We start from the raw sequence: 56,389 nt of genomic DNA on the forward strand, positions 1-56,389 counted from the left end.
CATGGGCCGGAGAACATGGCCACCCTCCGCAGCTTCGCGATCAACCAGCTCCGCCACGCCGGCCACACCAACATCGCCGCCGGACTCCGCGAGATAGCCCTCCACCCCTTCGAACGGCCGCTGACTCTCCTCGGCCTCAGCTGACCAGCACAGATCCAAGATCATGAGACTTTGCAATCGCCCTGTCGCGGATTGAGCGTCCGCAACTCCCGCAGACGCTGCTTCTTTTCGACCGCGGCCGCACCGCACCGTCATCACGTTTCCGCGGTCGAGCCGGATGTCTTGGATCAGGCCCGGCCCCGGCCACCGAAGAGCGCGTAGAGCTTGCTCAGAAGCACAAGCAGCAAGTCATGCCCCTGCCGTACCGCTCCGGACACTGGGCTTGCCGGGGCGGGAGCCCCGGGCGGCAGGAAGCCCGCCCGTCCCCTCCACGCCAACTGCGGCAGGGCCTCCTACTGCTCGGTCGGATTCGACACCCTCGAGCTGTGTAGGAGGCCCCGCCTTCATGGCCGGACCGTCTGGAGATTACCCGGTGGGGAGCTTCGTTCGATCGCCGGACGGACTGCCCGGGTAAGCGAAACCCCGCGTAACGGTCAGCACCACTTGAAGGAGCTCATCTTGTTGTCGAACCACCACGGCACGTAGGCCCACTGCTCCCTGGGGCCTGTCTTGAATTCGAGACCGCTGTACCAGGTGTTCTCGTAGAAGCAGATGCTGCTCCAGGTGTTGTTCACCACGGAGGAGGTCAAGTCCTGCATCCCCCACGTAGTGGAATCAACGCCTGTAGCTATCTTGCCCATGTCGGGTACTGACTCGTCCGCCGCGATGGCGCCAAACTTATGCCACGGCTCCTCTGCTATGAAGTTGGGTCCGGCCCACGCGCATACGTAGTTGGAGGGGCACGAATTAACTCCGGTCCCGATGCTTCGTTTGGTAGCGCTTGCGGACGTGACCGTGCCGGCGAGCACTATGGCCAGCGCGGTCGCGCCTATTCCTAGCCTCATCATCGATCTGCGCATATTTAGAACACCCTTTCGGTTATTCCTCGACTTGGTGGCTGAAAACGCATCGTAGGATCAACTGGGCGTGATCACTTGCTCCTGCGATGGTCTCCGCTATTCGACGGGACCGTGCCCCAGTTGCCTGGGCGCGATCCCGGCCGAACAGCTGGCTATGGGTGGACGAGCTCAGCACCATTTAAGGGACTCGATCTTGTTGTCGATCCACCACGGCACGTAGGCCCACTTCTCCTTGCCCTGGATCCTGAATTCGAGACCGCTGTACCAGGTGTTCTCGTAGAAGCAGACGTTGTTCCACGTGTTGTTCACCACGGAGGTGGCGTTATCCCGCATTCCCTGCCAGCCGCCCATCTGACCAACCCATTCCACCTCCTGTGTATTGGGATGGGGCGCATCCCACGCCGCTGAGCCGACGACTCCGTATCGGCTCTCCCCCGTCCGGAAGTCGCTTTCGCTCCACATGCATACGTGGTTGGCGGGACAGCCCCCACTTCCGCTATTGATGGGGCCAAACGGGATTGCGCTTGCGGACGTCGCGGTGCCGGCGAGCACCCCAGTCACCGCGGCAGCGGCTATTCCAAACCTCAGTGTCGATCGACGAAGATTCATGCTAATTCCTTCCTTGCGTGTCGTCAGCCGGCGCGAAACGAACGTGTAGTTGCGACCAGCATCCTTGAAGATCTGGTGAGCATCCAGGACTAGGAAAATCACTATAAATGCACCTTGCATTCATCCGGCGACTGTGCAAGTTGCCTCAGTCTCCCTAGATGAAAACATCAGCGCCCTGGGAACTCGATCCAGTCAGCCTTGTCATTCATCCACGAGGGAAGGCTTGACCACCACTCACTCGGCTGGGCCGTGAATGCTGCCCCGCTCTCGTAATCCACCAGGACAAGCTTGCGCTCAAGGACCGGCTCCGTCCGCGACCAAAACCTGAGGGAAGAGACTTGGTTTTTCACGTAGTCGGGGAGCCATTGCTGCGTGGTGACAGGCGTCTCCCAGCAGTCACCCGTGTAGTTGGTGGTGGTAAACAGCTGTGCGTAGCCCGCCTGCCCGTAATGGTTGCAGTTTCCAGCCGCACTAGCGCTGGGGGCGGACACGAGAAGGCCCGCCATGGCCGCCGCGGCGACCACTCCAGCCTTGAATCGAAAACTCTTGATCATTCGGAACCTTCGGGAATCTCTGAATGGACGGGTAATCTCGCCACAAGGCGATGGTTGATCGGTCAACTCGCCGAACAACTGGCCGGCACCCTTTGCTGGTACTTCGGTCGGCCTTGATGGACCAAGAATTCTGCCCTGGAACATTGATCCACAAGTAGACTTTCGGCATAGGCGGATCGGCAGTGGTCTTACGAGGCAAGCCGGATCGGTTGTTCAGTCGCCCGGGGAACCCCGCACTGGCATTGGTTGAAGTACGAGACAGCGACCGCCGGCTGTGACCTGATAAGAGCCTGGCTCGCACGCCTCACGCACTTGTGTCCCGGTGCTCCGTCGGTGCAGCTCCAGCCCGGCGGACCGCAAAAGGACAGGTGCCCTGGAGTCCCAGCACGAGCGTGACTCTTGGTGTGGACACCCCACGCCGACGTCCATGTCGCTGCCGCTCTCGACCAGCTCGGGCGCCAGCTCGGCACGCTCGTCATCCCCTCAACACCGGTTGGCTATGCGTCCTTGGAGGCATGGGCCACCAGCCTCGGCACCGTCGAGCAGGTGGCTTTGGAAGGCACCTGCTGCTACAGCGCCGGCCTGTCCCGGTGACTGCGGCAGCACGGCCACCACGTGGTCGAGGTCAACCGCCCGGACCGTCCAGCACCCGCCAGTCCCACCACATCCTCATCTCCGCGGTCATGGCGGGCCGCTGGCGACAGACAGACCTACGGCCCGGCTCCTTCGGACATGGCACATGGACCGAATCGCGTGCCCGCCAGTACTGGCGGCCGTACGCGCCGCCCTCGACGCGGTCAAGGCGGCCCGGAAGGCGGCCGCCCACACCGTCGCCATGGCCCTCAACGAAGCCGCCGGCATCCACACCGCATTCGCCGATACCCGGCCGCCTGCACTGTGCATGGTCAACGTGGGCGGCGCCCGGATCCATGGCTCGCGGTCGGCGACGGGACTCGCGCACACGTCGCTCTGCACAGGCTCTCACTCGAGCAGTACAGCCAGATCATCGAGCTCCTCGACCACGGCTGCACCCACGACATGGAGTGCGACTGCATTAAAGATCCTGGCCGCCGAAGCAGTTGTTCCCCAGCATGGCCTCGGTGGCGATCAGGCACGTGTGGGTCGAGGGCGAGCTGATACGGGTGGAGACGTGGAGGTTCATGACCATGTGTCCTGCCTGCGGGTTCGTTTCCGATCGCCTGCACGGTCATCACGTGCGGCAGCTGGCGGACCTTCCGGTCCCGGGGCCGCAGGGTGGTCATCGACCTGCGGATGCGCCGGCTCCTTTGCTGCAACCGCGACTGCCCGCAGACCACCTTCCGTCAGCAGGTGGCCGGGCTCATGTGGCGCAACTCCGAGCCGCTCGGCCGCACCGACCTGCACGGCCACTTGGTTCTCTTGGCCTGCTGGACTCTGAAGCGCATGCAACTGGTTGCGCGCGCAGCCGTACATCCGTGCCTGGTCGCAGGCCTACCGAAACGACGGGGTGGTCGTCGGAGTCCACACGCCGGAGTTCTCGTTCGAGCACGAGATCGAGCGCGCGCGGCAGACGATGACGGAGTGAGGGATCAACTACCCGGTTGTCATCGACAACGACTACGGAATCTGGTCCGCCTTCGACAACCACTACTGGCCGGCGCTGTACTTCGTCGACGCGGACGGCATCATCCGCGGCCACCACTTCGGCGAGGGACGCTATCTGATCCCTGGTCTCCTCAAGGCCGAACCCGCCGCGCCCGGTCAACTGGGCGCGGCGGTACTCGTCGGGGACCTTGCTGTCTGCCGTCCCTATGCGTCCGCCGTTGTTCGGCACTGTCCGCCGTGGTTGTCACGCAGTTAGACCCTCAGCGGCGTTGAGCGAGCCTCTGCGCGGTAATCAACTTGTCACGGATTCTCGGTGAAGCGGACGGACCAGGCGTAGCCACTCAAGCCGTCGTGCGGAACCGCCGGACTTCTCTGACCTGGCAACCGTCGTGGGCATACTTGCGGGCGAACCGGTCGAGACGTTGCGCGTCGGTGAGGTCCTTCCCCCGGCTGACGGTGGCGCCCGGCAGGCTCTGCCGACGGAAGGCCGGTCAGGGTTCCTCGGACTCCGGTATCAGGTGCACGGCCGCCTCCTCCGCAGAGGCGGCTCCGTCGATCCCCACGTCGTGAGCGATCAAGGACTTCTCGAGAATCGAGTGCGCGCCCTCGTCCGGGGCCACCAGGCGGCCGGCCCGCGTCTCGCCGACCTCGTCGTCGATCAGTTCGCCGTCGGTGTCCCACGTGTCCCCCAGTCCGTCCCCCTCCGGGGCGGAGACATCCTGCGCCTCCTGGGCCAGCCGCTCGTCGAGGGTCTCGCCCCGATGCTGCTCGGACGCCGTGGTCCCCACCTTCTCGACGGCCCAGGGCCGCTCCGGCGGGGAGTATCCCTCTGCGAGGATCTGCTTCGCCGGGTCCTCGAGTGTGTCCTCGGCGTCCAGCAGCCCGGCGTCGTCCTGCACCTCGGACCCGTCCGGCTGGTAGACGTCGTCGCCCATCGGGCTCTCGGTCATGGCTCCTCCTCTCCGCCCCTGCCCTTCCAGTCTCCGTCCGCCTGCCGCGCCCGGCACCTGACGGCGTCGGCGGGACACCCGCCGGCCCGTACACTCCGAGCATGGGTTGCACACACGCGGTGAGGGAGTGCCTGGGGCAGGCACCTCGCGCGCTGCGCCCGATCGCGCCCCCGGCCTGCTGCCGGGCGCTGCACGGCCACGGCTAGCACTCTCCGTCGGCCGTTTTCCGGGGGCTCGCGCCGCCCTCGACCCAGCCCGGGGAATTCCTTCCTCGTGGCACGATCTGCCGTCCCTTCGAGAGGACTCCTGTGAAGTTGAGCGAACTGCTGGCCGGACACGACCACGAGGTACTCCACGGCGATCCGGAGACGAGGATCACCGCCGGCACGTGCTTCGACGTCGCCCGCGTCTCGCCGGGTTCGCTGTTCATCGCCGTGCCCGGTCACCGCGAGGGGGGCCCGGAGGCCGTCGGACCGGCCCTCGCCCTCGGTGCGGTGGCGGTGCTGCTGGAGAGCGCCGACGGCGCGGCACCGGACCTTCCCGCCTTGGTGCGGGCGTCCGCCGCCGGGCTCTGTGCCGTCCGCGTGCCGGACGCCCGGAAAGCGGCCGCGGTGGTCACCTCCCGGTACTACGGCGAGCCCGGTCGGGAGATGGACATGGTGGCCGTCACCGGCACCAACGGGAAGACGTCGGTGTCGTACATGGTCGAGTCGCTGCTGCGGATCGCCGAGGGTGCGAAGGTGGGAGTCATCGGGACGGCCGGCAGCCGGATCGGAGACGCGCTGATCCCCATGCCGAGGTCGGTACTGACCACTCCGGAATCGCCGGACTTCCAGTACCTGCTGGGGTGCATGCGCGACCGCGGGGTCGCCACCGTGGTCCTGGAGGCCACTTCGATGGGCCTGCTGACCCACCGGGTGGACGAGGCTTTCATCGACGTCGGGGTCTTCACCAACCTCACGCAGGACCACCTGGACGACCACGGCACCATGGAGAACTACCGCGACGCCAAACTGCGCCTGTTCCAGGGACTCTGCCGGCGTGCGGTGGTCAACGCGGACGACCCGGTCGGCGCCTCGATCCTGGCGATGATGCCCGGTGAGGTGACCACGTACGCTCTCGAGGCCGAGGCAGACTACCGGGCGACCGACCTTCTGATGACGGCCGTCGGCACCCGTTTCAACCTCCACTACGGCGGCCGCGTCTATCCGGCGGCGATCCCCGTACCAGGGCGGTTCTCCGTGGCAAACGCGCTGGCCACCCTGGCGGCCTGCCATCTCCTGGGCCACGACCTCGAAGGGCTGGTTGCGGCGCTCGACCGGATGCCCCCGGTCCCGGGCCGGCTCGAACGCTTCGAGACGCCGCGGGGGACGTCGGTGATCGTGGACTACGCGCACTCCCCGGACTCCCTGGACAAAGTGCTGACCGCCATCCGCGACTTCGCCCCGGGCAGGGTCATCACCGTCTTCGGCTGCGGCGGCGACCGGGACGTCACCAAGCGCGCACTGATGGGAGAGATCGCCGGGACCCTCTCCGACCTGTGCGTCCTCACCTCCGACAACCCCCGCAACGAGGACCCGGAAGGGATCCTGGACCAGATCGCCCCCGGTCTGACCGGGACCGGTACGCGCTTCGAGCGGATCGCCGACCGCCGCTCGGCGATTGCCTTCGCGCTGTCCGCCGCCGAGCGGTACGACATCGTCCTCATCGCGGGGAAGGGCAGCGAGCCGTACCAGATCGTCGGCGAACAACTGCTCCCCTTCAGCGACATGGCGACGGTGCGGGAACTCGCCGCGGCGCCGCGGTAAGCGGGTTCCGGGCGGAGCACGGGTAGGCAGGTCGGCCGGGCCCTGCCCACGGTCGGCGCAATCCTCCGGGCGCGGGCGCGGTGTGCCGACACTGGCGGGACACCGCCGCACCCAGGAGCGCCCTTGCAGCCGAAGCCCGGAGGTGCCCTGACCGCTGTGATGGTGGTGCTGACGATGACGACGGGCATGGTCGAAGCGGTCAGTTTCCTCGCGCTCGGACCCGTGTTCACCGCGATGCAGACGGGCAATGTGCTGTTCCTCGGGTTCGCCCTCATGCGCGAGGGCGGTCTGTCCGCCGCGGCGTCCGCCATCTCGCTCGGGGCGTTCGCCCTCGGAACGGTCGCCGGCGCCAGGCTGGAGTCCGGGGTGGACGCCCGGCAGCGCCGGTGGTTCGTCGTGGCGCTGCTCGTGGAGTCGTGTCTGCTGGCCGTCGCGGCGTTCGCGGCCTGGGGACTCGAGCGGGCGGACGGCTCGCCCTCCGGCCGGCATGTGGTGGTGATCGCCCTGGTGGCGCTTGCCATGGGCGTACGCAACGTGACCACGCTGCGCGCTCATGTGCCGGATCTGCGACCACTCTGGTCACCCGGGCCATGACCGCGATGATCAGCGGATCGCCTCTCGGGCACGACACCGCACTCGGCTACGGCAGCGGTGCGACGGCTCGCAGGACAGCCTCCGTTCTGGCGATGTTCCTGGGCGGCCTCGCCGGCGCGTGGCTGATCCGCGCGGATTGGCCTCCGGCCGGCGTCCTGCTCGCTGTGGCGGGGACCGTCCTCGCCGTCGGCGTCGGATACGCCACCAGGCCTCGGCTCCACCCGCGCGGAGCGCGCTGACTCGTACCGCTCAGCTGCGGCGGTTTGAGGAGCTGCGGGCCCCGCCGGGCCGCAGCTCCTCACCGGCGAGCGGTCCTCAGAAGCTGAACACCGTGCCGCGGCCGCTGTCCATGGCGCAGGGGTTGCCGAAGGTGTGGACGTAGGAGAGGCGCCGGCCTTCCCACACGCCGTCCGCCGTCACGGTGACCGGGTCCCACTCCTTGGTACAGGTGGCGTGGGAGCCGGGAACGGTGATGGCGTCGAGCTGGGCTTCGGTGGCGCTCAGCTCGGCGCAGGCCCCGGCCGGGTCGGGGTGTGTACCGCTGGGGGTGGGTGCACAGCTGATGGTCACCGCGCGCTGCACCGTTCCGCTCTCGGGGTCGGCGCCCTCGGTGATGGTGAGCACCAGGGCGGACGGTGCGTACAGGCTGTCCGCCCCGGACTGCGTGGCACCGGCCGTGCCGGCGCCGGGCAGCGCGGTGAGCGCCAGGGTGGCGGCTACAAGCGTCAGACTCCTTGCGGTGTACCGCATTTCGAACACTCCTCTGGGTCGAGGTTTCGGAAATCGGACGCGAGTCTTGCTCACGCGGATGAAGACCACTTCACCCTACGACCAGATCCGGTCGCTCCGTGTGAGGGCTCGAGTGCAGGTTGTGGCGGCCGCGGTGCGGTTGACCTGTGGGGGAGGGTTTTCCGCAAACGGCCGAAGAAAGCTGTTCCGGTTAGTTGATCAGCTGAATTTAAGGCAGAGAAATCCTTGAACCGTGGATTGTTAGGCGTAGGGGTCGATTTCAGCCGTGCCACACGGTCGTCATGTTGCAGAACTCCCGGATGCCGTGTTCTGAGAGTTCACGCCCATAGCCCGACCGCTTGACGCCGCCGAAGGGAAAGGCGGGGTGCGAGGCCGTCATGCCGTTGAAGAACACCCCGCCCGCCTCCATGTCGCGTACGAAGCGCCGCACCTCGCCGTCGTCGCGGGTCCACACGTTGGAACTGAGCCCGAAGGGCGAGTCGTTGGCGACGTCCACCGCCTCGTCGAGGCTCGACACCCGGTAGAGGGTGGCCACGGGCCCGAACGCCTCCTCGCGATGGATACGCATCTCCGCAGTGATGCCGGCCAGCACGGTGGGGGAGTAGAACCAGCCACGGTCGTGGTTCTCGGGGCGGCCGCCACCGCACAGGACCGTCGCACCCTTGCGTACGGCGTCCTCCACCAGCTCCTCGACATCGGCGCGGCCCTGCTCGCTGGCCAGCGGACCGACATCGGTCGACTCCGCCATCGGATCGCCCACGGTCAGCGCCGCCATGCGCGCAGTGAAGCGCTCGGTGAACGCGTCGTAGACGTCCGTATGGACGATGAAGCGCTTGGCGGCGATGCAGGACTGCCCGTTGTTCTGCACCCGTGCCGTCACGGCGGTCGCGGCCGCCCGCTCGATGTCGGCCGACGGCATCACCACGAACGGGTCGCTGCCGCCGAGTTCCAGGACCGTCTTCTTGACCACGTCACCCGCGATCGACGCCACCGACCGGCCGGCCGGCTCACTCCCGGTGAGTGTCGCCGCGGCCACCCGGTCGTCACGCAGAATCGCCTCGATCGCGCCGGAGCCCACCAGCAGAGTCTGGAAGCACCCCTCGGGGAAGCCCGCCCGCCGGAAGAGGTCACCCAGGTACAGCGCGGTCTGCGGAACGTTCGAAGCGTGCTTGAGCAGGCCGACATTGCCCGCCATGAGCGCGGGAGCCGCGAACCGTACGACCTGCCACAGCGGGAAGTTCCACGGCATCACGGCCAGTACCGCGCCCAGCGGCCGGTAGCACACCCGTACCGCGGACGCGCCCGAGTCCCGTACGTCGGCCTCGGAGGGCAGCTCGTCCGCGAGCAGCGCCTCGGCGTGCTCGGCGTACCAGCGCATCGCCTTCACGCACTTCGCCGCCTCGGCGCGCGCGGCCGCGATCGGCTTGCCCATCTCGGTGGTCATCGTGCGGGCGATGTCCTTCTGGTCGCCCTCCAGAAGACCGGCCGCCGCGTTCATCAGCCGCGCCCGTTCGGCGAAGTCGGTGGTGCGGTACGTGCGGAACGCGCTCGCGGCGGCGGCCAGCCTGCGTTCGATCTCCTCGGGGCTCAGCGCGTCGAACGTACGGAGCGTTTCACCGTTCACGGGGTTCACCGTTGCGATGGGCATGGGTGTGTCCTCCTTGAGCTCGCATCACCGACCTTGCCGCGCCCCGGTCGCTCACGCAACGCGGGATGCGGGGGTCCGGCACGTCGCCGAGACTGGGCGGGAAGGTGTCGGGAGGCGAAGGAGCCGCGCATGCACCCGGTGGAGGCACTGGACCGGATCGCCTTTCTCCTGGAGCGTTCCCTGGCGGAGACCTACCGGGTGCGCGCCTTTCGCAACGCCGCCCAGGCTCTGGCCGGTATGCCGCTGGATGAGGTGCGCCGACGGGCTGCTGACGGAACGCTGGAGAAGGTCAAGGGCATCGGGCCGAAGACGGCGCGGGTCGTGGAGGAGGCGCTGACGGGCGAGGTGCCCAGCTACCTCCGGCGACTGGAAGAAGAGGCGGCGGCGCCGCTGGCCGAGGGTGGCGAGCGGCTGCTTGCGGCGCTGCGCGGTGACTGCCACCTGCATTCGGACTGGTCGGACGGAGGCAGCCCCATCGAGGAGATGGGCCGGGCAGCCGCCGCGCTGGGGCACGAGTGGGCAGCGCTCACCGACCATTCGCCCAGCCTGACGATCGCGCGTGGACTGTCCGTGGAACGGCTACGGGAGCAGCTGGACATCGTGGAGCGGCTCAATCGGGAGTGGGCTCCCTTCCGCCTCCTCACCGGAATCGAGTGCGACATCCTGCTCGACGGCTCCCTCGATCAGGAACCGGAGCTGCTGGAACGGCTCGACGTCGTCGTCGCCTCCGTCCACTCCAAGCTGCGCATGGACTCGGCCGCGATGACCCGGCGGATGGTCAGGGCGGTCGAGAACCCGCTGACCGATGTGCTCGGCCATTGCACCGGCCGCCTGCTCGCGGGCAGGAAGCGGCCCGAATCGCAGTTCGACGCGGAGCGGGTGTTCGCCGCATGTGCCGAACACGGCACGGCGGTGGAGATCAACAGCCGCCCCGAGCGGCAGGACCCGCCCCGGCGTCTGATCCGCCGGGCACTGGCCGCGGGGACGCTCTTCACGGTCGACACGGACGCCCACGCGCCCGGCCAGCTCGACTGGCAGATCATCGGATGCGCACGCGCCGAGGACTGCGACGTGCCGGCCGAGCGGGTGGTCAACACGTGGACCGCGGACGAGCTCCTCGAGTGGACCCGCACGCGCCGTGCCCCCGGCGCGGGTCCTCCCCAAGCCGTTGACCGGGCCGGGCGGCCCTGATCCGAGACCTTCCCTACTCGTGGGCCGCCACGGTGAACAGTCCGCCGTCCGGATCGCGCAGGGTGACCCTGCCCGCCGCGGCGTCGGCCTCCGGGGTGGGGGCCACGCTTCCGCCGAGCCGCTCCGCCTCACGCACCGCGGCCTCGACATCGTCCACCAGGAAGTACACGTGCCACCGCGGGCGGACATGCGGGTCGGGAGCCGCCTCCACGCCGCCGCTGCTTAGCCTCGCCACGATGCTGTTGCCCTGCCGCAGGACGACATGGTCGTCTTCGTAGTCGACCTCGCAGCAGTCCGGACGCCCACCGGCCCAGCCGAGGACCTCGCCGTAGAAGATGGCGGCGTCGAAGGCGTTGCGGGTACGCAGTTCGATCCAGGCCGGCGAGCTGCCTTCCGTCGCGGTCCAGTCGGGCAGCACCTCGCCTTCCCAGAAGCCGAACACCGCGCCGTCGCGGTCCGCCGCGAGCGCCGCGCGGCCGGTTCCGAAGGCCAGGGGACCCACGGCGACCGTGCCCATGCGCTCCCGGATGCGCGCGGCGGTCTCGTCCGCGTCGTCGACGGCGAAGTACGGCGTCCAGGACACCGCGATCTGCAGCGTGTGCGCCAGCGCTCCGATACCGGCGATGGGTACCCCGTCGCGCATGGCGACGGAGAACTCCTTGCCCAGCCGCGTCGCGGGACGGAACGTCCAGCCGAGGACCGCGCCGTAGAACTCCTGCGCGGCTGAGAGGTCTCGGGCCATGAGGCTGACCCAGCACGGCGCTCCATAGACTGCATGACTTGAGGTCATGCCAGACTCGCCTCACTTTTGTGTGTGCCCCGGGGTCTCATGAGCATTTCGGGTTCCACCCTGCACCGCGCCGCAGGACCCCGCAACGTAGGACCGGCCGGCCGGTCACACACCGTGTCTGCGGGCCAGGAGTGGACGGTGAGTTCCGCGTGACGGGATACTGGGGAGCGGCGGCGGGGGAGCGGGACACGCGGGGTGCCGCCGATTGCGCAGGGGGGTCTCCCAGGAGGGAGCGGACCCATGGGATCTTCGTCCGGCAAGCGGGTCGTCGTCACCGGTGCCACCGGGAACTGCGGCACCAGCGTGGTGAAGGCACTGGGTGAGGACCCGTCGATCGCGTCCGTCCTGGGCATCGCGCGGAGGATCCCCGCCTGGTCACCGGAGAAGACGGAGTGGGCCGCCGCGGATCTGTCGATCGACCCCGGCCTGGAAGGCTACTTCGAAGGCGCGGACGCCGTCGTCCATCTCGCCTGGAAGTTCCAGCCGACGCACGAACCGGCGGTGACCTGGTGTACGAACGTTCTGGGCAGCGTACGCGTGTTCCAGGCCGTGGCGGCCGCCGGCGTCCCCGTACTCGTACACGCCTCGTCCGTGGGGGCGTACTCACCGGGACCCAAGGACCGTACGGTGGACGAGGGGTGGCCGACCCACGGCTGGCCGGAAGCGGGATACTGCGTCGAAAAGGCTTATCTGGAAAGGACCTTGGACGCCTTCGAGCCGCGGCATCCCGGCATCCGGGTGGTGCGTATGCGGCCCGGCTTCCTGTTCAAGAAGGAGTCGGCGAGCGAACAGCGCCGTATTTTCGCCGGACGCTTCATACCCGGAGCCCTCCTCCGGCCGGGCATGCTGCCCGCCGTGCCCGGCATCGCGGGGCTGCGGTTCCAGGCCATGCACACCGACGACGCGGCGCAGGCGTACCGGCTCGCCGTGGAGCGAGAGGTCCGCGGCCCCTTCAACGTGGCCGCCGAGCCGCCCGTCGACGCCAAGGTGCTGGCCCGGCTGCTCGACGCGCGCGTACTGCGGGTGCCGCGCACGATGGCGCGCTCGATCCTGTCCGCCGCCTGGGGAATGCACCTCGTACCGGCATCGCCGCAGCTCTTCGACGCGGTGCTGCATCTGCCGCTGATGGACTGCACTCGGGCCCGGGACGAACTCGGCTGGCATGCCGAGCACACGGCCGTCGAGGCCATCGAGGAGTTTCTCCTCGGGTTGCGGGAAGGCAGCGGAATGGACACCGCGCCGCTGGCCGGGCACAAGGTGGGCTGACGGCCGGCACGCGGCAGGAGGGCCGACGGCCCGGACCGGCCCCCGCTCGCCGCGTGCGAGGGCGACGCAGGAGAAGGGGAGGGGCGCGTCAGGCCGCTGCGGCGCGCCCCCCGGCCGGGACCGCCTCGGCTGCCGGCGGCGGTCCGGGCGGGGTTCCGTCGCCGAACGGACGTCCGCCCAACTGCTCGCGGTGGTGCGGGGTCAGCCAGCCGGACAGGTCCGGCCCGCATGGCACGATCCGGGTGGGATTGATGCCGGAGTGCACCTGGTAGTAGTGCCGCTTGATGTGGTCGAAGTCCACGGTGTCGCCGAACCCGGGCGTCTGGAACAGGTCCCGGGCGTAGGCCCACAGCACCGGGTCCTCGCTGATCTTGTTGCGATTGCACTTGAAGTGGCCGTGGTAGACGGCGTCGAAGCGGACGAGGGTGGTGAAGAGCCGGATGTCGGCCTCGGTGATGGTGTCGCCGACCAGGTACCGCCGGCCGGCCAGGCGCTGGGAGAGCAGGTCCAGCCGGGCGAAGAGCTTCTCGTACGCCTCGTCGTATGCGGACTGCCGCGAGGCGAACCCCGCCTGATAGACCGCGTTGTTGACGTCGCGATAGACGGCCTCCATGACTTCGTCGATCTCGTCGCGGAGGTGCTCGGGGTACAGGTCGGGAGCGCCGTCGCGGTGCAGCGCGCCCCACTCGGTCGCGAAGTCCAGCGTGATCCGCTGGAAGTCGTTGGTCACCAGCCGGCGGCTGGCGATGTCCACGAGCGCCGGCACGCTGACACCGCCGGGATACTCCTTCTCGCGTTGGTTGTAGGCCTCGCTGAGAAGCCGGATGCCGAGAACCGGGTCCTTGCCTTCCGGATCCAGGGTGAAGCGCCAGCTCCGCTCGTCCTGGACCGGGTCCGTGATCGCCAGCGAGATGGCCGGCTCCAGACCGAGCAACCGGCGGGAGATCTGCGTACGGTTCGCCCAGGGGCACGCGCGGCTCACGACCAGCCGGTAGCGGCCGGCCGCGACCGGCCAGCCGTCCCGTGCGTCGGCGGTGATCCGGTCCGCGAAATGGCTGGTCGAGCGCTTGAACTCGGTCTCTTCGTAGTCTTCGTTCCGGTGTGCGGCGCTGTCGGTGCTGTCCACGACGAGCGTTCCCTTCCTGCCCGGTGTGCGTTCGCGTTCGCCCCCCGCGCCCCACCCTGCCCAGGTGCCGCGGGTCCATGTGCCGCCGCGTACGCACACCTGCCGGGTCAGGCCTCCAGCAGGTCCTTCAGGACGGCGAGGCGCTCCCGCCAGTACGCCTTCATACGAGCCGCCGTGTCGGCGTCGGTCAGCCTCTCGTGCTGGACGCCGACCAGCGCCTTCGCCTCACCTTTGGCCGTGAAGCCGACCACGAGCCGGGTCGGTCCGTCCTCCCAGTCCGCCCGGAACGACTTCGCGGCGGTGGCCGTACGCACCCGGACCCGCGCGCCGGGCAGCCAGCGTTCGCGCAGGGCGGTGTTCTCGAACGCCTCGAAGAGGCGGTCGACGGAGACGGAGACGGTCTTGCTGGCCCCGGCGGAGAAGTATCCGTCGGACTTCTGCCCCGGTGCGCGCATCCCGCGGGCCTGCTCGTACGCCACCGTGACGCTCTGGGCCCACCAGCCGTCGACTCCGTGCTCCTCGACGAGGAAGCGGGCGATCTCGGTGTGAGTGCGCTCGGTGCCTCCCCAGGTGTCGAGAAGGGTGAACCACTCCTCGCCACTGCGACCGGTCCGCTCCCGGACGGCCGCGTCGGGCAGCTGCTGGGCCCTGATTCCGGTGGCCGCGGGCGCCGCCTGCTCGTGCTCCGCGGGCGCCGCCTCCGCGGGCTCGGTCCCGGCCTTGTCGAGCACCTGGCGACGCGCGGCGGTGTAGCTCTCGCCCGTCTTGTCCATACGGGTCCGTACGCGCTTCTTGAAGGACTTCTGCCTGGTCATCACATGCTCCCTGCCAACGGCGCGACCGCAGGACTCACGCTCCCGTCGGCCCCGCCGGATAGGGCATGCTGCCGGCATCCCGAGAGCATGAGCTCCCTTTGCCCCCACGACGCCGGTGGCGTGAGCACCGGAACGGGGGTGAGGCGCGGGATGGCGCCAGGCCCAGGGTACGTACCGCCGATGGGCCGCGCAATCGTGCCGTCGGGCGGCAGGAGTCAGCCGTGGAGCTCACCGTCGACCTGGGCGCCGGCGTGCGGGTGCGCCTCGTCCGGTGCCTTGGTACGGCCTGCCTGGGCCGGTACGGAGGCGTCGGTCACCTGGTAGGCGCGCGACTGTGTCAGGTACATCTCCCGGAAGATGCCGGCCGCGCCGGGCCGCATCAGCTGCTCGAACGTTCCGTGCTCGGCGACCATGCCGTGCTCGAGCACGTAGATGTCGTCCGCGTGCCGCACGCTGTGCAGCCGGTGTGTGATCAGGATGACCGTCTGGCCTTCGGCGGCGAGGTCTCGGATCCGGTCGAAGACCTGCTGTTCCGCCTGGGCGTCCAGGGCACTGGTCGGCTCATCGACCACGAGGATCTCCGCGTCCCGCAGCCGGGCCCGGGCGATGCCCAGGCGCTGCCACTGTCCGCCCGAGATCTGATGGCCACCCTTGTAGCCCCGGGCCAGCAGTGTCTCCCAGCCGTGCGGGAGGTCGGCGATCACCTCGTCCGCCCCGGAGTAACGTGCCGCGGCCTCGAGCAGTCCGTCGGCGGGCGGGGTGTCGGTACGGCCGATGGCGACGTTGACGCGCGCGGTGAAAGGCCACCGGAAGAAGTCCTGCGCCACCACCGCGATACGGGAGAAGATCTGCGCCCGGTCGGCCTCGGCGGCGTCCACACCGTCCCAGTGGACGGTGCCGCTGTCCGGGGCGTACAAACCGCACAGCAGCCGGACGAGCGTGCTCTTTCCGCTGCCGTTGCTCCCGACCAGGGCGACGGTCCGACCGGTGGGGATGGTGACGTCCACGCCCTTCAGCGCGGGCTCGTTGTCCGTACCCGGATAGGTGAACGTGACGTCCGAGAAGCGGATTTCCCTCAGTTCTTCGGGCAGGTCACGGCCACCCGCGGGGATCGAGCGCCGGTCGGCCTCCGTGCACAGCCGGTCCAGGTCGCCGACGAACAGGCTCTCCTCGTGCAGGTAGTTGATCTGCACGACGAGGTTCTCGAGGCTGGACGACCCGGACCGGATGGCGATGACCGCCGTGCCGGCCACGGACAGTGCCATCGCACCGCTCCACAGCAGCAGCCCGAGCACGCCGTAGGTGGTCGTGGCCGCGATTCCCGTGCCGGCGGCCGCGATCAGCCCGGTACGGGCCGCGAGCCGCGCCAGCCGCGTCTGCTCCCGCTCCCCGGTCTGGGCCATCGCACGGAAGTGCCTCAGGAGGAACGGCGCCACGCCGTGCACCCGGACCTCGGGCGCGGCCTGGGTGTCGATCAGCAGCCGTCCCAGCAACTGGCCCGCGCGGGCGTGCTGGACCCAGGTGTGGAACGAGACGTACCGGCGGCGGGCGATCGTCAGCGAACTCCACGCACTCGGCAGGGTCATGACGGCCAGCAGGGGGAGCAGAACGGGATTAGTCGTTGCAGACACCGTGTCCCCCGCAGGTCGTGTCGCATTCCAGAGGGCTGGCGCTCCGGCGTGCGACGCGCTGCGGTGCATCAGCGTGTGCCTTTCCCGGGTGTTACGAGTAACCAGCATCCCAGTCGGAGGGGCCGCCGCGCGGCTGCTTGAGAAGGCGGCATGCGCAAGGCGCGCTTGACGTTGCCGAGAACGCAGTGTGAGGCGATGACGCCGACTCGCGGTCCTCGGAGACTGCGTGCTCACCCTGACGCCATTGCGGCAGCGCGACGCAACCGCCCTTCTGGCCTTGGCGGTTATAGTTTCAGGCAGCGTCGCGTGCCGGTGGCGGATGGATCGTCAGGCATGGAGGCGTCGCATCGAAAGGTGGCTCCGGCCATTCCCACCCCAATTTCACAGAAGATCACGCTTTACCCCGCCGAGGACCGGTTCTTCGGCCCCCGACCCGCCGTCCTCGTCCTGCCCGGCGGCGGCTTCCGGGAACTTCCACCGCACGAGGGCGAAGGCTACGCGCGCTGGCTGTCCGGCCTCGGAATCCACGCCTTCGTCCTGTCCTACCGGCTGCTGCCGGACCGGTTCCCGGCCCCGCTCGAAGACGCCCGGGCCGGGTTGGACCACATCCGCAACGGCGACCACGGCCTCGACGTCGGCCGGGTCGGCGTCATCGGATCAAGCGCGGGCGGCCAACTCGCCGGCCTGCTCATGACCGGCCGGGTCCTGTCCATCGAGGAGGTCGTCGCCGCCCCGCCCCGACCGGACTTCGCGATCCTGGCCTACGCGCTGGCCGACCTCGACCTGCTGCCGCCGCCGGTGGTCGAGAACCTGCTCGGCGACCTGCTGCCCATCAAGGACGAGCTATCCCCGGCCAAGCATGTGGACGCGTCGGTGTGCCCGACCTTCGTATGGGCCACCGCTCAGGACCCGCCGGGCCTGCCCAACGCCCTGGAGTGGACCCGGGCGCTGGCGGCCGCCGCGGTACCGGTGGAGTTGCACGTCTACCCGGGCGGCAGCCACGGCATCGGCCTGGCCGACGGCGTGGAATACGGCGGCGAGCCGCATAAGTTCATTGCGCGCGAGCCGCACACCGCGTCCTGGACGACCGCGTGCGCGGCCTGGCTGCGACGGGAGGGCGTTCTTGCCGACTGACCGCGTCACCGCCTGGGGCGGGGAACTGCGGCGGGTGCACGGCAAGCTGCGCAATGCGTTGGCGCTGGCGCGGGCGGGATTGGACGGCGGCGACCCCGCTGACGCCGCCACCGACCTGCTGTTGTTCTGCCACGGGTTCTGCGCTGCCCTGTCCGGCCACCACCGCGCCGAGGACGGTTCGCTGTTCCCGGAACTGGTGCGGGCGCGACCCGACCTGGCGCCGGTGGTCGCGAAGCTGACTCAGGACCACAACATGATCGAGCATCTCATCGGTGGATTGCAGAAGGCGGTGGCCGACTCGACCGACCCGGAGGTGGCACACCGCCACCTGGACGGGATCGAGGCGGTCATGGAGACGCACTTCAAGTACGCGGAGAAGCAATTGGGAGCGGTGCTGGACGGCATGGACGCCGACTTCGACCGCACCGAGATCTTCGGCCCGATTAGCTGAGCCGCGTCCCGGTCGCGCCGCCCGCCGACGGCGCGACCGGGAATCCCACCTGGGTTCGAGCGGAACCGCCACCGCCTCGCCCGGGTCCTGAACCGCGACCGCCGAGGTTTCGGTGAAGCGGTGAACCGGACCCGTGTCACGAACCGCGACCGGCCCTAACTACACGAGCCGAAGGGCGCGATGTGGTTCGTGGCTTCTGGCAGCCGTCGTACGACGCTGTTGTCGGTGACTTGCCTGCGCAGACGCTCGATCTCGTCGTGCTGAGCCGCAAGGCGAGAGATCGCCAGGGTTCTGAACTCGGCGAGCTGCGCGATCTGCTCGTCGCGGGTGACGATGCGCTCTTTGAGCTCGGCATTCTGTGCCTTGAGCCGTTCAATCTGCGCGATTCGGGGATCGACGATCCCTCCGGCGTCGCGGAGTTCGTTCAACCTGCGCTCGAACTCTTCGGCGAGGTGCTGGTAAGCGCCAGGCCGGGCGGTTCCGTCGCGGTTCTTCTTGGAATAGAAACCGGTGCGGGTCACGCCGGCCAGGGCGGCGAGGGTCTTCAGGTCAGCCCTGCCGCCGGGCGGGAGATCTCCCTTCAGGATCCGTTCCATGGCGGCTCGGATCGCGGCCTCGTTACGGGTCTTGGACTCCTCGGTGAGCCGGGCCATCTCAGACTTTTCCAATGGAAGCGGTCTGGGCGGCGTCGATCTCAGCAACGACTCGTAGGGCGCGATCGCGTTCGGGGGTCAGCCGCACCTTCTCGCCCTTGGCGACCCGGGGGCTTTCGATGAACACGTCGATGGCGGTGGCCTGCCCGGCCCACACGGGACGGTGACAGGGATGGTGGGTGGCCTGCGGGCAGCGCGCCGAGTCACACATCCCCACCAGCGGCTTCGTGGCATTGGGTGTGCCGGCCAGGCGCAGACACAGGGCCTTGGACGGGTCGCGGAACCAGCAGAAGTTGGCGGGCCCGACGTGGAGCGTCTTGGCCTGCTTGCGCAGGAGACCCTCCAGGTGACGGTCGTCCTTGAGGATCTTCGGGTCCGTACGAGCCGCGTCCTTCAACTGAGCGTCCACGTGGTGGAACGCCTCGAGCAGGCTCCGCGCACCGGGACCGGCGGGCATCCGGCCCGCCTGGACATCCCGGAATGCCTCCACCGTCAGCTGCACGTGATGGGCCTCCTCAGCTTCCTCGATCTCGGCATGGAACAGTCGCTGGGAGCCACCGGGGCGAGCGGCATAGCCCTCAGTGGTGGCCACGGAGATGTGCTTGAGGGCGACCTTCGCCGCCAGGAGGCCGCCGGGCCGTTCCGCGATGGCCAGGGACAGCGTCCGGCGCAACATCCGCGCGTTGAGCGGACCTTGGGGAATGACCGGCAAGCCCCAGCGTTCCCGGTTGCCGGTCCGCTCCAGCCAGCCGCGCAGATTCTTCAACCGGCCGGCCAGGTCGATGGTGCCGAACAGTGCCTCACCGGCCGGCCGGTCCACCAGCCGTTCGGCAAGGGCCACCGCGTGGTCCACCTGCTCGATGACCACCCACTCGTCGGGGACGCCCCCGAACTTCTGCCCCTTGATCAGGCGGCTGGCGAGCCGGAACCGCTGGCCGCCCCCGGGCGTCGCCACGGCTGGGAGCCGGCAACCTGCTTCGAGTTCCAGCAGTTCGCTGGTCCGCATTCCACTGAGTGCACAGGTCACCACCAGACAGGCCGTCACCGCGTGATCGACCATGAAGAAGAGATCACCGTCGGCCAGCGGCAGCGTCCATGGCACGAGATCGCCGTCGGCCACACGCGGGATGACTGCGGCCTGCCGGGCCAGCGGCGGCTGGAAGCCGATCTCGGAGGCCAGCACGGTCAGCTCCGGGATCAGAGACTGCCGCGCGTCGTCCCCGAATCTCCGGGCGCCGACCGTGCGGGCGAGGGCTTCCCAGCCCAGATGCTTCAGCGGGCCTTTCTCTCCCAGTGTGATCCGCTTGCGCAGTTGAACGTCATCGACTGCGGGCAGGGGCTCTCCCGATGCTCGCATGCGTTCCAGGACCTGCCGCAGAACGGGGAGCTGCGCCAGGGTCACGCCGCCCGACGTCGGAAGGGCCGCTCTGTCGGCGCGCACCGTCTCGATCAGGTCTGCGAGATGCGGCCCCACCTCGTTGACCAGGTGCAGGCAAGTGGCCAGCAGCGGTTGCAGCATGGAGTCCGGCACGGGAGGCGTCAGGTTCGGCCCCTTCGACTTGTAGCCGACGACCTGGGTGGCGGTCTTCCCCTTCCACGGTACGAACCCCGCCTCGTAGCCGTCGCCGGACAGCAGCTCCTCGTACTGGGCGATCAGCTTGAGGATCCTGACGTGCGCCACGGTCGAGTACGGCTCCAGACGCCGTCGGGGCCGCCCCGGGTGGGGAACACTCCATGTGTGTTCCTCCAGATAGCGCTCACACAGTTCCTGCGAGACACCACCCAGAGTGGTAATGCCTTTCTCTGTAAGCCAGTTGAACCACTCGATGTACTTCTCGAGGAAGCCGTAGAGGGTCCGAGGGGAGCGAGTCGCCCGCAGCGCATGCGCACACTCCAGCACCGCCTCGTACTGCGGGGCCAGCATCGCCAACAGGATCTCCTTGGCCACGACCCGCCATTGCGGATTGATGATCTCGGTGAAGTCCCAGATCTGCTCGCGCTCGCTCATCATCCGGTGCGCGTCCACGAGACCGGAGAACACCCAGCGATCCTGCTCGAATCGCGGGCGCATCGCCCCCTCGGCCAGCCTCAGCCCGGCGATCTCACACACGTCCCCCTGGGCGAAGACCGAGACAACCCGACGGTGACGAGGCAGGGATGCGGATACGGGTAGGCGCATCACAGGGTTCCCTCCTCGGGCCGGAGCGGGAGATCAGTGTCGTCGTCTGCCACCTCGCGTGCGGCTTTCTCCTTGGTCTCCTCGGAGAGCTTCGGCAGGATCTCGTTGGCCAGGCGGTCAGCGTACGGACCGAAGACCCGGACGAAGTTCTCCGTGGGCATCTGCCGGAACTGCCGCGAGAAGAAGGCGTTCAACCGCAGCAGGTTCGCCGCGTGACGTGGAAGGAACACCGACAGCGGGCACAGCAGGCACACCCACGGACGGGCCGGACACGGCTGCCCGGCCGGACCGTGAACCCCGGCCAGTTGATCGGCGCACGCCGCAGTGAACACATCACGCTCGCCGCCGACCAACTCGGCGATGGCCACGGCATCCAGCTCGAGCCGCTTCACTTCGTCAGGGAAGTCCTCCGCGAACCGGGCCGCCTGCTTCGCCGAGAGCACCACCGGCGGCAGCGCCTTGCGCAGTACGTCGGCCTGGCCGTCCTCGATGATCGACTCCACCGCGTCGAGCTGGGCGGGGCTGGTCGGCGTGACGTAGTGATCGCCTTCGGTGCGGGCGGTGTGGTTCGGATCGATCGTGGCCCGTCCGGTCCATCCCCGTCTCGCCAGTCGTTCGTGGTACGTCGCACGAATCCGGCCGCGATGGATCACGAACGGATTCCCCGCATCGTCCACCAGGCCCACCTGCTTCACCAGATCCCGATGGCGGTTCGTGCCCGGCGGAGGACCGACGATCGGGCTGAACCCTCCACTCGTCGTGAACCACTTCGGGCTGTACGAGATCCACAGTTGCCCTCGGAGCTCGTCGTCGGCGAGGCTCCGCAGCGGAGCCGAGTACTCCAGCCACCGCTCCAGGAGCCGCACTGCGCGAGCGGGGAGATGGGAACTCTCGCGTGCGGTACGGCCCTTGATGTAGGTGATCAACATCGCGGTGTCGCCGGTCCACTCGAGGCCGTCCAGTTTCAGATCATCGATCCCGTCCGGCACGACCCCGCAGTACATGCCGAACAGGACGGAGTAGGCGACTTGGACGACCGGGTGAGGAAAAAGATCGCTGCGTACCTGCCGCACAGCCCGGCGCAGGTCCCACTGTGTCGACTTCGTGTCTCGGGTCTCCGCCCGGTACACGGGCCGGTCCGGGAAGGGGCCGTCCCGCAGTAGCAGCCAGGCGATGTCCTGCGGGCTGTGGTCCGCGCCCGTCGACGGCTCCGCGCCCCGTGCGGCCAGTGCCAGAGCGCGTCGGTGTCGGCCCCAGCTGTCATTCACCACCGCGCGACAGACCGTGCTGGTCATCCAGTAACGGACCAGAGTCGCCCGCGTCAGCTCCGAGGCAGCCCCGGCGAACCCGGCCTTGCTCAGAGCAGTCACCATCGTGCGGAGGGCCACTGCGTACGCCTTGACCGTGTTCTTCGCGCCGATGCCACCATCCGGATGAGCGTTGGCCGCGAGCCCTTGCGCCAGGTCGCGTGCCAGTCCGGGGTTGGGAAGACCGTCCAGCGAGGCCGTCCATTCACGGCCGTTGGGGAAGACGAAGTGCACGGCCAACGGCTCGTCGATCACGTACGCGGGCATCAGACCGTCTCCTCGTCGTCGAACTCGGCCGCGGCCTCGGCGACTGCTCCCGGATCCGGCGCGCCGGTCGTGTCCTTATAGGCGTCGCGATAGATCCGCGTGACGTCCAGGCGGGCGATGTAGAGCTCCGTCGACAGCACGCTCTGGTGGCCCAACAGGTCCCGCAGGATCAACATGGGGTCGTTCCGGGTCAGATACAGAGCCATCGCGCCGTCATCCCCGGTGCCCGCCGCGAGGGCGGCCGCCCGCTGGTAATAGCCTGTGACCAGCCACTCCAGGGTCGCCATCGCCATCGAATGACGTAGCCGATGCGGGGCCACCGTCGGAAACCGCAGCTCGAACCGCTCGCGGATACGGGCCGACGTCCGACGGAAGACCGTCGCCCAGTCCACGAACGGCCTCCCTGAGGACTGCAGGCCCACCAGCGCCGACCCGCCCTCCGGAGTCACCAGGCGGAGCCGCTCGGCGGGACGCAACTTTCGCCACGACCGCCGCTCCCCGTTGAGGAACGCCCCTTCCCAGTCAGGCTCCTCCACGATCAGAGGTTCCCCCAGCTTCGACGGTGGTCGCCACCGGTAACCCTCCGCCGACGCCGCCCGGTCCAGTTCGATGTACTGATGCACGTCGGCGAGCGCCTCATAGCTGATCCACGACGTACGGGCCTTCTGCCCCTTGGTGATCGCATGGCTCAGTGGAAACAGCACGGGCAGCTTGCGCGGACGGGGCGGGAGCGGCGGCACTTCGTAGATCGTCAGGTGCGTGAACTCCTGCCGGCGCAGACCGCTGGACAGCACGAGGCAGCCCATCGCCGCGTTGCGGGCCCCCTCCCGGCCGCGGTAGAGCGGGTCCGGCTCGCCATCCGGGCCGAGCCCTGCCAAGCCCCGCACGAACAGCTGCGCGAAGTCCCGCTCCAGGTACTTGATCGTCGTGTGCGGCCTCGGAGTTCGTAGCTTGGCGAGGTTCCGCTCCACCTCAACCAGAACGCCATCGGCCATGCGCCGGCCCACCCGGTAGCTGAACGGCACAGAGTTAGCGACGCCTTCGTCTCGGGCCCACGTGTAAAAGCCGGACAGAATGCCCATGTTGAGGTTCCACGTGGTGGGGTCCCAGCGTTCCTTCAACTCGCCGCCCAGTCGATACTCGGCGTACATGCTCAAGGCGGCGCGCAGTTCTGTGCGGTCGCCCAAGGGGCGGATGCCACGGGCCTGGAGGAACGTCAGCCAATCCCGGAGGCAGCCGGCGCTGTTCTGCCACGTACGCACGGCCGGGGAGCCGTTCAGCGGCAGCTCACGCAGCCACTGGTTGACGAGCACCGTCGGGCGGGGCATTCCGGGAGCGTCCTCGAGTATCAGGTCGTCGTCGATGAGCACAGGCATCTGGTCGCGGATGAGCGGCTGTTGGTCCACATCCCAGGACTCCCAGCCCACGGCGGAGAAGCTGATCAGGTGCATGGTTCGGAGACTAGATATTCGACACGAGCTGAATGCAACAGACTTCGAGGGATCACTCGAAGGTGTACCGCAGGGAATGCGACACGGTGATTAAGCAACGACTTCGGGATGCAGTACAGCCAGCACCCCGGCCGCCGCGATCAGCGAGATCAGGGCGTTGACCACCTCGGCGCAGTACTGGATCATCCGGCGGGCCGACTCCGCGCCCCACTGGGCCGAGTCGAGCAGCTTGTGGAACTCGTCGTCCTCCACCGCCGCGAGCTCCACCCTCGCGACGCGTTCCAGATACGTCTCCGTCGCGACCCGCGCGACCTTCGGCTCCAGCCGTCCCGTACCGGCCGTGGTCGCCGAGCGCAGCAGCGCTCCGATCAGCGCGGCGAGAGCCATGACGGTCATCGCCGGTGCGGCGCCGCGGAGGCGCTCGACGGTGTCGCCGCTGCCGAGCAGATGGCTCAGCACCCGGTTGACCGCGACCAGACCGGTCGCCTGGACCACACCCCGGCCGATCTCGGCCGCCGCCACGACGCGCAGCGCCCGTGGATCGGCACGGTGGGCCAGCCGCACACTCATGGCGACGAGTCCGGGCAGGCGCGCCACCATGGCGCGCACACCGAGTTCGAGGAAGGAGCCGTCGTGCTTGTTCCAGCCCATGTCGTACCGGAGCGGGCCGCCGAACAGCAGTTGTTCGGACGGTGACACCCTCTCCTGCTCCGGGGGCTCGTCGGTCCTGGCGCGCTCGCGTTCGGTCATGAGAACTCCCCCCGGGTTGCCTCTGGTGCTCGGACAACGCACCTGATCAGCACCCCGTAACGGTGCGGCACGGCGGAGATTCCCTCGGGCTCAGCGATCCAGCGCCGTACGGAGTGTGAGGCCGTGGCGGGTACGCAGCGGGTGGATTTCCCACGCCGTCACCAGGGTGACCGAGACCGGGCCGCCCAGCGGGAACAGCACGGGCCGGCTGTGCACAGGACGACGCAGTGATCCTGGACCGGCACGTCGGAAGTCAGGGGCAGCTGTACGTGAACCCGGTGGCCGCGGTGTGCCGGGTGGGGGAAGTGATCTGCAGCTCCGCCCGTGCCCGGTAGTCGCCCCTGCCGTGGAACGTCCACAACAGGTGAAGGCGCGCCTCCCGCTGCCCGCGCGACACGCCTTCGCGCAGTTCACCGGACGTGGTGCCGTCGCTGCGCTGCCAGCGGTACGCCAGGGTGCCCGGGCGCCCGTCCGTCTTCACCACAGCCGTGATGTCCGCGGTGCCGTCGCACGACGGGCTCTGGGGGGGCGTCTGTACGGTCACGCCCCGCACCGCCATCGTGGGCCCGTACCGCTGCCAGGCGAGGAAGGCGAGGGCGGCCAGCAGGACCACCGCCGCCAGGGAGTAACGGCGCAGCCCCGCCGACCGTTGCCTGCCAGCCCGGGGAGGCAGAGGAGTCCGCCCCGGCAGGGTCCCGTGCCAGACGGTGGCGGTGCTGTCCCGGCCGTGGCGGTGGTGGGCGACGGCCGTCACCCCCGGGCCGAACCGGAGGACCGAGCCCTCCACCCGGTCGGGGGCCGCATCGGGGGCGGCGTCGTGCCGCGGGTACGGATGCGGGTGCTGTCGCGTGGGCGGCTCGGGGCGCTGGATCCAGTGGCTGGCCAGCGCGGTCGCGCTGTACTCGTCGTCGTCGTCGTGGTCCGGTGCCGGTTGCCGTACCGGTTGCTGTTCCGGTTCCGGTTGCCGGGTGAAGGGGGTCCGGGGATCGTTCATTGCACCGTGCACCGCCTGGTCAGGATCTGTTGCTGCGAACCGCCGTCGGCGGCCACCGGATCGCTGTCGGCACGGACGCTCCAGTAGCAGCCCCGGCCCTGGAACGAGTGGTCGAGCGTCAGCGTGTACTGCGTGGCGCCGCTGCGCTCGAAGGTCTGAGCTGCGCCCTCCGGGCTGCCCGGCTCACCCTTCGTTTCGCCGGTCGCCCAGGCCACGGTGATCGTCACCGGACCGGTTCCGTCCGTGACGATGTCGACGGTGGCGTTCGCGGTCGCCGGACCCGTCTGACGCAGTGAGGTGACGGCAACGGACTTGACCCGCACCACAGGCGGGGCGGAGGTGACCGGTGGATCGGTGACGACGGGCGGCGGGGTCGTGGGCGGGTCGGCCGGTGGCGGCGCGGGCGTCTCGCCTCCCGTGGTCGCAGTGTCCGGGGGCGAGGCCGACTCGGCCGGCCCAGCGGGTTCGGACGGCCCGGCGGACTCCGTCGGCGACGCGCTCACCGTCGCCGATGGGAGGGCCGGCGGAGTGCTGGGCTCCGCCCCGGCATCTGCCGGGCGGGCGCTGGTGGTGGCGACGGCCCGGGCCGTCGACTTCCCGGGCACGTCGCCGGACGCCTGGGCGGAGATGGCCAGCACCATGCCCAGTACCAGCGCCAGGGCCCCGGCCAGCGCGGCCTGCCTGCCCGGCCACGGGCCTCCGCCGAGGCGGTGCCCCCGTCCCAGGGAGGTGGTCGCCACGGCGGTCGTCCCCGCCGGCGGTGCGCCGGCCGAGGGGAACAGCAGCGGCAACAGCGCGGCGAGCGCCGCAAGTTTGCGCTGACCCCGCTCTTCCCAGTCCGGGCCGTACGCCGCCCCGGCCAGCTCCTCGAGCTCCGCCACGAATGCGGCGGCGTTCGACGGCCGCTCCTCCGGAGCCTTGGCCAGTCCCCGCCGGATCAGCGGACGGACCGGTTCCGGAGCGGCCTCCTCCGGCACGGGTGCGCTGATGTGCTGGAGCGCCAGCTCGGCGAAGTTCTCACCGGAGAACGGCTTGCGGCCGGTCAGACACTCGAAGAACGTCGCCGTCGCGGCGTACACGTCGGCGGCCGGCGAAGCGGGCTCCCCGCTCCACTGCTCGGGCGCCATGTATGCGGGGGTGCCCGCCACCCCCGGGGTGGTGCCGCGGCCGGTGGCGATTCCGAAGTCGACCAGCTTGGATGAACCGTCCACCGCCACCAGGACGTTCTCGGGCTTGTAGTCCCGGTGCACCACTCCGGCCCGGTGCGCCGCCGCCAGCCCGAGCAGAGACCCCTTGAGTACCACGAGGGCCGGCTCGGGATCCGTGCGGCCCTCCCGGGACAGCAGCGTGCGCAGGGCGATGCCGTCCACCAGCTCCATGACGATGGCCGCACCGTGCGGCGCCTCGACGTACTCGTAAAGGCGCACCACGTGGGGCGTGTCCAGCCCGCCGAGCAGTTGTGCCTCGGCCCGGAACTCCCGCACGAAGGCCGTGTCCCGACGCAACCGCTCGCTGAGGTACTTGACGGCGACGGGGATGCCCGTCGCGTCGTGGACGGCGAGGACGACCCGTCCGCTGCCACCGGATCCGAGCTCCCTGGTCTCCGTGTACCCGGGGACCGACCACGTGTCCATCTCGCCCCCCTCGGCGGCGCCCTGGGGGTGCCCGCTGTTCCCGTGCGCACCCACTGTCCCCACGACAGACACATTTCCGCCACGACCGGTTCCCGTCAACGTCCGCGTATTCAGCGCCGTGTGATCATCCGGTGCAGTCGCTCCGCCGCGGCACGGCCGAAGGCGGGGTCGTTGAGGTGCGTGTCGAAGTCGACCACCTCCACCGCGCTGTCCCGCAGTCCGTCCCGCAGTGCCGTGAACAGGGCCTCGTCGGCGACCGGATGGTGGTAGGGGCCTCCGGGTGCGCCGAGGGTCGACAGCCCGCGCAGCGGAACGCACACCGTCGTAGGCCCGGTGGACTCCCGGAGTTTGGCGGCGATTCCCCTTCCCAGATCGGCGCACTCGCGTTCCGTCGTGCGGATGACCGTGATGGACGGATTGTGCACCCGGACCTGGCGGTCGCGAAAGCGCTCCGGAAGGGTGTCGAGCGGCCCGAACTTGACCATGTCCAGGGCTCCCGGGCTGACGACCTGCGGGACTCCCTGCCGGCCGGCGGCGCCCAGTCGGCCGGGTCCGGCGGAGAGGATGCCGCCCACCAGTTCGTCGGCCAGTTCACAGAGCGTCAGGTCCAGAACACCCGCGAACAGCCCCTGTTCGGCCAGTGACTCCAGGGTCCGCCCGCCCGCTCCACTGGCATGGAACACCAGTACCTCGTAGCCGAGTTCGGTCAGTCGCTCGCGGGCCGCGTCGACACCGGGCGTCGTCACGCCCGCCATGCTCGCCGCCACGAGCGGCCTGCCGCCCGACCCGAGGTCGGCCGGCAGCAGCGCCCGCGGAGCCGTCGCGAAGCCCTTGGCCATCCCGGCGATCGCGTCGGCCGCGTTCGCCAGAACCGGCGCCAGGACACTGTTGATCCCGGCGATGTCGACCACGCTGTACATCATGGTGATGTCGGCGGAGCCGACGTACGGGGAGACGTCGCCCGCGGCCATCGAGGACACCATGAGTTTCGGCACACCCAGCGGCAGCGCGCGCATCGCCCGGGTCGCGATGGACGTTCCGCCGCTGCCGCCGACCGCCAGTACGCCGTGCAGCCGGTTCTCGGCGTGCAGCCGCAGGACGGTCGCCGCCGCCCCGCGGGCCATCGCCGTCACGGCCGCGCCGCGGTCACTGTCCGCCCGTAAGCGGCTCAGGTCGGCTCCCGCCGCGCGCGCCACCTCGGCGCGGGGGATGTCGGCACGTATCCGAGGCTCCCCGATGACGCCGGCATCGACCACCACCACCTCCACGCCGCTCCGCAGCAGCCGCTCGCGCAGCCAGCCGTACTCCACACCCTTGGTGTCCAGCGTCCCCACCAGCGCCACGATCGCCATGACTTGTAATGTCGGGGGGATTCGAGAAAGTCACAAGAGTGCGTATCCGGAGCGAAACGTGACCGAAACGCTCTGTGCGACGACGGTTCTAGGCTCGGACCAAGGAGCTGCGTACGTCAAGGAGTCCCGGGAGGCGGGTACATGGTCACGGTGACAGGGCACGGACCAGCGCGCGCGAGCCGGCTCCGCACCGTGAGCGAGGACGATGTGCAGCTGCACCACCGCGTCGTACACGGGTACCGGCGCGCTTACCGGATCGCCGGTGAGGGACCGGCCGTCGTACTCATCCACGGCATAGGCGACTCCTCCGCCACCTGGGCGGACCTCATTCCGGGACTTGCCCGCCGGTTCACCGTCGTCGCCCCCGACCTCCTCGGCCACGGCGGGTCGGACAAGCCCCGGGCCGACTACTCGGTGGCCGCGTACGCCAATGGCGTACGGGACCTGCTGGGCGTACTCGGGATCGAGCGGTCGACACTGGTCGGCCATTCGCTCGGGGGCGGCGTAGCCATGCAGTTCGCGTACCAGTACCCCGAGCGCACCGAACGTCTGGTGCTGGTCGGCGCGGGGGGCGTGGGGCGCGAGGTCAACCCCGTACTGCGGGCTGTGTCCCTGCCGGGCGCGGATCTGCTGCTCTCCCTCCTCCGGCTGCCCGGTGTGCGGTGGCAGACCCGCCGTTTCGCCGGGCTGATGAAACTGCTGGACACCGACCTTGGACAGGACGCCACCGAACTCCTGGGCCTCGTCGACGCGTTGCCCGACGCGACTTCGCACAGCGCCTTCATCCGCACGCTGCGGGCGGTCGTCGACTGGCGTGGCCAGGTGGTGACGATGCTCGACCGCTGCTACCTGGCCGAGGGCATGCCCACCCTGCTGCTGTGGGGATCGCGTGATGGCGTGGTGCCGGTGCGGCACGCGCACCAGGCGCACACCGCCATGCCGGGCAGCCGGCTGGAGATCTTCGAGGGCGCGGGCCACTTCCCCTTCCACACGGACCCGGTGCGGTTCTTGGGCCTGCTGGAGGATTTCGTCGAGACGACGCGTCCGAACGACTGGAGCACACAGCGGTGGCGTGAGCTCCTCGGCGCCGGGAGGCCGGGCAGCGCCGCCGGGCAGCCGGACGACGCACACAACCGCGCTGTCGAACGCGACCTGCGCGAGGCGAGCGAGCGCAGCGCTACCTGACACCCTCCAGGTGCGCCGTCAGGCGGTCGAGGAAGGCGGTCTGCGCCGCCACGAGCTTCGCCCTGGCCGGCTCGAGGCCGAACCAGCCGGCCCGGTCGATCTCCGGGAACGCGCGCATGTCGCCGGAGCCCCTCGGCCATTCCATGGTGAACGTCCCCGGCTCGACCAGGCCCGGATCGAGGTCGCCTTCGACGGCCCACACCGTGACCACTTTGCCGCCCGACTGCCGTACGTCACCGAGCGGTACGTACTCGCCCTCGGGCGCCGGAAGCCCCAGTTCCTCCGTGAACTCACGCCGGGCGGCGTCCCGCGGCTCCTCCTGCGGCCCGTACTCGCCCTTGGGCACCGACCAGGCTCCGGCGTCGCGCCGTTGCCAGATCGGTCCGCCCATATGGGCGATGAGCACCTCGGTGCCCGTGGCCGTCCTGCGGAAGAGCAGAAGTCCCGCGCTGCGTTTGTCCGCCATTGTTCCCAGCCTCCGCACATCAGGCGCGCTCGAGGGGCAAAAGCTACGATATTTCCATGGGAGATCGGCCCGTCGCGCCGACCGTACCCGAGCTCATCCTCGAGATCGACGGGGGCTCGACGGTGATGAGTCCGAGCCGGGTCTATCACGTCGGGCGCGACCCTCTGAGCGAGATCGTCGTCGACGACGCCCGGGTTTCCTGGCACCACGCGGTGCTGCGGCCCGCAGCCGGCCACTGGACGCTCGAGGACGAGCACAGCACCAACGGCACGTACGCCGAGGGCAGGCGCATCCACGAGTCGGAGGTCGGCCCCGGGAGCGTGATCAGGTTCGGCAACCCCGCCGACGGCCCGCGTGCCGTGCTGGTCGGACGGCCGCCACCGGAAACCTCGCCGCGTGCGTCGGTCGTCTCCGCACCATCCGCCACGAGCACCTTCCGCCGGCCGACGTCGGTACGGCCGCTCCCCGACCGCACCCTCCGTATCGGCCGCGGTACCGACAACGACCTCGTGATCGACGACCTGGTGGTCTCGCGCCGGCATGCCGAGCTGCGCGCACATCCCGACGGCACCTACGAGATCGTCGACGTCGGCAGCCACAACGGCACGTTCCTCAACGGCCGGCCCGTCACCGGCGCCCGCGTCGGCCCCGGTGACGTCATCGGCATCGGCCACTCCGCGTTCTGCCTGGTCGGCGACCAGCTGCAGGAGTACGTCGACATCGGCGAGGTGTCACTCGACGTCCAGGACCTCGCCGTAACCGTCGACGGCGGCCGGAAGACCCTTCTGGACCACGTGTCCTTCCCCGTCCGCGAGAAGTGCCTGCTCGCTGTCGTGGGGCCAAGCGGAGCCGGTAAATCCACCCTCCTGAACGCACTGACCGGGCTGCGGCCCGCCAACCGGGGCACCGTCCTCTACGACGGCCGAGACCTGTACCGCGACTACGCCGAGCTGCGCCAGCGCATCGGACTGGTACCGCAGGACGACATCCTCCACTCCCAGCTGACCGTGCGGCGGGCCCTCGGGTACGCCGCCGAGCTGCGCTTCCCCCAGGACACGGCCAAGGAAGAACGCCGGGCCAGGGTCGAGGAGGTCATCCGCGAACTGGGCCTGGAAGAGCGGGCGGAACAGCCGATCCACAGACTCTCCGGCGGTCAGCGCAAGCGCGTCAGCGTGGCTCTGGAGCTGCTCACCAAGCCGTCCCTCCTCTTTCTCGACGAGCCGACCTCCGGTCTCGACCCCGGGATGGACCGCTCGGTGATGCAGATGCTGCGCGGGCTCGCGGACGACGGCCGTACGGTCATCGTGGTCACGCACAGCGTGCTGAGCCTCGACGTGTGCGACCGGCTGCTGGTGCTCGCGCCCGGCGGCCGCATCGCCTACTACGGACCTCCCGCGGACGCCCTCGCCTTCTTCGGCTTCGATCAGTGGCCGGAGGCGTTCGAGGCCTTCGAGAACGACCGCGACCGCGACTGGGCCGAGGAGTACCGCACGTCCCCCTTCCACCAGCGGTACATCTCCAACTCCACCGCCCAGCCGCTGCTTCCCCACGAGGGCGGGACGGACCACGTCGCGCCGCCCCCGAAGGCGCAGTCCTGGGGAGCGCAGCTGAGTACCCTGGTCCGCCGGTACGCGGCCGCGCTGAGCGCAGACCGGACCTTCCTGGTCATCATGGTCGCGCTGCCGTTCATCCTGGGCGCGCTCGTCCGGGCCATCGCCACCCCGAAACTCGACACGGTCACCGCGATGAGCGCCCTGCTCATCCTGTGCGTGGGCGGGGTGCTGACGGGCGCGGCCAACGCCGTCCGCGAACTGGTCAAAGAGCGGGTCATCTACCAGCGGGAACGGGCCGTCGGGCTGTCCAGATCGGCGTACCTCATGTCCAAGGTGGTCGTGCTGGGCGCGATCACCGTGCTCCAGGCCGTCGTCATGACCCCGGTCGCTCTCGTCGGCATCGATCTGCGCGCTCCCGGCGGCAAAGGCGTACTCATGCTCCCGCTGCTCGAAATCACCCTCACGATAGCGCTGTTGTCGTTCACCGCGATGATGCTCGGCCTGCTCGTGTCCGCCCTGGTGCGGAAGGAGGAGGTCACCATGCCGTTGCTGGTGCTCGTCGCGATCATCCAGTTCGTGTTCTGTGGTGCCCTCCTGAAGGTGCACGGCGTGCCGGTCATGGAGCAGTTGGGCTGGTTGGTCCCCGCGCGGTGGGCACTCGCGGCGATGGCGAGCACCGTCGACCTCGCCCGGATCGTCCCGGGCAAGCTGACGACCGACCCGCTGTTCGAGCACTCCACCGGTGTGTGGCTGCTCAGCACGGGGATGCTGGTGCTGCTCGCCCTGCTCTTCGGGTACTGCGTCGCGAAACTGCTGCGCCGCCACGAGCCCGCGGTCATGCGGAAGTAGGGGGCGGCACATGACCACGGAGGAATTCGCCCCGACCCATGTGGTCCCCAGAGAGGGTCTGCCCGCCTGGGAGGCGCCGGACGTCTCCCGGCCCACCGAACCGCTCGACCCGTTTCTGCCCGTACGGCTCCTCGACCGGCGTGGTGACTGGGCGCGGATCCTCTGCGCGAACGGCTGGACGGCCTGGGTGGACGGACGGCTGCTGGTCGCGGTACCGGACCTGCCACCCGCCGCAGGCCAGCCGCTCGCCCGGACGGCCGACCCCCGCCCCCTGCTGGCCCGGGTGGAGGAGTCGCTGGCCAGGTACCGGAGCGCGGCGGGCGATCTGGTGGACGGCCAGGCCGACGGCGAGACGTTCCGGCAGCGGACGCAGGGGCTGCGGGCCGGGATGGTCGTCGACGGGGAGGCGGTCTGGCTGTACGACGCGGAGCACGAGCGCTGGGTGTACTGCGACGGCATGCACCTCAGTACCTACGCGGCTTCGACGCCGCCGCGGGAATCGGGGGGCGGGCCGCCGGAGATCGGGCGCGAGCCCACGCAGGCCGGGCCGACGACCGCCGGGCGCGAGCCCACACAGGTTGTCCCCGACATACCGGGGCGGCCGCACGGGTGAAGCCTGAGGACCACCGGCGTCCCGGAGAACCGGCGCCGTGCCCGGCCGCCGGTGTCAGGGTTCAGGTTTCGGCGCTCGGCGAGCCCTGGTGGCGCAGCTCGTCCACGTCGCCTCGGCGGCGGACCCGGGAGGCCATCAGGCTGCCGAGGAAACCGGTGGCGAGTCCCCAGAGCACTGCCATGCCGAGCGCCTGCCACAGGTGCGGCCGGAGAGAGACCTCCCCCGACAGACCGCCATCGAGATCGCCGATGCCCAGCAGCGACAGCCCGAAGTGGGCGGAGACCCGCACGGTCAGGCAGATCATCAGCACGGTGAGCGCCAGGGCCACCGCCATGTGCACGGCGTGCTGCCAGGACCGCGTCCGGGCGGGTGACCGTACCGCCATGACGAAGGCCGCAGCGATCAGCAGCACAGCCGCGACCACCACCAGCCACACAGCCCGGCTGTCGTGGTCGGCGAGCGTGCCCACGCTGAGAGTGGAGGTCTCCGGGGTACGCAGAACCTGATCCAGCACCCTGGGCATCGGCAGCCCGAACGGGCCCTCGACCTGCCCCTCCCACGACGCGCCGAGGCCGAGAGTGAGTGCGAGCCAGGCGAGGTTGGGCAGGCCGAGGAGGATCACGGCGAACGTCTCCGCGGGACGGTCCCGCGTCGCCGCCACGACGAGACCGACGGCCAGGGCGATGACGACGCACGCGAGGAGCAGTACGACCATCGCGAACGCAGCCGGGCGCACCGAGCCCTGGAAGCGCACCAGCCGTGCGGGGAGGGGGGCACGGCGGGACACCAGCAGTGCCAGCACGAGGACACCCAGGAGCCAGAGCACGCCGAAGACGAGTGTCGCGGGGACGTCGGTGCGGAATCCGACGGTGGGTGAGGCGTCCAGCAGGCCCGGGATCTCACTGATCGGGGAGTCCCCGAGGCCGATCTCGAAGGTGTGCCGGGCGACGAGTGCGAGGGCGAGCAGGCCGGCGATCCACAGCACGGCCATCCGGACGGTCCGGGCGACGAGCTCACGCGGCCGGGCGATGGCCCGGTGGCGCAGGGGGCGCAGAAAGCCGAAGGCGGTCACCAGTGCGCCGACGAGGCTCACCGACAATGGCAGCACGTTCAGCTCCGCGTGGGTCTCGGCGAGGAATCCGGCGCCACCTGTGACGTCCACCGAACCGCCCACGGCCATCACGACGACCGCGGCCACGACACGCGGAAACGCGCCGCCGGGCAGGTCCGACGCACCGGCTGCCCAGAGACCGAGGGCGGCCACGACCACCATGGCGGCCAGCCCTTCGAGCACCGCCACCAGGGCGTCCAGCCAGTTGTGCACGGCGCCCGGCACGGCGCCGCGGCGGGCGGAGGTCGGTCCCTTCTGGTTCACCTGGCCACGTTAAGCAGCGCGGGGACGCGGCGCCCCCCGGGCGGGCCGACCGCGTCGGCTTGCGGGCCGTACGGGTGCGGAGCACACAATTGGTCGCAGGAGCGAAGAAAACGCATGAAAACGGCACTTATCTGGCAGGAAAGAAGAGCGTGTGACCACCCAGCCGTCGTCCGGCCGCCCGGGAGGCCGCCCCGCAGGCCCTCCTTCGGGCCCCCTTGCGGGCGGCCCTCCGGAATCCGGTCCACCGCCCGGTCCACCGCCGGGGCGGCCGTCCGGACCTCCGTCCGGTCCGCCGTCCGGTCCGCCGTCCGGACCTCCGTCCGGTGGCGGGCACGGCGGGCCGGGCGGCAGAGGCGCCGGCCCCGGAGGCGGGGGGCGCGATGAGGGCGGGGGCGCGAGCCGCCCGTGGTGGCGGTCGGTCCCCAGAATCGCGAGCGTCGCTGTCACGTTGGTCGGGGCGGTCGTGCTCGCCGTCGTGCTGACCCGCCCCGACAACGGCGCACAGGGCACGGACGGCGAGGTCTTCCTCCAGGCAGCCTCCACGGCCGGGCCGGATCCGTTCACCGAGTCCTCCGCCCGTGCGGCAGCCCCGTCCCCGTCCACCGCTCCGCCGGACGCGACGCCGTCCGAGACCAACGTCACGCGCAGCGTGGCGGGCTCGGCGCCCGGACTGTACGGAGGGACCCGCAACACAGCCAGCTGCGACGTCGAGAAGCAGATCACCTCCCTCACCGCCGAACCGGCCAGGAACAACGCGTTCGCCTCCGTCCTGGGCATCCAGCCGTCCGGCGTCCCCGCGTACCTGCGCTCGCTGACGCCCGTTCAGCTGCGTACGGACACCCGAGTCACCAGCCACGGCTACAAGGACGGCGCCCCCACCAGCTACCAGGCGGTGCTGCAGGCGGGCACGGCCGTCCTCGTCGACGACCGCGGTGTGCCGCGGGTCCGCTGCGCCTGCGGCAATCCACTGCTCCCGCCGGTGGCCCTGAAGGGAACGCCCCAGCGGACGGGCCGTCCGTGGCCCGGGTTCCAGCCCTCGAACGTCGTGGTCGTGACACCTTCCGACAAAACCGTCAACGCCTTCGTCGTCTTCGACCTCGAGAACGAGGACTGGTTCGCCCGTAAACACGGCGACGACGGCCGCGAGGACAAGAAGGTGCCGCCACCGGTACGGCATACGCCCACGCCCTCGGTGTCGGACTCCAAGTCGCCCTCGGGCCCGACATCCCGGCCGCCGTCCTCGCAGCCGCCCTGCCCGGAGGGCGGCAGCTGCCCGCCGGATTCGCCGTCGGAGGCGCCCGAGCCGCCCCCCGGCCAATCATCCGAGCAGTCGCCCGGCCCCGAGCCCCCGCCGCCCGAGGAATCGCCGCCGCCCGAGCCCCCCGCCGACTCCCCGCCGCCCGAGCATCCCGAGGCACCCGTCGATTCGCCGCCGCCCGAGTCTCCCGTCGACTCGCCGGCTCCGGCTCCGGCGCCGGCGGGGTAGGGGGTGAGCCGGCTTGTCCGGCCGCTACCCGTCCGAGCCCGCTCCGCCGGAGCCGGAGGGGGAGGACGAGGTTCACCACCAGCCGCAGCCGCTCCTGTCGATGGCGCTGGCCGCGATGATGCACGACGTCCACGCAACTCGGGTGCGGTGTACCTGCTGGCGCCCGGCAGCTCCGTCCTGGACATGGCCGTGATGGCCGGGCTGCCCCGGGCGTTCGCAGCGGGCGTTCGCAGCTCCGTGGGAGCGGGTGGGGCTCGCCGCCCCGATCCCGGTCGCCGCCGCGGTGCGGCAGCGCCGACTGGTCTGGGTGGGCAGCGAGGAGGAAATGGCGAGGAGCTACCCGCGGATCGCGGTGGTCCTGCCGTACGCGTTCACGCTGGCCGCGCTCCCGGTGGCGACCGCCGACACGGTGTACGGGGCGGTGTTCCTGACCTGGCCCGGCTCCCACCCTCCGGAACTCTCCGACTGGGAACGCGAACACCTCACGGCTGCCTGCGGGCGTCTGGCCCTGCGGCTGGAGCGGGCGGAGAACTCCGCGCATCCGGTGCGCGCCGAGGCGGACGTACTCGGCGTGAGAATCTGGCCGGCAGCCAGGGCGGGGTGGAAGCCGTCCCCGTCCTGACCAGTCTGGGCGGTCTCATCGCCCAGGCGCTCGAACGGGCCCGGCTCTACGACGCCAAGCACCGGCTGGCCCATGGGCTGCAGGAGGCCCTGCTGCCGCACACCCTGCCGGCCCTTCTGCGCCCGGGTCCGCCGAGCCGTTAGGCGGTGTTCCGGCCCCCGGGACGCTCCAGGGAGGCCGCAACATCCGCCAGATCCTTCGCGACGGCCTTCTCCACAGCCCGGGTGCCCAGGGCGCCGAAAACCTTTGCCAGCAGACCGGCGAAGCCTCCGGGCGGCCGCGCGGAGAAGTGCATCCGCACCGTGGTCGTCTCCGGGCCCGTCCGGTCGAACGAGAACTCCGACACGTAGTGGGTGCCGGCCGACTCGGCCTCCACCACATAGCGTTTCGGGCGTTCACAAGCGGTCACGCTCATCTCCTCGGTGGCCTGCTTGCCGAACATCCTGCGCGTCTCGCGCCAGCGGGTCCCCACCGCGAACGGGCCGGGGGTGAGGACCTCGACGCTTTCCACGCCAGTCAGCACCGCCGGCATGCCCTGCAGATCGGTGAGCGCTTCCCAGGCACGGTCGGCGGACACGCTCAAGCGCCGCTCGACGGTCACATGCGGATCAGTCATGGCCGGATTGTCGCGCGGATCCACTGCCCGCGCGCGTCGCTCGCTTCCCTTCGAGAACTCCGGCGATCAGTGAGAAAGTGGCTGCATGGCTGATCGGGGTGCGACTCCGGCCGCCGTATCGGTGCCGGACGACTGGCCTGCCCATGCGGATCTGAGCCTCGCGCTCAACCGCATGGGCAGCTTCGACTGGGACCTCGACAGCGGGCTGATGTATCTGGACACGCCCGCACTCGAGGTCTTCGACCTGCACGCCGGTGAGTACGACGGCCATCCGGCCACCCTGAGGAACCGGGTTCCGCCGGCCGAGGCGGCGCGCCTGGACACCGTGGTGTCGCAGGCTCTCAAGGACGGCCGGACCGCGTACGGCGCGTACTTCAGAATCCGCTCCCGTGACGGGTCACTGCGCTGGACCCACACCCAGGGGCACATCGAGCGCGACCGGGACGGCCGCCCCCACCGGATCATCGGCATCGTGCGGGACGCCGCGGAAGAACTCACCGACGCCACCGCGCGGTTCGAACTGGATGAAGAACGGCGCCGGATGACCGGCGTGGTGGAGCGCACGACCGCCATCCTGGCGCACGCCAGGACCGTCAGCGAGGTCACCGACGTGCTGAAGGACCCCGAGGCACTCGGACATCTCGACGCCGTGAGCGTGATGCTTGGTGTTGTCGAAAGCGGGCGGATCCACCTCGTCGCAGAGGGTCAGCTCGCCGCGAACGTACCGGAGTTCGAATACACGAGGATCGATGCCCCCTTTCCCATGAGTGAGGTGGTGCGCACCCTGCAGCCCCGCTTCATCACCTCCCGCGAGGAGTTCCAGTCCAGCTATCCGGTCCTGTGGCCGCACATCGAACCGCTGTCCGTCACCCAGGGCGTCTACCTTCCGCTGATCGCGCAGGCCCGGCCGATCGGTGTACTGGGCCTTCTCTACGCCCGCAACAGCGACTTCACCCGCGAGGAGCGCAACCTCCTGGTCGCGCTGGCGAGCAGCATCGCGCAAAGCCTGCAGCGGGCGATCCTCTTCGAACAGGAGCACGACCTCGCCGAAGGGCTCCAGCAGGCCATGCTCCCGCGCCGCATCCCGCGCGTTCCCGGGGCGGAGGTCGCCGTACGCTACCGCTCGCCTCGCCTCGGCCAGGACATCGGCGGCGACTGGTACGACGTGATCCCGCTGCCCGGCGGCCGGGTGGGCGTGATGATCGGCGACGTCCAGGGTCACGACACGGAAGCGGCGGCCATCATGGGCCAGCTGCGGATCGCGCTGCGCGCATACGTCTCCGAGGGGCACCCTCCCGCGACTGCCATGGCGCGCGCCTCCGAGTTCCTGCACGAGCTGGACACCGACCGCTTCGCGACCGCCGCGTACGCTGAGGCGGACCTCGCGACGGGCGTACTGCAGATCGTGCGTGCCGGACACCTCGATCCGTTCCTGCGGCGCGGTGACGGGACCTGCCGCACGATCCCGGTGACCGGTGGACTCCCGCTCGGGATGTCGGTCGACTTCGGTACGGGCGGGGGGCTCGGCTACCCGGTGACCACGATGGAACTCGACCCCGGCGAAACGCTCCTGATGTGCACCGACGGTCTGGTGGAACAGCCGGGAGCCGATCTGGACGACGGGCTCCAGCGGCTCATGCAGTGCGTGCGCTCGGGGCCCGCCGACATCGAGCAACTGGCGGACCGTTTGTGCGACATGCTCGGAGAGAAGGGCGGCGGTGACGACATGGCGCTGCTGCTCCTGCGCCGCCGGGGCACGGACGCGCCGCAGGCGGCCGGCCGGCTGCAGCAGCACGTGGCCCAGTCCGAGCCGCAGGCGCTGGCTTCGGCCCGGCACATGATCCGAGCGGCCGCGTCGGCCTGGGGTGCTGGTGAGGTGTCGGACGAGGTCGAACTGGTCGCCGACGAACTCATGACCAACTCCCTTGTCCACACCGAGGGCGGGGCGGTGGTGACGATCCGTGTGGTGGCGTGTGAAGGGATGCGCGGGCGCCGGCTGAGGGTGGAGGTGCAGGACGCCTCCAGCGCGCTGCCCCGGCCCAGAGAGGCCGGCGAATCGGGCGTTTCCGGGCGCGGGCTGTTCCTCGTCGACCATCTGGCGGATGCCTGGGGCGTGGAGTCGCGCGGCAGCGGGAAGTGCGTGTGGTGCGAGTTCACCGTCCCCGAGCGCGACTGATCCTTCCTGCGGCGTAACCCCGGCGCCTCCGCCTTTTCTTCCCGGTGTTTGCCCCACCCCCTGGTGTGTTGGTGTGTGCACGGCGATGCTGACCGCTGACAGCGCTTACCACGTGCACAACCAGCTGCATTCCAGGAGAAGTTGTGGGCCCAGGCATCGCCGGCCGGTCCGTCGTCGTGCTCACGACGCTGACCGCACTGACGGTTGGGGCGATCTCCCCGGCCGCCGCCGACACCACCCCCGACCCCCGTCCCCGTAACCCCGCGGAGATACTACGGCCCGTCGCGCCACCACCCGCGAGCGTGCCCGGCGGAACCCCGAGATCCGTTGCCGACGGGGACGGCATCGAGACCGCGCGCAGCTCCCGCCCGGTCGCCCCCGGCATCGAACTCACCTCGTACGACCGGCTCGAATCGGACAAGTGGCTGCGTGTGGACGCACTGACCGTCGACCTCGACGGGAGCGGCGTGCAGACCGACTACCTCTCCTCGGGCAAGGTCGCCGACCGTCGTACCGTCTCCGAACTCGCCGCCCGCCACGAGCCGGGGGCGGGCCGGCGCACCGTTGCCGCCATCAACGCGGACTTCTTCGACGTCAACCAGACCGGCGCACCCCAGGGGCCGGGCGTCAAGGACGGCAGACCCGTCCATTCCCCGGCCCCCGGCGCCAACCGGGCTGTGGGCTTCGGTCCCGGGAACGCCGGGCGGGTACTCCAGCTGTACTTCGACGGGACGCTGACCGTCCCCTCGGGTGCGCACACCGTGGCCGCGTACAACGCGGCGAACGTACCGCCCGGTGGGATCGGCGCCTACACGGGCGGCTGGGGCGAAGCCGACCGCGCGCTGACCGTGGACGCCGCAACTCCCGTCGCCGAAGCGCTGATCCGGGACGACCACGTCGTCTCGGTGACCGACCGGCCGGGCAGTGGGCCCATCGCGGCGGACAGCACCGTGCTGGTCGGCCGGGAGGCAGGCGCCGGCGTTCTCGCCGCGCTGCGGCCCGGCGACCCGGTTGGCCTGGAGTACCGGTCCCGCACCGACAGCGGACCCGTGCCGCGCACCGCCGTCGGCGGCCGTGAACTGCTTGTCGCCGACGGTGTCCCGGTGAACCACGACGGCGCCGGCAACAACACCGCCGCGCCGCGCACCGCCGTCGGATTCTCCCGCGACGGACGTGAGATGCAGGTGATCACCGTCGACGGCCGACAGGCCGACAGCGGCGGAGTCACTCTTACCGAACTTGGTCTGATGATGAAACGGGCCGGTTCACACAGCGCGCTCAACCTCGACGGGGGAGGTTCTTCCACCCTGGTCGCACGCGAACCGGGAAGTGGCGGCCTCCAGGTGGAGAACAGCCCTTCCGACGGGAGCGAACGCACCGTCCCCAACGGCCTCGCCCTGACGGCGCCGGACGGCAGTGGCCGGCTGCGTGGCTTCTGGGTCGAGACGCGCACCCCGGCCGCCGGGGCACCGACCGCCGACCCGGTCCGGGGCGGCCACCCCGAGCGCGTCTTCCCCGGCCTCACCAGGCGGCTCACCGCCGCGGGCTACGACGAGACGTACGGACCGGTGGCGGGAGACCCGCGCTGGCGTGCCGTACGCGGGTCCGTGGGCAGGGTCGACGACCGCGGGGTGTTCACCGCCCACCGGCCCGGCAGTACAGAAGTCCGCGCCGAATACGCGGGGGCCCGGGGGAGTACGCACTTGACCGTGCTGGACGAACTCGCCCGGATCGAGCCGACCACCCGGCGCGTCGGCCTCGCGGACGCCTCGGCGACCGGGTCGTTCGGCCTGCTCGGCTTCGACGAACACGGCGCCGGCGCGCCCCTGGAGCCGGCAGACGTGACGCTGGACTACGACCGTTCACTGTTCGACATCGGTGACGACGGCCGGGGTTCCTTCACCGTCAGGTCCCGCACCGGCAGCGGCGCCGGGCCGGTCAGGGCCACCGTGGCCGGCGCCACCACCGAACTCGCCGTCAGTGTCGGCCTCGCCGAACAGCAGGTCACCGGATTCGACGACGCCGCGTCCTGGACCTTCAACCAGGCACGGGCAGCCGGCAGTACGGAGGCGACTCCCGACGGCCGGAGCAGCACCGGGCTGAAGCTGACGTACGACTTCAGCCGGTCGACCGCGACCCGCGCGGCCTACGCCAACCCGCCCCGGCAGATCGCCGTTCCTGGTCAGCCGCAGTCGTTCAAGCTCTGGATCAACGGCGACGGCAAGGGAGCCTGGCCGACCCTGCACCTCAAGGACGCGGCCGGCTCGGACCAGTTGCTGCGCGGCCCCTTCGTCACCTGGACCGGCTGGCGGCAGGTGACCTTCGCGGTGCCGCCCGGCGTCGCGATGCCGCTGAACGTGCACCGCTTCTACCTCGCCGAGACGGCTGCCGCGAAGCAGTACACCGGGGCGATCGTGATCGACGAGCTCACCGCGCAGGTGCCGCCCACCGTCGTGCTGCCCGAACAGCCGCCGATCCGCGACCCGCTGATCGCCACCGCCGCGGAAACGGAAGGGCGCGACTGGCAGTTCGCGGTGATGTCCGACGCCCAGTTCGTCGCCCGCGAACCGGACAGCGCCATCGTGGCGCAGGCCCGACGCACCCTTCGGGAGATCAGAGCCGCCGAACCCGACTTCCTTGTTGTCAACGGCGATCTCGTCGACGAGGGATCGCCCGCGGATCTCGCCTTCGCCCGACGGGTCCTGACCGAGGAACTGGGCGACGCCCTGCCCTGGTACTACGTGCCGGGCAACCATGAGGTCATGGGCGGGACGATCGACCACTTCATCGCCGAATTCGGCCCCGCTCAAAGGGTGTTCGACCAGGCGGGGACGCGATTCATCACGCTCGACACCTCCAGCCTGACCCTGCGCGGCGGCGGCTTCGCACAGATCAGGGCGCTGCGTGCCCAGCTCGACGCGGCGGCACGCGACGGCGGCGTCGGCTCGGTGATGCTGATCGAACACGTACCGCCGCGCGACCCGACCGTACAGAAGGGCAGCCAGCTCGCCGACCGCAAGGAGGCGGCACTGATCGAACGATGGCTCGCGGAGTTCCGCCGTACGAGCGGCAAGGGCGCCGGACTCATCGGCAGCCATGTGGGTGTCTTCCACGCGTCGCGGGTGGACGGAGTGCCGTACCTGGTCAACGGCAACTCGGGCAAGGCGCCCGCCGGTCCGCCGGACGAGGGCGGCTTCACCGGCTGGTCGCTCGTCGGCGTGGACCGGGTCTCCGCCGGTGAGCGGGCGGCGGCCCGGCTCGAGCCGTGGGCCGGGGGTCCCGACTGGCTCTCGGTGCAGACCCGGGCGCACACCGACCGGCTGGCGCTCGATGCTCCGGCTTCGCTGGCTCCCGGCCGTGGCGCGGACGTCGGCGCGGCCGTCACACAGGGCGGACGCGCGGTCCCCGTCGGTTTCCCGCTCAGCGCCGACTGGACCGGATCGCCGAACCTCCACATCGGCTCCCCGGACGAGGCACGGCACCGCCACGCGGCCGTGTTCGATCCGGTGACGGGCATCCTCACCGCGCTCCGGCCCGGGACGGTCACCCTCGCGGTGACCGTCAGCGGAGTCACGGAGCGGGCGCACACCCGGATCACGGCCGACAGCCCGCAGCCGTTGTCGCTCACAGGGTGACGAGGGTGACCTCGGTGGCCTTGACGCTGGTCCACACGGACGCCCCGTCGGCGAGGCCCAATTCGGCCGCGGCATCCGGAGTGATCTCGGCGACGAGGTCGGGCGACCGGTCGGAGGTGATCAGGATGCGCAGGCGGCTGCCGACCGAGGTGATCTCCCGGACGGTGCCCGGCCATACATTGCGGGGGCTGCCACCCGGCCGGTCGCGGTGAACGGAGACGGCCTCCGGCGCGATGATCGCCAGCGCCGGGGTGCCCTCGGCGAGCGAGTCCGCGACGACGAGCCGGCCGCCGCCCTCGGCGAGTTCGAGGCCCTCGGCGGTGGCGGTGCCCGGCCACGCGTTGCGGCCGAGCATCCGGGCCACCCAGGGGGACCGCGGGTGCCGGGCCACCTCGGCGGGAGGCGCGTCCTGCAGCGTACGGCCGTCGTCCAGGACCAGTACGCGGTCGGCCAGCGAGACCGCTTCCACCGGGTCGTGGGTGACGATCAGGCAGACTCCGCCGAAGCCGGCGAGGTGGCGGCGCAGGGTGTGCCGGACATGGGCGCGGGTGGTCTGGTCGAGGGCGGCCAGCGGCTCGTCGAGCAGCAGCAGCCGGGGCCGCGCGGCAAGCGCGCGGGCCAGCGCGACCCGCTGGGCCTGCCCGCCGGACAGCTGGGCGGGCTTGCGGTGGGCGAGGTGGCCCATCCCCAGCCGGTCGAGCCATTCCTGCGCGGCTCGCCGGGCCTCGGCACGGGACACGCCGTGCGCGCGGAGCCCGTACGCGGTGTTGGCCAGCGCGTTCAGGTGGGGGAAGAGTGCGCCGTCCTGCGGGACCCAGGCGACGCCCCGGCGGTGCGGCGGCAGGCCGGTGACATCGGTGCCGCCGAGGCGGAGCACGGCGTGGGCGCGTGGGGTCAGTCCGAGGAGGGCGCGGAGCAGGGTGGTCTTTCCGGCGCCGTTGGGGCCGACGACGGCGATGGTGGTGCCCGGTGCGGCGTCCAGGGTGAGCCGGTTGAAGCCGGTGACCTCGGCGTGCATGGGCCAGCGCTCATCTCCTCGCCGCGGCACGGACAGGTCGGGCGCTTCGGGCGACGGTGGTTCCGTGCTGTCCTCGGGGCGGGGGAGGCGGGGTGCCCGGTCGGCCGGGCCCCCGGTCCAGCGGCCGCGCAGCGCGACGAGCACCGCCATCGCGATGGCGAGCAGCAGCAGGGAGAGGGAGATCGCGGCCTCGGGCTGTTCCTGGAGCAGAAGATAGACCTGCAGCGGAAGCGTCTGGGTGGTGCCGGGCAGGTTGCCGGCGAACGTGATGGTCGCCCCGAACTCACCCAGAGCACGCGCCCAGGTGAGGGCCGCCCCGGCGATGAGCCCGGGGGCCACCATGGGCATGGTGACGGTGAAGAACACCCGTACGGGCGAGGCGCCCAGCGACGCGGCGGTCTCTTCGTAACGGGGCCGCAGCCCGCCCAGGGCCCCTTCGAGGCTGATCACCAGGAACGGCATGGCGACGAAGGTCGCCGCGACGACCGCGCCCGAGGTGTGAAAGGGCAAGGTGATGCCGAAGGTGTTCTCCAGCCAGGGGCCCAGCAGCCCGCGGCGACCGAATCCCAGCAGCAGCGCGACGCCTCCGACCGTGGGCGGCAGCACCATCGGGAGCAGGACGAGCGACCGTACGAGTGCCTTGCCGGGGAAGTCCACCCGGCCGAGCAGCCAGGCCAGTGGCACACCGAGCAGCAGGGAGAGCCCGAGCGCCCAGAACGAGACGATCAGCGAGAGCTGCAGCGCCTCGGTGACCCCCGGGCTGGTCAGGTGCGTGCCCAGGTCGCCCCACGGGGTGCGGGTGAGGATTCCGATCAGTGGCAGGAGCAGGAACGCGATGGCGAGTACCGCGGGCAGAGCCAGGGCCGGTGGTGTGCGGGGGCCCGCAGAACGGCTGCGCAGACGTTTCATCGGTGGTTCCTGGGCTCGGGCACGACCGGGTGCGGTGAGGTGCGGTGAGGGGTGCGGTGCAGTGGGGCGGTGAGGGCTGCCCGTCCCCCGGAACGGGCAGCCCTCACCGAGTCGACGGCACTACGGCTGCTGGAAGCCCGCCTCCTGGAGGATCTTCTGCGCCTCGGGGCCGCTGAGCCACTTCACGAAAGCGGCCGCGGCCTCGGCGTTCTCGGACTGCTTCAGCGTGGCTGCCGGGTACTCGGCGATCGCGTTCTGCAAGTCGGGGATCTCCACGGCGTCGACCTTGCCGGCCGCGCCCCGCGTGTCCGTCCGGTAGACGAGACCGGCATCGGCCTCGCCGAGTTCGACCTTGCTGAGGACGGCGCGCACGTTCGGCTCCTGGGAGACCGGCTTCACGTCCAGATTCTGGGCGTCGAGGATCTTCTTGCTGTAGCGGCCGACCGGTACCTCGGGGGCGGCCAGTACGACCTTCAGCTTGCTGTCGGCGAGGTCCTTCAGCGCCCCGACCTTGTGCGGGTTGCCCTTGCCGGTGGCGATGACCAGGCGGTTCTTCGCGATGACGATGGCGGGGCCGGTGTCGGCCGCCAGCCCGTCCATCGTCCTGGTGTCCGCGGTGACAAGGGCGTCGGCGGGCGCGCCCTGCTTGACCTGGGCGGCCAGTTCCTGCGACCCGGCGAAGGAGAACGCCACCTCGGTGCCCGGGTTGGCCTTCTCGTACGCCGCGCCGGCGGTCTTGAACACGTCGGTGAGCGAGGCGGCGGCGAGCACGGTCAGCTCGGCCTCGGCGGCTGCGGTGCCCGCGCCGGCGCTGTTGTCAGTGGCCTTTGCGGCTTTGCCGTCGCCGCAGGCGGCCAGGGGGAGAAGCAGGGCGGCGGTCAGCATGGCGGCGGCGCGGCGTCGGTTGATCGTAGGGGACATGGCGGCGGAACTCCTCGGTGATGCGGCCGGCTGTGCCGTCCGTGCGGATGTTCATGAGCCGCGCCGGGGACGGCGACGCCGCTGGGGAGACGAGTGCTTCAGGTGCGGTCGATGTGGACGCTGGTGGACTTCACGCGGGCGGTGGCCTGAATGCCGACCTCCAGACCCAGTTCCTCGACCGCTTCGCGGGTCAGCAGGGAGACCAGCCGGTGCGGACCGGCCTGGATCTCCACCTGCGCCGCGACGTCGCCGAGCTTGACCGCGGTCACGATGCCCGGGAACGCGTTGCGGGCGGAGGTGTACGGAGCGGCGTCCTCCTCACCGTGGGCGCCCTGGGCGACCTCGATGGAGAACGCGGCCAGATCACGTCCGTCGATGAGGCGGCGGCCGCCGTCGTCGCGGTGGGTCGCGACGCGTCCGGCATCCGCCCAGCGGCGCGCGGTGTCCGGGCTGACGCCGAGCAGACGAGCCGCCTGTCCGATGGTGTAGGACTGCATGTGCGCCAAGATAGGCGTGGTTCCCTGGCATTTGCAATCCGTTCGGGCCATCGTCCATAGCAGTCGAGTCCTTGCTTGGAGGAAGGCCCGAGTGCCGCCGTACTGCCGACGGTGCAGGCTGAAAGCCGACATCACTCCGCACAGAGGCGTGCCCCCATGAGCCTGAGCATCCGCAATCAGATCCCCGGCACCGTCGTCGCCGTCACCCCTGGCGAGGTGATGGCCATGGTCAAGGTCCGCCTCGTCGGCGGGCCGGACCTGACGGCCGCCGTCACGCTGGAAGCCGTCCGGGAGCTGGGCCTCGGCGACGGCTCCGCGGTTCGCGTGCTGATGAAGTCCACCGAGGTGTCGCTCGCCACCGGCCCGGTCGAGGGCCTGAGCATCCGCAACCGCATCCCGGGCACGGTCTCCGGGATCGCAAGCGGCGGGGCGATGGCGGTGGTGAAAGTGGCCGTCGAGGGCGGCGGACTGACCGCCGCGATCACCAGGGACGCGGTCACCGACCTCGGACTCGCCGTGGGGTCACCGGTGGTCGCCCTCATCAAGTCCACCGAAATCGCCCTCGCCACCGCCTGAGCGCGGCGCCGGTCAGTGGCACCGCCGGTGGCAAATCCGCCGGTGGCAAATCCGCCGGTGGTGATGCGCCGGTAGTGATGCGCAAGCCGCTGGGCGCTACCCGGCGAGCCGCTGTCCGGCCGTGCCGCCGTTCACCGACCGCCGGGAGCGCAGCACCGCTGGACGCCGGCGCATCAGGCGTGTCGCCACGACGGCGTAGGCGATACCGACGAGGAGTGAGGCGATCATCGCCACCACGGCGAACTGGTCCTCCAGGCGCGGGAAGACCTGCCAGTGCGTCACATAGATGTACAGCGAGCTGCTCGCCAGTACGCCCGCCACCCGGTTGACCGACGCGAGACTCGGCACGCTGCGTACCCAGACCAGCATTGTCAGACCTGCCATGATGACCGCCTCCCGGCCGGGCTGGCCGAAGAAGCCGGGGACCGTCGCCAGCGCCGCCACCGTTACCAGCAGCCGCTGCCGCACGGTGACCGCCTTCGCGGCGGCCCAGCCCATCGCGAACAGCCAGAACACGGTGACAGCGAGCGGGATGTGGCCGCGGGCGTCGAGCCCGAGCAGGTCGTAGCGCCCGATCAGCCCGAGCGTCATCAGGGCCGTGGGGAAGGCGAACTGGAACCGTCTCTCCGTGCGGTCCAGCAGCGGTACGGCGAGTACAGCGCCCATCGCGACCAGCACGTAGACGAGGGCCTCGATGAACCAGAACCCGTCGTGCGGTCCGACCAGACTGGTCAGCAGAAGGACGTTGGTGAGCCGGTAGTCGTCGGTGACCAGCAGCATCAGTGCGAGCCAGGCCATGCTGGGCACGGCGATCCGCGCGACGCTCCGGGCCACGTTCCGCAGCCGTTCCCGGCGGTCGGCGGAGGTGAGGTGGAAGCGGGCGAAGTTGTAGCCCGCGACGCCCAGCAGCACGTGCGCGCCGCCCTTGACCATGAAGAGATGGATGTGCGAGCCCACGATCAGGACGATGGCGGCGGCGCGCAGGGCGACGCCGGTCTCGAGCGAGCGACGCCGGCCGCGTGCACCGGTGCCGCTCGCGGGCGGCCGTGCCGGCTGCCTCAGTTCACGGATCGGGAGCGTGTGCCAGTGGTCGGGGAGGCGGCCGAGCGCATCTTCGAGGCGCAGTGACATCTCGACGTACGAGAGCGAGTCGCCGCCCAGACCGGAGAAGCTGCTGTCCTCGGTGACGTCGTCACGGTCGAGGATCTCGGCGTAGAGCCGGCACAGATCGACCGGCCCGTCGTGCCCGGCCTCCGTCGTCGCCGGTGCCGCCACGCCCTTCCCCGCAGCCGTCGCCCGGGTCAGTTCGCGTACGGCCCGGTAGTCGGGCTTGCCGGTGGCGAGCCGGGGCAGTTCGGCGAGCAGGCAGACGCGTACGGCACGGGCCGGGAGGCCGCACTCGCCGGTCACCAGCCGCCGGACGTGTGCGGTGTCGACGGCTCCCGCGTCGCCGGTCGGGCCGGTCCCACCGGTCCCACCGGTTTCGCCCACTCCGGCCGCACCGCCCGTTCCGCCCGTGGCGCCCGCGACGGCCACCACGAGTTCGTTGTCGTCGCCGGTGCAGCAGGACGTGATGCCGTGCTTCTCGAGCATCGCCTCGACCCGCTGGGGGTCGATCCGCAGGCCGAGGATCTTGGCGAAGCGGCTGCGCCGCCCGACCAGTTCGTACATGCCGTCGGAGCCGAGCCGGGCGATGTCGCCGGTGTACAGCTCGTCGACGGTCCTGCCGAGTCCCAGGTCGGCCGGGCTCTCGGCGTAGCCCAGCATCACGTTCGGCCCGTCGTACACCAGCTCGCCGGTGTCCTCACCGGGCCACTCGGGCAGTGGCCGCAGCCGGAACGAGCCACCCGGTATCGCGACACCGGCCGCTTCCGGGCGGGTTTCCGCCAGGTCCGGCGGCAGGTAGGCCATGCGCGCCGTCGCCTCGGTCTGGCCGTACATCACAAACAGGTCCCAGCCGCCGGCCCGGCCCAGGGCGGCGTAGTGCGCGACCCGGTCGGGCGCAAGCCGGCCGCCCGCCTGGGTGACGTAGCGCAGGTGCGGCAGTTCCATCTCGGCGAAGCGGACCCGGTCGAGCAGGTCGAACGTGTACGGGACCCCCGCGAAAGTCGAGCCGCGGCCCGCCCTGAACAGCTCCCAGAAGCAGGGATCCGCCACCGAGAGGTCGGTGAGGATCACCCCGGCGCCGCGGAGCAGATGGCTGTGGACGACCGAAAGGCCGTAGCAGTAGTGCAGGGGCAGTGTCGTGGCCGCGCGGTCGGTGTGCCGGATACCCAGGTACTCGGCGATGGACTCCGCGTTGGCCTGCAGATTCTCGTGCGAGAGGCGGACGAGTTTGGGGGATCCGGTCGAGCCGGACGTGCTCAGCAGCAGAGCGAGGTCCGGGTGCAGGGTGTGCGCGGAGAGCGTACGGCGCTCGTCGAGCACCCACTCGCCGCCCTCGGGGCGGGCCACGACGTCCGGGTCGTACACGTCGACCAGCGACTGCACGGCCTCCGGATGGTCGCCCGGGACCAGCAGAACAGGGTGCCCCGTGGCCAGTGCCGCGAGGTGGACGACCAGGGCCTCGACGGTGTTGGCGCCGACAAGCAGGATGAGGCGCCGCTCCCGGCCGAGGCGCCGGGCGGTCGCTGCCACCCGGTCGGCGAGCTCGCGGTAGGAGACCGAGCCGTCAGCGGTGATGAGAGCGGTGCGGTCGCCATGAACCGCGAGAGAGCCGGCGAACGGGACGGCCTTGGTGCTGCCTGCGAGCAGGCCGGAAGGGAGGATCACGAGCGCATCTTAGGAAAGCCTTACTTTATTTGATAGTCACAGAGAAGTCACAAGTGATCCACTGCGGGTGCAACGTTGCGTACGTCACTCTTGACGTTTAGGTTAGCTTTACCTTATTTATAGGGCGATCCCAGGTTCCTCCGCGGCACCGCTACGCCGCTCGCTCCCTGACGACGCGACGCGCGCGGCGATGGAAGTGAGCCATGCAGGAAGGCTTTACCCATGCGACGCCCCTTGGCCCGCCCGCTGATCGCACTTGCCGCGGCAGCCCTGCTTCTGCCCGCCGTCGCCGGCTGTGGCAGTGACGAAGACGACGCAGGGCTCGTGATCTACTCCGGCCGCAACGAGAAGCTGGTCGAGCCGCTTCTGGAGGAGCTGGAGAAGGCCGTCGGCACCACGGTCGCCGTCCGCTACGGCGACAGCGCCGAACTCGCGGCCCAGATACTCGAGGAGGGCGACAAGACCAAGGCGGGACTGTTCTTCTCGCAGGACGCGGGAGCTCTCGGCGCCCTTTCCAAGCAGGGCCGCCTCGCCAAGCTGCCGCAGGCCTCGCTGGACCAGGTCGCCGCGGAGTACCGCAGCGGCGCGGGGGACTGGACCGGCACCTCCGGGCGCGCCCGCGTCCTCGCGTACAACCCGGACAAGGTCGCCAAGGTGCCGGACAGCGTGCACGACCTGACCAAGCCGGAGTGGAAGGGCAAGATCGGTTACGTCCCGACGAACGCATCCTTCCAGGCGTTCGTCACCGGCTTGCGCGTCCTCGAGGGCGACGACGCGGCCCGTACCTGGCTCAAGGGCCTCAAGGCCAACGAACCCAAGGTGTACGAGAACAACCTCAAGGTGCTCGAGGGCGTCGGCGAGGGCGAGGTGTCGCTCGGTCTGGTCAACCACTACTACTGGTACGAGCAGGTCGCCGAGAAGGGCGAGGACAAGGTCGGCGCGAAGATCCACTTCCTGCCGGGCGGCGACCCCGGCGCGCTGGTCAATGTGGCCGGTGTCGGCATCCTCAAGGGCAGCGACCAGGCCCCGGTGGCGCAGAAGGCCGTCGACTTCCTGCTCTCCAAGAAGGCGCAGACCTACTTCGCCGAGGAGACCAAGGAGTACCCGCTGGCCGCCGGAGTTGTCACCAAGGTCAAGGACCTGCCGCCGCTGGACTCCCTCGACGCCCCCAAGATCGACCTCGGCAAGCTCGATTCTCTTCAGGAGACCCTGAAGATGCTCCAGGAAGTCGGGATGGTCTGAGCCGTCATGCGCACCAAGGACCCCGTTGAACGGACGGGTCCCGCCGCCCGTCCGCCCGGCTCTCCCGCGCCGGCCGGGCGGCTGCGCGCGCAGGGCAGACCGCCGGCCGCGCTCGTGGTCCCGGCGGCCGTCGCCGCGGCGTTCGCGCTGCTGCCGCTCGGCTACCTCGCGGTGCGTTCCATGGAACGCGGCCCCGGCTTCGCCCGGGACGTCGTCGCCAACGAGCGCACCGCCCTGCTGCTCGGCCGCAGCCTTGGCCTCGCCGCCGTCGTCGTGGCCGTCTGCCTGGTGCTGGGCGTCTCGCTGGCCTGGCTGACGGTTCGGACCGCACTGCCAGGCGCCCGCGCCTGGTCGGTGCTGGTCACGCTGCCGCTGGCGGTGCCCAGCTATGTCGCCGCCTTCGCCTGGCTGTCCGCCTTTCCCGCGCTCGCGGGCTTCACCGGCTCCGCCCTGGCGCTGACGCTGGTGAGCTTCCCGTACGTCTATCTGCCCGTCACGGCCGCCCTGCGCGGCTCCGACCCGGCGCAGGAAGAGGTCGCCCGCTCGCTCGGGCTCGGTCCACTGCGGACCTTCGTACGCGTCACCCTGCCGCAGGTCCGCCCGGCGGCCGCCGGGGGAGCGGTACTGGTCGCCCTGTACGTGCTCTCCGACTTCGGCGCGGTGTCCCTGATGCGGTACGACACCTTCACCCGCGGCATCTACACCTCCTACCGGGCCAGCTTCGACCGCACCCCGGCCGCCGCGCTCAGCGTCGTCCTGGTGCTGATGACCGTGGCCCTGGTGGCACTGGAGGCCCGTACGCGCGGCCGAGCCGGACACGCCAGGACCGGCACCGGCACCGCACGCCGCGCCGTCCCCGCCCCGCTGGGCCCGCTGCGCGTACCCGCCCTGCTGTGGTGCGGCGCGGTCACGACGATCGCCGTCGTGATCCCGCTGGGCACCCTCGGGTACTGGCTGGCCGTCGGCAACTCCGCGACATGGAACCCGGCCGGGCTGCTCGACACCGCCGGTACGACCCTCGGGGTCGCCGCGGCCGGCGCGGCGCTCACCACGCTGCTCGCCCTGCCGGTGGGCGTCATAGCCGCCCGACACCGGGGCCGGACCGCACACCTGCTGGAGCAGTCCGCGTACGCGGGTCACGCGCTTCCGGGCATCACGGTGGCCCTGGCCCTGGTCTTCTTCGCCGTCCGCTACGCCGAGCCGCTCTACCAGAGACTGCCGTTGCTGGTCTGCGCGTACGCCGTGCTGTTCCTGCCGGTCTCGGTGGCCGCCACCCGCGCCGCCGTGCTCCAGGCCCCGCCGGTCCTGGAGGACGTCGCCCGCTCGCTGGGACGCAGCCCGCTGCGTGTGCTCCGCGAGGTCACGGTTCCGCTTGCTGCCCCCGGCGTCGCGGCGGGCGCCGCCCTGACCTTCGTGGTGTGCATGAAGGAACTGCCGGCGACTCTGCTGCTGCGCCCGACCGGTATGGACACCCTCGCCACCCGACTGTGGACCGAGACCGGAACCGGATCGTTCGCCGCCGCGGCCCCGTACGCGGCATCCCTCATCCTGCTGGCCGCCGTCCCTTCCTACCTCCTCGGGAGGCACCGCCCATGACACCGCCCAAGACCGACCTGCAGATCACCGGCCTGTCCAAGGCCTACGGTCCGGACTCCTCCGTACTCGACGGGCTCGACCTCGCGGTCCCGGGCGGCGCGCTGGCCGCCGTGCTCGGCCCGTCCGGCTGCGGCAAGACCACTCTGCTGCGCATCATCGCCGGCTTCCTGCGGGCCGACGCGGGCACCGTCACGGTCGGCGGCCGCACCCTGACCGGCCCCGGGCTGCACCTGCCTCCGGAGAGCCGCCGGATCGGCATCGTCCCCCAGGAGGGGGCGCTCTTCCCGCACTTGAGCGTGGCGCGCAACGTCGCCTTCGGACTGACCGGCCTGGCGCGTGGCGAACGGCGCGGCCGTACCGAGGAGGTGCTCGAACTCGTCGGCCTCGGCGGCTACGGCGACCGGATGCCGCACGAGCTCTCCGGCGGCCAGCAGCAGCGCATCGCACTGGCCCGCGCTCTCGCGCCGGAACCGGCACTGGTGCTGCTCGACGAACCGTTCAACGCCCTGGACAGTGCCCTGCGCGCAGGCGTCCGGGCCGATGTCCGGGCCGCTCTGCGCGCAACCGGCGCCACCGCGATCCTGGTCACCCACGACCAGCAGGAGGCCCTCTCCACGGCCGACCTCGTCGCGGTCGTACGCAACGGCACGATCGCCCAGTGCGACACGCCCCAGGAGGTGTACCGCCGGCCCGCGAGCCCCTGGGTGGCCGGCTTCGTCGGCGACGCGGTACTGGTCCCCGCCACCGCCGACAACGGCACGGCCGCCACCGCCCTGGGCCGGCTCCCGCTGACCGCGCCTGCCGGCGGCCGGCGTGACGGCACGGTTCTGCTCCGGCCCGAGCAGTTGCAGCTCACCGAAGCCGCGACGGGCGTACGCGGCACCGTGACCGACGTGTGCTTCTACGGGCACGACGCGATGGTGAGCGTCACCGTCGACGGGCTGGACCTCCCGGTCGACGTCCGTGTCGCGGGGCCGGTGACCGTACGCCCGGGCGAGGAGACGGGCATCCGTGTCACCGGCGAGGCGACCCTGCACTCCTGACCGGGCGTCGCCGCCGTCATCGGGACAGGCGGGCGGTGAGCACGGGGATGACGACCGCCGCGGCGACCAGGTGGGACGCGGCCAGGACGAACTGCGTCGCGGTGGTGGTGTGGGGTGCGAGGAACGGTGGTACCAGTGACAGCGCGGTGAGGGCGACCGTGGTGACGGCGAACGTACGTGCGGGGCGCCGCGCCCACCGGTGGAGCGCCACCGCGAGCACGATCCCGACGACCGACCAGAACAGCACGCCGCCGGCGAAACCGAGGACCGGGATCGGCTGAGCCTCCGTGGCGCCGGGACTCGCCGCCTTCATGGGTACTCCCAGCGCACGTGCGCCGAGGGCGAAGACCTCGGTCACGACGGCCCCGGTGACGGCTGCGAGGACGCCGACCTGCCAGACGGGCCGGTCGGTGACGACGGAAGGGATCGTGAACGTACCGGTGGTGCCGGGCCTCGTGTTCGCGGTCATGGTGGTTCCTCCTGGTCGGCGGTTGCGGTTGCTTCACAGGGGTAGACCGCCGTGCGAGTCACAACTCATCGGCGAGGGCCGGGAATTTTCCCGACCCGAGTTCTCCGAGCTGTTTCCCAGGGCCGAGTTTGTCGTCCAGACATCAGCGGGTCACTTCCCGTGGCTCGACGACGCCGACCGCTTCGTGTCCGCCGTCGCGGGGTTCCTGGGCTGAAGGCGCCTTGCCGTACTGCTGCCCCGCTGCCGCGGCGGACGTGTTGAGCTTCAACGCGTGACCTTCTACGCGTGAGCGTCTACGCGCCGTCCGTACGGCCGGGCAGGTCGCGGGCGGCGAGGCGCAGGTGATGAGCAGGTAGTCGCAGCGGCCCTCGCGGGCCAGCCGGGCGACCTCCTACGGTCAGCCCTCCGGGCGCAGGAGGCCGCGTTCGTAGGCCTTCGCGAGCCTGCGCGGCACCCGGTATACCGAGCCGTCGACGGTCACGGGCACCAGTTCGGGCACGGTGGCCTTCCACTGGGCGCGCCGATGGCGGGTGTTGCTGCGGGACATCTTCCGCTTGGGAACGGCCATGAATGGTCCTCCTCGGTGGGGCGGTGTACGGCCGCCCACGCTATATGAACATGGAAACCATTACCAAATATCTGTCGAGTGATGGTGCGGAGGACCGCGATCGACCAGAGTGGCCAGGAGGCCGGGAGCCCCTCCCGACCGGATCAGGAGAGAACCGTGAACGCGGAGCCGCACCCGCACGCGCAGCACTTCCCGCACGTGCCGAACGCGCCACACAGCCACGGCCATCGCCACGAAGGCGCGGAGGACGTCGACTGGGAGGCCCTCGGCCCCCAGCTGGAACGCCAGGCCGAACTGCACCTGCCGTTCATCGAGCGGGCCACGGCCTGGCTGGCCGAGCAGCTCGCCGGGGAGGACGTGAGCCGGGTCTTCGACCTGGGCAGCGGCCCCGGGGTCGTCTCCGGCGTACTCGCCCGCACCTTCCCGCAGGCCCGGATCGTGGCCGTCGACGGCGCGGCAGGACTGCTGGACCGGGTCGGCACACGCGCCGCCTCGGAGGGCCTGGCCGACCGGGTCGTCACGCACCGGGCCGACCTGCCCGGAGGGCTGGACGGCCTCGGCGCGGCGGACCTCATCTGGACCAGCAAGGTGGTCCACCACCTCGGCGACCAGCAGGCGTCGCTGCGTACGCTCGCCGCTTCGCTCCGGCCCGGGGGCCTGCTCGCCGTCGCGGAGGGCGGACTGGGAACGCGCTGCCTGCCACGCGACTTCGGCCTCGGCCGTCCTGGGCTGGAGGCCAGACTGGAGGCCGCGGAAGAGGACTGGTTCGCCGGCATGCGCGCCGCTCTGCCCGGCCACACCCGCGTCGTCGAGGACTGGCCGGCTCTGCTCGCGGGCGCGGGTCTGGTGCACACCGGCACGCGGAGTTTCCTCACGGACCTGCCCGCGCCGCTGGGCGCCGGCGCCCGGGAGTACCTCCACGACCGGTTGGGCCGGCTGCGGGAGCTCCTCGGCGACACCCTCGACGCGGAGGACTTGCGTACGCTCGACGCCCTGCTGGACCCGCGGGCCCCGGAGGGGCTCCTGCGGCGCCCGGACGCCTTCCTGCTGACCGCGACGACTGTGCACACGGCCCGCTCGGCGGGCGCGACGCTTCCGGGCCCGTCCCGGGTGGTCGCAGCCGGTTAGTCCTGCTGTTCGCGGCCGGTCCCGACCGGGCGTACCGGTCTTGGACCCCTTGCGAAGTGGGCGGGCGGTTCGGCAGTGGGGCGGCGCCCTGCGCGGCGTGGGTCAGGCATCTTCGGCAGGCGGAGGGACCATGGTCCTGAAGATGTTCAGGACTTCGGCGATCCGCTCGGCACTGCCCCGGTCTGCTGCGCCGCTGAGCATGGGCGCGATCTCACCTGCCGTATAGGGCGCGCCAGGCGTGCGCCGGGCAAGGAACTCCGCGACGCCTTCACCGACTGCCTGCGTGCTGTCACCGGCCACTGTCACGTCGCGCTCACGCGTGCTTGGTTCCTCGCAGACGGACGACGTGGTCGACTTCTGCTGGCTGGTGTCGGACATGGCTGCTCCCTGGTGGCGCGTGAGTGATCACGGTGTGCCTGGAGACCGGTTCAGGTCAAGGGACTGGTGCGAGAGGCAGGTCGTGCGACGAACCGGGGCGACCGCCGGGACGACCTCGTAGAGTCGGGGGTATGGCTTCAGACGAGGGGACCGTACGCGTCGACAGCTGGATCTGGTCCGTCCGGCTCA

General features: G+C 70.5%; 49 protein-coding genes and 3 pseudogenes (1 of these 52 cut by a window edge). 22 read left to right on the forward strand and 30 right to left on the reverse strand.

What is annotated here, in order from left to right; genetic code table 11:
* Nucleotides 1-593 precede the first annotated feature (593 nt).
* From AB0M62_RS15150 to AB0M62_RS15160, 3 genes are all read right to left on the reverse strand, one after another.
* Entirely contained in the window at nucleotides 594-1,019 is a 426-nt protein-coding gene (locus AB0M62_RS15150) for a peptidase inhibitor family I36 protein (protein ID WP_366074630.1), read from the reverse strand.
* Between the two features lie 168 nt (nucleotides 1,020-1,187).
* Nucleotides 1,188-1,748 carry a peptidase inhibitor family I36 protein gene (locus AB0M62_RS15155; RefSeq protein ID WP_366074631.1) on the reverse strand — a complete coding sequence of 187 codons (561 nt, stop codon included), beginning with the start codon at nucleotides 1,746-1,748 and terminating at the stop codon, nucleotides 1,188-1,190.
* A 47-nt stretch (nucleotides 1,749-1,795) separates the two neighbouring features.
* Nucleotides 1,796-2,182 carry a hypothetical protein gene (locus AB0M62_RS15160; protein WP_366074632.1) on the reverse strand — a complete coding sequence of 129 codons (387 nt, stop codon included), beginning with the start codon at nucleotides 2,180-2,182 and terminating at the stop codon, nucleotides 1,796-1,798.
* Nucleotides 2,183-2,584: 402 nt separating this feature from the next.
* Between AB0M62_RS15160 and AB0M62_RS15165 the strand changes: the two genes are divergently transcribed.
* Nucleotides 2,585-2,776 (forward strand): hypothetical protein, encoded by a 192-nt coding sequence (locus AB0M62_RS15165; protein WP_366074633.1) that lies wholly within the window; start codon nucleotides 2,585-2,587, stop codon nucleotides 2,774-2,776.
* 838 nt (nucleotides 2,777-3,614) lie between these two features.
* Nucleotides 3,615-3,746, forward strand: a complete 132-nt coding sequence (locus AB0M62_RS15170; protein ID WP_366074634.1) for a hypothetical protein — start codon at nucleotides 3,615-3,617, stop codon at nucleotides 3,744-3,746.
* Between the two features lie 511 nt (nucleotides 3,747-4,257).
* Here the strand turns inward: AB0M62_RS15170 and AB0M62_RS15175 are convergent.
* Complete coding sequence (locus AB0M62_RS15175; protein ID WP_366074635.1) at nucleotides 4,258-4,716, reverse strand: DUF5709 domain-containing protein; 459 nt, start codon at nucleotides 4,714-4,716, stop codon at nucleotides 4,258-4,260.
* A gap of 308 nt (nucleotides 4,717-5,024) precedes the next feature.
* On the opposite strand from AB0M62_RS15175, the gene AB0M62_RS15180 reads away from it, so the two are divergent.
* From AB0M62_RS15180 to AB0M62_RS15190, 3 genes are all read left to right on the forward strand, one after another.
* Nucleotides 5,025-6,524, forward strand: coding sequence for a UDP-N-acetylmuramoyl-L-alanyl-D-glutamate--2,6-diaminopimelate ligase (locus AB0M62_RS15180; RefSeq protein WP_366074636.1), 1,500 nt, complete (start codon nucleotides 5,025-5,027; stop codon nucleotides 6,522-6,524).
* Between the two features lie 123 nt (nucleotides 6,525-6,647).
* On the forward strand, nucleotides 6,648-7,118 hold the full coding sequence (locus AB0M62_RS15185) for a YoaK family protein (protein WP_366074637.1): 471 nt from the start codon (nucleotides 6,648-6,650) through the stop codon (nucleotides 7,116-7,118).
* Nucleotides 7,115-7,357, forward strand: coding sequence for a hypothetical protein (locus AB0M62_RS15190; RefSeq protein ID WP_366074638.1), 243 nt, complete (start codon nucleotides 7,115-7,117; stop codon nucleotides 7,355-7,357). Before AB0M62_RS15185 ends, AB0M62_RS15190 begins: the two co-directional genes overlap by 4 nt.
* A gap of 76 nt (nucleotides 7,358-7,433) precedes the next feature.
* On the opposite strand, the gene AB0M62_RS15195 is transcribed toward AB0M62_RS15190, so the two are convergent.
* Together AB0M62_RS15195 and AB0M62_RS15200 are read right to left on the reverse strand one after the other, a co-directional pair.
* Nucleotides 7,434-7,868: a subtilase-type protease inhibitor gene (locus AB0M62_RS15195; protein ID WP_366074639.1), complete on the reverse strand. Its 435-nt coding sequence runs from the start codon at nucleotides 7,866-7,868 to the stop codon at nucleotides 7,434-7,436.
* Nucleotides 7,869-8,127: 259 nt separating this feature from the next.
* A complete protein-coding gene (locus AB0M62_RS15200; protein ID WP_366074641.1) occupies nucleotides 8,128-9,516 on the reverse strand; it encodes an NADP-dependent succinic semialdehyde dehydrogenase in 1,389 nt (462 codons plus the stop codon).
* Nucleotides 9,517-9,645: 129 nt separating this feature from the next.
* Between AB0M62_RS15200 and AB0M62_RS15205 the strand changes: the two genes are divergently transcribed.
* Entirely contained in the window at nucleotides 9,646-10,707 is a 1,062-nt protein-coding gene (locus AB0M62_RS15205) for a PHP domain-containing protein (protein ID WP_366074642.1), read from the forward strand.
* Nucleotides 10,708-10,720: 13 nt separating this feature from the next.
* Here AB0M62_RS15205 and AB0M62_RS15210 read toward each other — a convergent pair whose 3' ends face one another.
* A complete protein-coding gene (locus tag AB0M62_RS15210; protein ID WP_366074643.1) occupies nucleotides 10,721-11,449 on the reverse strand; it encodes a VOC family protein in 729 nt (242 codons plus the stop codon).
* A 288-nt stretch (nucleotides 11,450-11,737) separates the two neighbouring features.
* On the opposite strand from AB0M62_RS15210, the gene AB0M62_RS15215 reads away from it, so the two are divergent.
* On the forward strand, nucleotides 11,738-12,763 hold the full coding sequence (locus tag AB0M62_RS15215; protein ID WP_366074644.1) for an SDR family oxidoreductase: 1,026 nt from the start codon (nucleotides 11,738-11,740) through the stop codon (nucleotides 12,761-12,763).
* Nucleotides 12,764-12,851: 88 nt separating this feature from the next.
* On the opposite strand, the gene AB0M62_RS15220 is transcribed toward AB0M62_RS15215, so the two are convergent.
* From AB0M62_RS15220 to AB0M62_RS15230, 3 genes and pseudogenes are all read right to left on the reverse strand, one after another.
* On the reverse strand, nucleotides 12,852-13,889 hold the full coding sequence (locus AB0M62_RS15220) for a glutathione S-transferase C-terminal domain-containing protein (RefSeq protein WP_366074645.1): 1,038 nt from the start codon (nucleotides 13,887-13,889) through the stop codon (nucleotides 12,852-12,854).
* Nucleotides 13,890-13,996: 107 nt separating this feature from the next.
* Entirely contained in the window at nucleotides 13,997-14,704 is a 708-nt protein-coding gene (locus AB0M62_RS15225; protein WP_366074646.1) for a hypothetical protein, read from the reverse strand.
* A 215-nt stretch (nucleotides 14,705-14,919) separates the two neighbouring features.
* Nucleotides 14,920-16,320, reverse strand: a pseudogene (locus AB0M62_RS15230) (ABC transporter ATP-binding protein); the annotation flags it as partial.
* 348 nt (nucleotides 16,321-16,668) lie between these two features.
* Between AB0M62_RS15230 and AB0M62_RS15235 the strand changes: the two are divergent.
* Both AB0M62_RS15235 and AB0M62_RS15240 read left to right on the forward strand, forming a co-directional pair.
* Nucleotides 16,669-17,469, forward strand: a complete 801-nt coding sequence (locus tag AB0M62_RS15235; protein ID WP_366074647.1) for an alpha/beta hydrolase — start codon at nucleotides 16,669-16,671, stop codon at nucleotides 17,467-17,469.
* On the forward strand, nucleotides 17,459-17,920 hold the full coding sequence (locus tag AB0M62_RS15240; protein ID WP_366074648.1) for a hemerythrin domain-containing protein: 462 nt from the start codon (nucleotides 17,459-17,461) through the stop codon (nucleotides 17,918-17,920). Before AB0M62_RS15235 ends, AB0M62_RS15240 begins: the two co-directional genes overlap by 11 nt.
* 155 nt (nucleotides 17,921-18,075) lie before the next feature.
* On the opposite strand, the gene AB0M62_RS15245 is transcribed toward AB0M62_RS15240, so the two are convergent.
* The 9 genes and pseudogenes from AB0M62_RS15245 to AB0M62_RS15285 form a co-directional block, all read right to left on the reverse strand.
* Nucleotides 18,076-18,573, reverse strand: coding sequence for a hypothetical protein (locus AB0M62_RS15245; protein ID WP_366074649.1), 498 nt, complete (start codon nucleotides 18,571-18,573; stop codon nucleotides 18,076-18,078).
* Between the two features lies 1 nt (nucleotide 18,574).
* Complete coding sequence (locus AB0M62_RS15250) at nucleotides 18,575-20,752, reverse strand: integrase (protein ID WP_366074650.1); 2,178 nt, start codon at nucleotides 20,750-20,752, stop codon at nucleotides 18,575-18,577.
* Complete coding sequence (locus tag AB0M62_RS15255; RefSeq protein WP_366074651.1) at nucleotides 20,752-22,326, reverse strand: hypothetical protein; 1,575 nt, start codon at nucleotides 22,324-22,326, stop codon at nucleotides 20,752-20,754. The genes AB0M62_RS15250 and AB0M62_RS15255 overlap by 1 nt, the downstream gene beginning before the upstream one ends.
* Nucleotides 22,326-23,777, reverse strand: a complete 1,452-nt coding sequence (locus AB0M62_RS15260; protein ID WP_366074652.1) for a site-specific integrase — start codon at nucleotides 23,775-23,777, stop codon at nucleotides 22,326-22,328. Before AB0M62_RS15260 ends, AB0M62_RS15255 begins: the two co-directional genes overlap by 1 nt.
* 96 nt (nucleotides 23,778-23,873) lie before the next feature.
* Nucleotides 23,874-24,527, reverse strand: a pseudogene (locus AB0M62_RS15265) (ABC transporter ATP-binding protein); the annotation flags it as partial.
* Between the two features lie 90 nt (nucleotides 24,528-24,617).
* Nucleotides 24,618-24,743, reverse strand: a complete 126-nt coding sequence (locus AB0M62_RS15270) for a hypothetical protein (protein ID WP_366074653.1) — start codon at nucleotides 24,741-24,743, stop codon at nucleotides 24,618-24,620.
* Between the two features lie 37 nt (nucleotides 24,744-24,780).
* Nucleotides 24,781-25,521, reverse strand: coding sequence for a hypothetical protein (locus tag AB0M62_RS15275; RefSeq protein WP_366074654.1), 741 nt, complete (start codon nucleotides 25,519-25,521; stop codon nucleotides 24,781-24,783).
* A complete protein-coding gene (locus AB0M62_RS15280) occupies nucleotides 25,518-27,155 on the reverse strand; it encodes a protein kinase (protein ID WP_366074655.1) in 1,638 nt (545 codons plus the stop codon). The genes AB0M62_RS15275 and AB0M62_RS15280 overlap by 4 nt, the downstream gene beginning before the upstream one ends.
* A 110-nt stretch (nucleotides 27,156-27,265) precedes the next feature.
* Entirely contained in the window at nucleotides 27,266-28,507 is a 1,242-nt protein-coding gene (locus AB0M62_RS15285) for a Tm-1-like ATP-binding domain-containing protein (protein ID WP_366074656.1), read from the reverse strand.
* 141 nt (nucleotides 28,508-28,648) lie between these two features.
* Here AB0M62_RS15285 and AB0M62_RS15290 point away from each other — a divergent pair, with 141 nt between their 5' ends.
* Nucleotides 28,649-29,692 (forward strand): alpha/beta hydrolase, encoded by a 1,044-nt coding sequence (locus AB0M62_RS15290; RefSeq protein ID WP_366074657.1) that lies wholly within the window; start codon nucleotides 28,649-28,651, stop codon nucleotides 29,690-29,692.
* Here the strand turns inward: AB0M62_RS15290 and AB0M62_RS15295 are convergent.
* Nucleotides 29,685-30,158, reverse strand: coding sequence for an NUDIX domain-containing protein (locus tag AB0M62_RS15295; protein WP_366074658.1), 474 nt, complete (start codon nucleotides 30,156-30,158; stop codon nucleotides 29,685-29,687). The two genes, AB0M62_RS15290 and AB0M62_RS15295, sit on opposite strands and share 8 nt — an antisense overlap.
* Nucleotides 30,159-30,214: 56 nt before the next feature.
* On the opposite strand from AB0M62_RS15295, the gene AB0M62_RS15300 reads away from it, so the two are divergent.
* Both AB0M62_RS15300 and AB0M62_RS15305 read left to right on the forward strand, forming a co-directional pair.
* Complete coding sequence (locus AB0M62_RS15300; RefSeq protein ID WP_366074659.1) at nucleotides 30,215-32,560, forward strand: FHA domain-containing protein; 2,346 nt, start codon at nucleotides 30,215-30,217, stop codon at nucleotides 32,558-32,560.
* A 10-nt stretch (nucleotides 32,561-32,570) separates the two neighbouring features.
* Nucleotides 32,571-33,173: a hypothetical protein gene (locus tag AB0M62_RS15305; protein WP_366074660.1), complete on the forward strand. Its 603-nt coding sequence runs from the start codon at nucleotides 32,571-32,573 to the stop codon at nucleotides 33,171-33,173.
* Between the two features lie 61 nt (nucleotides 33,174-33,234).
* On the opposite strand, the gene AB0M62_RS15310 is transcribed toward AB0M62_RS15305, so the two are convergent.
* A complete protein-coding gene (locus tag AB0M62_RS15310; RefSeq protein WP_366074803.1) occupies nucleotides 33,235-34,446 on the reverse strand; it encodes a streptophobe family protein in 1,212 nt (403 codons plus the stop codon).
* Nucleotides 34,447-35,011: 565 nt separating this feature from the next.
* On the opposite strand from AB0M62_RS15310, the gene AB0M62_RS15315 reads away from it, so the two are divergent.
* The gene (locus AB0M62_RS15315; protein ID WP_366074661.1) at nucleotides 35,012-36,034 is read left to right on the forward strand and encodes a DUF6777 domain-containing protein; all 1,023 of its coding nucleotides are present in this window, start codon (nucleotides 35,012-35,014) and stop codon (nucleotides 36,032-36,034) included.
* Nucleotides 36,035-36,134: 100 nt separating this feature from the next.
* Nucleotides 36,135-36,664, forward strand: a pseudogene (locus tag AB0M62_RS15320) (PAS sensor protein); the annotation flags it as partial.
* 131 nt (nucleotides 36,665-36,795) lie between these two features.
* Here AB0M62_RS15320 and AB0M62_RS15325 read toward each other — a convergent pair.
* Nucleotides 36,796-37,272: an SRPBCC family protein gene (locus tag AB0M62_RS15325; protein ID WP_366074662.1), complete on the reverse strand. Its 477-nt coding sequence runs from the start codon at nucleotides 37,270-37,272 to the stop codon at nucleotides 36,796-36,798.
* An 85-nt stretch (nucleotides 37,273-37,357) separates the two neighbouring features.
* On the opposite strand from AB0M62_RS15325, the gene AB0M62_RS15330 reads away from it, so the two are divergent.
* Both AB0M62_RS15330 and AB0M62_RS15335 read left to right on the forward strand, forming a co-directional pair.
* Nucleotides 37,358-39,448 carry a SpoIIE family protein phosphatase gene (locus tag AB0M62_RS15330; RefSeq protein ID WP_366074663.1) on the forward strand — a complete coding sequence of 697 codons (2,091 nt, stop codon included), beginning with the start codon at nucleotides 37,358-37,360 and terminating at the stop codon, nucleotides 39,446-39,448.
* A 143-nt stretch (nucleotides 39,449-39,591) separates the two neighbouring features.
* On the forward strand, nucleotides 39,592-43,083 hold the full coding sequence (locus tag AB0M62_RS15335; RefSeq protein ID WP_366074664.1) for a phosphodiester glycosidase family protein: 3,492 nt from the start codon (nucleotides 39,592-39,594) through the stop codon (nucleotides 43,081-43,083).
* Here the strand turns inward: AB0M62_RS15335 and AB0M62_RS15340 are convergent.
* From AB0M62_RS15340 to AB0M62_RS15350, 3 genes are all read right to left on the reverse strand, one after another.
* Complete coding sequence (locus tag AB0M62_RS15340; protein WP_366074665.1) at nucleotides 43,073-45,010, reverse strand: ABC transporter permease; 1,938 nt, start codon at nucleotides 45,008-45,010, stop codon at nucleotides 43,073-43,075. The two genes, AB0M62_RS15335 and AB0M62_RS15340, sit on opposite strands and share 11 nt — an antisense overlap.
* 120 nt (nucleotides 45,011-45,130) lie before the next feature.
* The gene (modA, locus tag AB0M62_RS15345; RefSeq protein WP_366074666.1) at nucleotides 45,131-45,931 is read right to left on the reverse strand and encodes a molybdate ABC transporter substrate-binding protein; all 801 of its coding nucleotides are present in this window, start codon (nucleotides 45,929-45,931) and stop codon (nucleotides 45,131-45,133) included.
* 98 nt (nucleotides 45,932-46,029) lie between these two features.
* Nucleotides 46,030-46,428: a helix-turn-helix transcriptional regulator gene (locus AB0M62_RS15350; RefSeq protein WP_366074667.1), complete on the reverse strand. Its 399-nt coding sequence runs from the start codon at nucleotides 46,426-46,428 to the stop codon at nucleotides 46,030-46,032.
* Nucleotides 46,429-46,584: 156 nt separating this feature from the next.
* Between AB0M62_RS15350 and AB0M62_RS15355 the strand changes: the two genes are divergently transcribed.
* Nucleotides 46,585-47,004 (forward strand): TOBE domain-containing protein, encoded by a 420-nt coding sequence (locus tag AB0M62_RS15355; protein WP_366074668.1) that lies wholly within the window; start codon nucleotides 46,585-46,587, stop codon nucleotides 47,002-47,004.
* Nucleotides 47,005-47,100: 96 nt separating this feature from the next.
* On the opposite strand, the gene AB0M62_RS15360 is transcribed toward AB0M62_RS15355, so the two are convergent.
* On the reverse strand, nucleotides 47,101-49,776 hold the full coding sequence (locus AB0M62_RS15360; protein WP_366074669.1) for an AMP-binding protein: 2,676 nt from the start codon (nucleotides 49,774-49,776) through the stop codon (nucleotides 47,101-47,103).
* Between the two features lie 222 nt (nucleotides 49,777-49,998).
* On the opposite strand from AB0M62_RS15360, the gene AB0M62_RS15365 reads away from it, so the two are divergent.
* Genes AB0M62_RS15365 through AB0M62_RS15375 form a run of 3 tightly spaced genes read left to right on the forward strand, consistent with a single transcriptional unit; the run spans nucleotide 49,999 to nucleotide 53,657 of the window.
* Complete coding sequence (locus tag AB0M62_RS15365; RefSeq protein WP_366074670.1) at nucleotides 49,999-51,018, forward strand: iron ABC transporter substrate-binding protein; 1,020 nt, start codon at nucleotides 49,999-50,001, stop codon at nucleotides 51,016-51,018.
* Between the two features lie 6 nt (nucleotides 51,019-51,024).
* Complete coding sequence (locus AB0M62_RS15370) at nucleotides 51,025-52,614, forward strand: iron ABC transporter permease (RefSeq protein WP_366074671.1); 1,590 nt, start codon at nucleotides 51,025-51,027, stop codon at nucleotides 52,612-52,614.
* Nucleotides 52,611-53,657: an ABC transporter ATP-binding protein gene (locus AB0M62_RS15375; protein ID WP_366074672.1), complete on the forward strand. Its 1,047-nt coding sequence runs from the start codon at nucleotides 52,611-52,613 to the stop codon at nucleotides 53,655-53,657. Before AB0M62_RS15370 ends, AB0M62_RS15375 begins: the two co-directional genes overlap by 4 nt.
* A gap of 16 nt (nucleotides 53,658-53,673) precedes the next feature.
* Here AB0M62_RS15375 and AB0M62_RS15380 read toward each other — a convergent pair whose 3' ends face one another.
* The 3 genes from AB0M62_RS15380 to rpmF form a co-directional block, all read right to left on the reverse strand.
* Nucleotides 53,674-54,126, reverse strand: a complete 453-nt coding sequence (locus AB0M62_RS15380) for a DUF6069 family protein (protein WP_366074673.1) — start codon at nucleotides 54,124-54,126, stop codon at nucleotides 53,674-53,676.
* Nucleotides 54,127-54,268: 142 nt separating this feature from the next.
* On the reverse strand, nucleotides 54,269-54,394 hold the full coding sequence (locus AB0M62_RS15385) for a hypothetical protein (RefSeq protein ID WP_366074674.1): 126 nt from the start codon (nucleotides 54,392-54,394) through the stop codon (nucleotides 54,269-54,271).
* Nucleotides 54,395-54,523: 129 nt separating this feature from the next.
* The gene (rpmF, locus tag AB0M62_RS15390; protein WP_366074675.1) at nucleotides 54,524-54,694 is read right to left on the reverse strand and encodes a 50S ribosomal protein L32; all 171 of its coding nucleotides are present in this window, start codon (nucleotides 54,692-54,694) and stop codon (nucleotides 54,524-54,526) included.
* 156 nt (nucleotides 54,695-54,850) lie between these two features.
* On the opposite strand from rpmF, the gene AB0M62_RS15395 reads away from it, so the two are divergent.
* On the forward strand, nucleotides 54,851-55,822 hold the full coding sequence (locus AB0M62_RS15395; RefSeq protein ID WP_366074676.1) for a methyltransferase: 972 nt from the start codon (nucleotides 54,851-54,853) through the stop codon (nucleotides 55,820-55,822).
* Between the two features lie 102 nt (nucleotides 55,823-55,924).
* On the opposite strand, the gene AB0M62_RS15400 is transcribed toward AB0M62_RS15395, so the two are convergent.
* On the reverse strand, nucleotides 55,925-56,200 hold the full coding sequence (locus AB0M62_RS15400) for a hypothetical protein (protein ID WP_366074677.1): 276 nt from the start codon (nucleotides 56,198-56,200) through the stop codon (nucleotides 55,925-55,927).
* A 131-nt stretch (nucleotides 56,201-56,331) separates the two neighbouring features.
* On the opposite strand from AB0M62_RS15400, the gene AB0M62_RS15405 reads away from it, so the two are divergent.
* On the forward strand, nucleotides 56,332-56,389 hold the beginning of the coding sequence (locus AB0M62_RS15405) for an RNA-binding S4 domain-containing protein (protein ID WP_366074678.1). Its footprint extends 317 nt past the window's final position; only the first 58 of its 375 coding nucleotides appear in the window; the start codon lies at nucleotides 56,332-56,334; the stop codon falls past the right edge of the window.

Origin of the sequence: Streptomyces sp. NPDC051219, assembly GCF_040682335.1 — a bacterium.
In the GTDB taxonomy this organism is placed as follows: Bacteria; Actinomycetota; Actinomycetes; order Streptomycetales; family Streptomycetaceae; genus Streptomyces.

Coding starts and splice junctions, on each gene's coding strand:
- AB0M62_RS15215 (WP_366074644.1), top strand. CDS start 11,738: ATGGGATCTTCGTCCGGCAAGCGGGTCGTCGTCACCGGTGCCACCGGG.
- AB0M62_RS15355 (WP_366074668.1), top strand. CDS start 46,585: ATGAGCCTGAGCATCCGCAATCAGATCCCCGGCACCGTCGTCGCCGTC.
- AB0M62_RS15340 (WP_366074665.1), bottom strand. CDS start 45,010: ATGAAACGTCTGCGCAGCCGTTCTGCGGGCCCCCGCACACCACCGGCC.
- AB0M62_RS15150 (WP_366074630.1), bottom strand. CDS start 1,019: ATGCGCAGATCGATGATGAGGCTAGGAATAGGCGCGACCGCGCTGGCC.
- AB0M62_RS15350 (WP_366074667.1), bottom strand. CDS start 46,428: ATGCAGTCCTACACCATCGGACAGGCGGCTCGTCTGCTCGGCGTCAGC.
- AB0M62_RS15250 (WP_366074650.1), bottom strand. CDS start 20,752: ATGCGCCTACCCGTATCCGCATCCCTGCCTCGTCACCGTCGGGTTGTC.
- AB0M62_RS15370 (WP_366074671.1), top strand. CDS start 51,025: ATGCGCACCAAGGACCCCGTTGAACGGACGGGTCCCGCCGCCCGTCCG.
- AB0M62_RS15280 (WP_366074655.1), bottom strand. CDS start 27,155: ATGGACACGTGGTCGGTCCCCGGGTACACGGAGACCAGGGAGCTCGGA.
- AB0M62_RS15325 (WP_366074662.1), bottom strand. CDS start 37,272: ATGACTGATCCGCATGTGACCGTCGAGCGGCGCTTGAGCGTGTCCGCC.
- AB0M62_RS15160 (WP_366074632.1), bottom strand. CDS start 2,182: ATGATCAAGAGTTTTCGATTCAAGGCTGGAGTGGTCGCCGCGGCGGCC.
- AB0M62_RS15210 (WP_366074643.1), bottom strand. CDS start 11,449: ATGGCCCGAGACCTCTCAGCCGCGCAGGAGTTCTACGGCGCGGTCCTC.
- AB0M62_RS15305 (WP_366074660.1), top strand. CDS start 32,571: ATGACCACGGAGGAATTCGCCCCGACCCATGTGGTCCCCAGAGAGGGT.
- AB0M62_RS15175 (WP_366074635.1), bottom strand. CDS start 4,716: ATGACCGAGAGCCCGATGGGCGACGACGTCTACCAGCCGGACGGGTCC.
- modA (WP_366074666.1), bottom strand. CDS start 45,931: ATGTCCCCTACGATCAACCGACGCCGCGCCGCCGCCATGCTGACCGCC.
- AB0M62_RS15275 (WP_366074654.1), bottom strand. CDS start 25,521: ATGAACGATCCCCGGACCCCCTTCACCCGGCAACCGGAACCGGAACAG.
- AB0M62_RS15310 (WP_366074803.1), bottom strand. CDS start 34,446: ATGGTGGTCGTGGCCGCCCTCGGTCTCTGGGCAGCCGGTGCGTCGGAC.
- AB0M62_RS15225 (WP_366074646.1), bottom strand. CDS start 14,704: ATGACCAGGCAGAAGTCCTTCAAGAAGCGCGTACGGACCCGTATGGAC.
- AB0M62_RS15190 (WP_366074638.1), top strand. CDS start 7,115: ATGACCGCGATGATCAGCGGATCGCCTCTCGGGCACGACACCGCACTC.
- AB0M62_RS15205 (WP_366074642.1), top strand. CDS start 9,646: ATGCACCCGGTGGAGGCACTGGACCGGATCGCCTTTCTCCTGGAGCGT.
- AB0M62_RS15285 (WP_366074656.1), bottom strand. CDS start 28,507: ATGGCGATCGTGGCGCTGGTGGGGACGCTGGACACCAAGGGTGTGGAG.
- AB0M62_RS15255 (WP_366074651.1), bottom strand. CDS start 22,326: ATGCCCGCGTACGTGATCGACGAGCCGTTGGCCGTGCACTTCGTCTTC.
- AB0M62_RS15330 (WP_366074663.1), top strand. CDS start 37,358: ATGGCTGATCGGGGTGCGACTCCGGCCGCCGTATCGGTGCCGGACGAC.
- AB0M62_RS15155 (WP_366074631.1), bottom strand. CDS start 1,748: ATGCAAGGTGCATTTATAGTGATTTTCCTAGTCCTGGATGCTCACCAG.
- AB0M62_RS15300 (WP_366074659.1), top strand. CDS start 30,215: ATGGGAGATCGGCCCGTCGCGCCGACCGTACCCGAGCTCATCCTCGAG.
- rpmF (WP_366074675.1), bottom strand. CDS start 54,694: ATGGCCGTTCCCAAGCGGAAGATGTCCCGCAGCAACACCCGCCATCGG.
- AB0M62_RS15380 (WP_366074673.1), bottom strand. CDS start 54,126: ATGACCGCGAACACGAGGCCCGGCACCACCGGTACGTTCACGATCCCT.
- AB0M62_RS15195 (WP_366074639.1), bottom strand. CDS start 7,868: ATGCGGTACACCGCAAGGAGTCTGACGCTTGTAGCCGCCACCCTGGCG.
- AB0M62_RS15245 (WP_366074649.1), bottom strand. CDS start 18,573: ATGGCCCGGCTCACCGAGGAGTCCAAGACCCGTAACGAGGCCGCGATC.
- AB0M62_RS15260 (WP_366074652.1), bottom strand. CDS start 23,777: ATGCACCTGATCAGCTTCTCCGCCGTGGGCTGGGAGTCCTGGGATGTG.
- AB0M62_RS15290 (WP_366074657.1), top strand. CDS start 28,649: ATGGTCACGGTGACAGGGCACGGACCAGCGCGCGCGAGCCGGCTCCGC.
- AB0M62_RS15365 (WP_366074670.1), top strand. CDS start 49,999: ATGCGACGCCCCTTGGCCCGCCCGCTGATCGCACTTGCCGCGGCAGCC.
- AB0M62_RS15400 (WP_366074677.1), bottom strand. CDS start 56,200: ATGTCCGACACCAGCCAGCAGAAGTCGACCACGTCGTCCGTCTGCGAG.
- AB0M62_RS15295 (WP_366074658.1), bottom strand. CDS start 30,158: ATGGCGGACAAACGCAGCGCGGGACTTCTGCTCTTCCGCAGGACGGCC.
- AB0M62_RS15375 (WP_366074672.1), top strand. CDS start 52,611: ATGACACCGCCCAAGACCGACCTGCAGATCACCGGCCTGTCCAAGGCC.
- AB0M62_RS15235 (WP_366074647.1), top strand. CDS start 16,669: ATGGAGGCGTCGCATCGAAAGGTGGCTCCGGCCATTCCCACCCCAATT.
- AB0M62_RS15200 (WP_366074641.1), bottom strand. CDS start 9,516: ATGCCCATCGCAACGGTGAACCCCGTGAACGGTGAAACGCTCCGTACG.